The organism is Enterococcus sp. DIV1368b (assembly GCF_050529595.1).
In the GTDB taxonomy this organism is placed as follows: domain Bacteria; phylum Bacillota; class Bacilli; order Lactobacillales; family Enterococcaceae; genus Enterococcus_B; species Enterococcus_B mundtii.
The window spans coordinates 507,501-565,171 of record NZ_CP172883.1; the positions used below are offsets into that span (position 1 = coordinate 507,501).

General features: G+C 39.3%; 52 protein-coding genes and 2 rRNA genes (2 of these 54 cut by a window edge). 45 read left to right on the forward strand and 9 right to left on the reverse strand.

All coding sequences use genetic code 11. The annotated features are described in order from the left end of the window. Both IGJ19_RS02365 and rrf read left to right on the forward strand, forming a co-directional pair. Positions 1-304: ribosomal RNA gene (locus tag IGJ19_RS02365) — 23S ribosomal RNA — on the forward strand; it begins 2,611 nt to the left of the window's first position. A gap of 89 nt (positions 305-393) precedes the next feature. Then, positions 394-509: ribosomal RNA gene (gene rrf, locus IGJ19_RS02370) — 5S ribosomal RNA — on the forward strand. A 223-nt stretch (positions 510-732) separates the two neighbouring features. On the opposite strand, the gene IGJ19_RS02375 is transcribed toward rrf, so the two are convergent. The 4 genes from IGJ19_RS02375 to IGJ19_RS02390 all read right to left on the reverse strand — a co-directional run bounded on the left by IGJ19_RS02375 (position 733) and on the right by IGJ19_RS02390 (position 4,226). Beyond that, entirely contained in the window at positions 733-1,203 is a 471-nt protein-coding gene (locus IGJ19_RS02375; protein ID WP_065096268.1) for a glutathione peroxidase, read from the reverse strand. Positions 1,204-1,500: 297 nt separating this feature from the next. Next, positions 1,501-1,959, reverse strand: a complete 459-nt coding sequence (locus IGJ19_RS02380) for an S-ribosylhomocysteine lyase (protein WP_010736339.1) — start codon at positions 1,957-1,959, stop codon at positions 1,501-1,503. Positions 1,960-2,111: 152 nt separating this feature from the next. Continuing rightward, positions 2,112-3,260 (reverse strand): cystathionine gamma-synthase, encoded by a 1,149-nt coding sequence (locus IGJ19_RS02385; protein ID WP_430604367.1) that lies wholly within the window; start codon positions 3,258-3,260, stop codon positions 2,112-2,114. Positions 3,261-3,308: 48 nt separating this feature from the next. Beyond that, complete coding sequence (locus IGJ19_RS02390) at positions 3,309-4,226, reverse strand: PLP-dependent cysteine synthase family protein (RefSeq protein ID WP_161642613.1); 918 nt, start codon at positions 4,224-4,226, stop codon at positions 3,309-3,311. Positions 4,227-4,602: 376 nt separating this feature from the next. On the opposite strand from IGJ19_RS02390, the gene efp reads away from it, so the two are divergent. Further along, complete coding sequence (gene efp / locus IGJ19_RS02395) at positions 4,603-5,163, forward strand: elongation factor P (protein WP_074802096.1); 561 nt, start codon at positions 4,603-4,605, stop codon at positions 5,161-5,163. Between the two features lie 211 nt (positions 5,164-5,374). Further along, positions 5,375-5,830, forward strand: a complete 456-nt coding sequence (gene tnpA, locus IGJ19_RS02400) for an IS200/IS605 family transposase (RefSeq protein ID WP_100917284.1) — start codon at positions 5,375-5,377, stop codon at positions 5,828-5,830. Positions 5,831-5,990: 160 nt separating this feature from the next. Here the strand turns inward: tnpA and IGJ19_RS02405 are convergent, their stop codons facing one another. After that, positions 5,991-7,487: a helix-turn-helix domain-containing protein gene (locus tag IGJ19_RS02405; RefSeq protein WP_074801753.1), complete on the reverse strand. Its 1,497-nt coding sequence runs from the start codon at positions 7,485-7,487 to the stop codon at positions 5,991-5,993. A gap of 353 nt (positions 7,488-7,840) precedes the next feature. On the opposite strand from IGJ19_RS02405, the gene IGJ19_RS02410 reads away from it, so the two are divergent. The 17 genes from IGJ19_RS02410 to IGJ19_RS02490 all read left to right on the forward strand — a co-directional run bounded on the left by IGJ19_RS02410 (position 7,841) and on the right by IGJ19_RS02490 (position 28,078). Continuing rightward, positions 7,841-11,287, forward strand: coding sequence for a SpaA isopeptide-forming pilin-related protein (locus IGJ19_RS02410; protein ID WP_430604368.1), 3,447 nt, complete (start codon positions 7,841-7,843; stop codon positions 11,285-11,287). Beyond that, positions 11,284-12,636, forward strand: coding sequence for an isopeptide-forming domain-containing fimbrial protein (locus IGJ19_RS02415; RefSeq protein ID WP_074801748.1), 1,353 nt, complete (start codon positions 11,284-11,286; stop codon positions 12,634-12,636). The genes IGJ19_RS02410 and IGJ19_RS02415 overlap by 4 nt, the downstream gene beginning before the upstream one ends. Beyond that, entirely contained in the window at positions 12,633-14,501 is a 1,869-nt protein-coding gene (locus IGJ19_RS02420) for a SpaH/EbpB family LPXTG-anchored major pilin (RefSeq protein WP_430604369.1), read from the forward strand. Before IGJ19_RS02415 ends, IGJ19_RS02420 begins: the two co-directional genes overlap by 4 nt. 40 nt (positions 14,502-14,541) lie before the next feature. Continuing rightward, on the forward strand, positions 14,542-15,387 hold the full coding sequence (locus IGJ19_RS02425; protein ID WP_086334282.1) for a class C sortase: 846 nt from the start codon (positions 14,542-14,544) through the stop codon (positions 15,385-15,387). A gap of 91 nt (positions 15,388-15,478) precedes the next feature. Then, positions 15,479-16,120, forward strand: coding sequence for a PAQR family membrane homeostasis protein TrhA (gene trhA, locus IGJ19_RS02430; RefSeq protein WP_010736330.1), 642 nt, complete (start codon positions 15,479-15,481; stop codon positions 16,118-16,120). Between the two features lie 275 nt (positions 16,121-16,395). Continuing rightward, entirely contained in the window at positions 16,396-17,652 is a 1,257-nt protein-coding gene (gene lysA / locus IGJ19_RS02435) for a diaminopimelate decarboxylase (RefSeq protein WP_142433645.1), read from the forward strand. Then, positions 17,639-18,445, forward strand: coding sequence for a diaminopimelate epimerase (dapF, locus tag IGJ19_RS02440; RefSeq protein WP_074801740.1), 807 nt, complete (start codon positions 17,639-17,641; stop codon positions 18,443-18,445). Before lysA ends, dapF begins: the two co-directional genes overlap by 14 nt. Continuing rightward, positions 18,442-19,323: a 4-hydroxy-tetrahydrodipicolinate synthase gene (gene dapA, locus IGJ19_RS02445; protein ID WP_430604370.1), complete on the forward strand. Its 882-nt coding sequence runs from the start codon at positions 18,442-18,444 to the stop codon at positions 19,321-19,323. The genes dapF and dapA overlap by 4 nt, the downstream gene beginning before the upstream one ends. Next, positions 19,320-20,039 (forward strand): 4-hydroxy-tetrahydrodipicolinate reductase, encoded by a 720-nt coding sequence (gene dapB, locus IGJ19_RS02450; RefSeq protein ID WP_430604371.1) that lies wholly within the window; start codon positions 19,320-19,322, stop codon positions 20,037-20,039. The genes dapA and dapB overlap by 4 nt, the downstream gene beginning before the upstream one ends. A gap of 1 nt (position 20,040) precedes the next feature. Beyond that, positions 20,041-20,736 carry a 2,3,4,5-tetrahydropyridine-2,6-dicarboxylate N-acetyltransferase gene (gene dapD / locus IGJ19_RS02455; RefSeq protein WP_430604372.1) on the forward strand — a complete coding sequence of 232 codons (696 nt, stop codon included), beginning with the start codon at positions 20,041-20,043 and terminating at the stop codon, positions 20,734-20,736. Positions 20,737-20,756: 20 nt separating this feature from the next. Next, on the forward strand, positions 20,757-21,752 hold the full coding sequence (locus IGJ19_RS02460; RefSeq protein WP_142433649.1) for an aspartate-semialdehyde dehydrogenase: 996 nt from the start codon (positions 20,757-20,759) through the stop codon (positions 21,750-21,752). Further along, a complete protein-coding gene (locus IGJ19_RS02465) occupies positions 21,749-23,098 on the forward strand; it encodes an aspartate kinase (protein ID WP_375148088.1) in 1,350 nt (449 codons plus the stop codon). Before IGJ19_RS02460 ends, IGJ19_RS02465 begins: the two co-directional genes overlap by 4 nt. Next, the gene (locus IGJ19_RS02470; RefSeq protein ID WP_115357259.1) at positions 23,058-24,152 is read left to right on the forward strand and encodes an amidohydrolase; all 1,095 of its coding nucleotides are present in this window, start codon (positions 23,058-23,060) and stop codon (positions 24,150-24,152) included. Before IGJ19_RS02465 ends, IGJ19_RS02470 begins: the two co-directional genes overlap by 41 nt. A 35-nt stretch (positions 24,153-24,187) precedes the next feature. Then, positions 24,188-25,360, forward strand: a complete 1,173-nt coding sequence (locus tag IGJ19_RS02475; protein WP_142433651.1) for a pyridoxal phosphate-dependent aminotransferase — start codon at positions 24,188-24,190, stop codon at positions 25,358-25,360. Positions 25,361-25,480: 120 nt separating this feature from the next. Next, positions 25,481-26,860: an FAD-dependent oxidoreductase gene (locus IGJ19_RS02480; RefSeq protein WP_115357260.1), complete on the forward strand. Its 1,380-nt coding sequence runs from the start codon at positions 25,481-25,483 to the stop codon at positions 26,858-26,860. A gap of 289 nt (positions 26,861-27,149) precedes the next feature. Continuing rightward, complete coding sequence (locus tag IGJ19_RS02485) at positions 27,150-27,431, forward strand: hypothetical protein (RefSeq protein ID WP_074801715.1); 282 nt, start codon at positions 27,150-27,152, stop codon at positions 27,429-27,431. A 380-nt stretch (positions 27,432-27,811) separates the two neighbouring features. Then, entirely contained in the window at positions 27,812-28,078 is a 267-nt protein-coding gene (locus IGJ19_RS02490; protein WP_430604373.1) for a hypothetical protein, read from the forward strand. A 129-nt stretch (positions 28,079-28,207) separates the two neighbouring features. Here the strand turns inward: IGJ19_RS02490 and IGJ19_RS02495 are convergent, their stop codons facing one another. Further along, positions 28,208-28,960, reverse strand: coding sequence for a MurR/RpiR family transcriptional regulator (locus tag IGJ19_RS02495; protein WP_108145938.1), 753 nt, complete (start codon positions 28,958-28,960; stop codon positions 28,208-28,210). Between the two features lie 167 nt (positions 28,961-29,127). Here IGJ19_RS02495 and pfkB point away from each other — a divergent pair, with 167 nt between their 5' ends. The 17 genes from pfkB (at position 29,128) to IGJ19_RS02580 (ending at position 44,237) form a co-directional block, all read left to right on the forward strand. Further along, positions 29,128-30,060 (forward strand): 1-phosphofructokinase, encoded by a 933-nt coding sequence (gene pfkB, locus IGJ19_RS02500; protein ID WP_115357271.1) that lies wholly within the window; start codon positions 29,128-29,130, stop codon positions 30,058-30,060. Beyond that, positions 30,060-31,451, forward strand: a complete 1,392-nt coding sequence (locus IGJ19_RS02505; protein WP_430604374.1) for a PTS fructose transporter subunit IIC — start codon at positions 30,060-30,062, stop codon at positions 31,449-31,451. Before pfkB ends, IGJ19_RS02505 begins: the two co-directional genes overlap by 1 nt. Before the next feature lie 19 nt (positions 31,452-31,470). Next, positions 31,471-31,926, forward strand: coding sequence for a fructose PTS transporter subunit IIA (locus tag IGJ19_RS02510; RefSeq protein WP_430604375.1), 456 nt, complete (start codon positions 31,471-31,473; stop codon positions 31,924-31,926). Further along, a complete protein-coding gene (gene lacD, locus IGJ19_RS02515) occupies positions 31,923-32,906 on the forward strand; it encodes a tagatose-bisphosphate aldolase (protein ID WP_430604376.1) in 984 nt (327 codons plus the stop codon). The genes IGJ19_RS02510 and lacD (IGJ19_RS02515) overlap by 4 nt, the downstream gene beginning before the upstream one ends. 376 nt (positions 32,907-33,282) lie before the next feature. Next, complete coding sequence (locus IGJ19_RS02520) at positions 33,283-34,026, forward strand: GntR family transcriptional regulator (RefSeq protein ID WP_430604377.1); 744 nt, start codon at positions 33,283-33,285, stop codon at positions 34,024-34,026. 1 nt (position 34,027) lies between these two features. After that, positions 34,028-35,206, forward strand: coding sequence for an SIS domain-containing protein (locus IGJ19_RS02525; RefSeq protein ID WP_086334294.1), 1,179 nt, complete (start codon positions 34,028-34,030; stop codon positions 35,204-35,206). Positions 35,207-35,226: 20 nt separating this feature from the next. Beyond that, positions 35,227-36,204 carry a tagatose-bisphosphate aldolase gene (gene lacD / locus IGJ19_RS02530; protein ID WP_430604378.1) on the forward strand — a complete coding sequence of 326 codons (978 nt, stop codon included), beginning with the start codon at positions 35,227-35,229 and terminating at the stop codon, positions 36,202-36,204. Between the two features lie 57 nt (positions 36,205-36,261). Next, complete coding sequence (locus IGJ19_RS02535; RefSeq protein WP_086334296.1) at positions 36,262-36,741, forward strand: PTS system mannose/fructose/N-acetylgalactosamine-transporter subunit IIB; 480 nt, start codon at positions 36,262-36,264, stop codon at positions 36,739-36,741. A 13-nt stretch (positions 36,742-36,754) separates the two neighbouring features. Continuing rightward, positions 36,755-37,645, forward strand: coding sequence for a PTS mannose/fructose/sorbose/N-acetylgalactosamine transporter subunit IIC (locus IGJ19_RS02540; protein ID WP_430604379.1), 891 nt, complete (start codon positions 36,755-36,757; stop codon positions 37,643-37,645). After that, positions 37,632-38,441, forward strand: coding sequence for a PTS system mannose/fructose/sorbose family transporter subunit IID (locus tag IGJ19_RS02545; RefSeq protein ID WP_074801680.1), 810 nt, complete (start codon positions 37,632-37,634; stop codon positions 38,439-38,441). The genes IGJ19_RS02540 and IGJ19_RS02545 overlap by 14 nt, the downstream gene beginning before the upstream one ends. Before the next feature lie 13 nt (positions 38,442-38,454). Then, the gene (locus IGJ19_RS02550; RefSeq protein ID WP_430604380.1) at positions 38,455-38,856 is read left to right on the forward strand and encodes a PTS sugar transporter subunit IIA; all 402 of its coding nucleotides are present in this window, start codon (positions 38,455-38,457) and stop codon (positions 38,854-38,856) included. A gap of 175 nt (positions 38,857-39,031) precedes the next feature. Further along, positions 39,032-40,462, forward strand: a complete 1,431-nt coding sequence (locus IGJ19_RS02555; RefSeq protein WP_430604381.1) for a glycoside hydrolase family 1 protein — start codon at positions 39,032-39,034, stop codon at positions 40,460-40,462. Positions 40,463-40,743: 281 nt separating this feature from the next. Further along, complete coding sequence (locus IGJ19_RS02560) at positions 40,744-41,028, forward strand: hypothetical protein (RefSeq protein ID WP_019723651.1); 285 nt, start codon at positions 40,744-40,746, stop codon at positions 41,026-41,028. A gap of 32 nt (positions 41,029-41,060) precedes the next feature. After that, positions 41,061-42,029 carry a dimethylarginine dimethylaminohydrolase family protein gene (locus IGJ19_RS02565; RefSeq protein WP_430604382.1) on the forward strand — a complete coding sequence of 323 codons (969 nt, stop codon included), beginning with the start codon at positions 41,061-41,063 and terminating at the stop codon, positions 42,027-42,029. 45 nt (positions 42,030-42,074) lie between these two features. Next, the gene (locus tag IGJ19_RS02570; RefSeq protein WP_430604383.1) at positions 42,075-42,836 is read left to right on the forward strand and encodes a tyrosine-protein phosphatase; all 762 of its coding nucleotides are present in this window, start codon (positions 42,075-42,077) and stop codon (positions 42,834-42,836) included. A 645-nt stretch (positions 42,837-43,481) separates the two neighbouring features. Then, complete coding sequence (locus IGJ19_RS02575) at positions 43,482-44,057, forward strand: hypothetical protein (protein ID WP_430604384.1); 576 nt, start codon at positions 43,482-43,484, stop codon at positions 44,055-44,057. Between the two features lie 45 nt (positions 44,058-44,102). Continuing rightward, entirely contained in the window at positions 44,103-44,237 is a 135-nt protein-coding gene (locus IGJ19_RS02580; RefSeq protein ID WP_081355952.1) for a hypothetical protein, read from the forward strand. 145 nt (positions 44,238-44,382) lie between these two features. On the opposite strand, the gene IGJ19_RS02585 is transcribed toward IGJ19_RS02580, so the two are convergent. The 3 genes from IGJ19_RS02585 to IGJ19_RS02595 all read right to left on the reverse strand — a co-directional run bounded on the left by IGJ19_RS02585 (position 44,383) and on the right by IGJ19_RS02595 (position 47,341). Beyond that, positions 44,383-45,585, reverse strand: a complete 1,203-nt coding sequence (locus IGJ19_RS02585) for an NADH:flavin oxidoreductase/NADH oxidase family protein (RefSeq protein ID WP_066025197.1) — start codon at positions 45,583-45,585, stop codon at positions 44,383-44,385. A gap of 12 nt (positions 45,586-45,597) precedes the next feature. Beyond that, complete coding sequence (locus IGJ19_RS02590; RefSeq protein WP_430604385.1) at positions 45,598-46,968, reverse strand: aldehyde dehydrogenase; 1,371 nt, start codon at positions 46,966-46,968, stop codon at positions 45,598-45,600. A gap of 76 nt (positions 46,969-47,044) precedes the next feature. Then, positions 47,045-47,341: an ArsR/SmtB family transcription factor gene (locus IGJ19_RS02595; RefSeq protein WP_010736298.1), complete on the reverse strand. Its 297-nt coding sequence runs from the start codon at positions 47,339-47,341 to the stop codon at positions 47,045-47,047. A gap of 202 nt (positions 47,342-47,543) precedes the next feature. Here IGJ19_RS02595 and IGJ19_RS02600 point away from each other — a divergent pair, with 202 nt between their 5' ends. The 7 genes from IGJ19_RS02600 to IGJ19_RS02630 all read left to right on the forward strand — a co-directional run. Continuing rightward, positions 47,544-49,022: a helix-turn-helix domain-containing protein gene (locus tag IGJ19_RS02600; protein WP_074801654.1), complete on the forward strand. Its 1,479-nt coding sequence runs from the start codon at positions 47,544-47,546 to the stop codon at positions 49,020-49,022. Between the two features lie 249 nt (positions 49,023-49,271). Further along, positions 49,272-49,625: an LPXTG cell wall anchor domain-containing protein gene (locus IGJ19_RS02605; RefSeq protein ID WP_074801651.1), complete on the forward strand. Its 354-nt coding sequence runs from the start codon at positions 49,272-49,274 to the stop codon at positions 49,623-49,625. Positions 49,626-49,643: 18 nt separating this feature from the next. After that, entirely contained in the window at positions 49,644-50,456 is an 813-nt protein-coding gene (locus IGJ19_RS02610; protein WP_161642570.1) for a WxL domain-containing protein, read from the forward strand. A 129-nt stretch (positions 50,457-50,585) separates the two neighbouring features. After that, positions 50,586-51,653: a DUF916 and DUF3324 domain-containing protein gene (locus tag IGJ19_RS02615; protein ID WP_430604386.1), complete on the forward strand. Its 1,068-nt coding sequence runs from the start codon at positions 50,586-50,588 to the stop codon at positions 51,651-51,653. Between the two features lie 5 nt (positions 51,654-51,658). Then, the gene (locus IGJ19_RS02620) at positions 51,659-55,108 is read left to right on the forward strand and encodes a WxL domain-containing protein (RefSeq protein WP_430604388.1); all 3,450 of its coding nucleotides are present in this window, start codon (positions 51,659-51,661) and stop codon (positions 55,106-55,108) included. A gap of 359 nt (positions 55,109-55,467) precedes the next feature. Then, positions 55,468-56,997, forward strand: a complete 1,530-nt coding sequence (cls, locus tag IGJ19_RS02625) for a cardiolipin synthase (protein ID WP_086334310.1) — start codon at positions 55,468-55,470, stop codon at positions 56,995-56,997. Positions 56,998-57,257: 260 nt separating this feature from the next. Beyond that, positions 57,258-57,671: the 5' end (the start) of a phytoene desaturase family protein gene (locus IGJ19_RS02630; protein ID WP_430604389.1), read on the forward strand. It continues 1,083 nt past the right edge of the window; the window shows 414 of its 1,497 coding nt (coding positions 1-414); it begins with the start codon at positions 57,258-57,260; its stop codon lies beyond the right edge, outside the window.

Sequence of the window (57,671 nt, forward strand, 5' to 3'; positions counted from 1 at the left end):
GAGACAGTTCGGTCCCTATCCGTCGCGGGCGTTGGAAATTTGAGAGGAGCTGTCCTTAGTACGAGAGGACCGGGATGGACTTACCGCTGGTGTACCAGTTGTTCTGCCAAGGGCATTGCTGGGTAGCTATGTAGGGAAGGGATAAACGCTGAAAGCATCTAAGTGTGAAGCCCACCTCAAGATGAGATTTCCCATTTCTTTAAGAAAGTAAGATCCCTGAGAGATGATCAGGTAGATAGGTCAGGAGTGGAAGTACAGTGATGTATGGAGCGGACTGATACTAATCGATCGAGGACTTAACCAAAATAAAATGAAAAACTCGGAGAGTTTCTTACTGATACTTCAAATCCAGTTTTGAGTGAACAAGATTTACTCAATATAGATAACACCAAGTGTGGTGGCGATGGCGAGAAGGATACACCTGTAACCATGCCGAACACAGAAGTTAAGCTTCTTAGCGCCGATTGTAGTGAGGGGTTGCCCCTTGTGAGAGTAGGACGCCGCCACGCAAATGAAAACAGTTGAACGAAAGTTCAGCTGTTTTTTTGTTTGCTTTTTTGAAATAGCAAAAATTCTTGTCAGTATTCTAGACAAAAAAATACATGATCTTGAAAAAAATTTTTTCAAGGTCATGTACTTTGTTAAAGTCGATCTAAGCTTTTTCTCTAAATAGAAGTGAATTTCATTTGACCAATAATCTAAAATGTTGATTGTCCAATTATTGCATCTTAACTAAAGAATGGCTTCGATTGCTTCTTTCATTTTTAACGGCGAAGTTTTTGGCGCAAAACGTTCAATTACTTGACCGTCTTTATCAATAAGGAATTTTGTAAAATTCCATTTGATTGCAGGTGTCAAAGTCCCTGGTGCTTGTTCTTTTAAATAATCAAATAGAGGATCAGCATCCCCGCCATTGATCACCGTTAGTTGGTGCATGGGAAACGTAACACCATACGTTGTTCGGCAGGCTTCCGCAGCATCATTTGCAGAAGCTACTTCTTGCTTGAATTGATTCGATGGGAAACCCAATACTACTAACCCTTTTTCCTGATACGTCTGGTAAAGCTCTTCCAACTGTTCAAATTGTGGCGCCAAACCACATTTTGTTGCAGTATTAACGATGATCATAGGGTGTCCCTTGTATTTGTCCAATGAGTAAGTTGTCCCATTTTCTAATGTGACGTTAAAATCATAGATATCCATTCGTTTTTTCCTCCTATTTGTTGATGTATAATAAGGGGCTTGCAGATGTAGTCCCCTAAACTGAAAACATAATGAGCGAAAGTCAATGCCTTCGATCATTAGCCAAAATGGAAGATTAAGAGATATTATTTGAGTTTTCTCTTAATGTTCACGCCAAATTGTCTTTCTCATAACTTACCAAAACAAGCCGTAAAAGACAAAGATTTGGTATGTTCTTTTGTCTTTTACGGCTTATGACTATGAGATGTAGGTCACTTTCCTCAATCTCTATTATTCTTAAATAAATGTATGGTCTGCTTATACTCCGACGTCTGACCATTCATCTCGTTTTGCTAAAAATTCACGCGCTAAAGCTTGTGCGCCTTCTAACGTATGGTTTGCAGCCCAGCCACATTGGATTTCGTTACTTGCTGGAACTTCTGTCGCTTGTAGCACATCTTCCATCGTTTTTTCTAAAACATCTAAAATATCATCATAATTCTCATGGTTGATGACAGTAAGATAGAAGCCTGTTTGGCATCCCATTGGTGACCAGTCTACAATATAATCTGCATGATTACGGATGTTTTCGGCAGTTAAATGTTCTAAAGAATGCAAACCTGCCATATCCATGTGTTCTTTGTTTGGCTGTTTGAAACGGACATCATATTTGATGATCAAATCGCCATGTTCTCCTTTTTTACGATCAGCTACACGAACATAAGGGGCTTTTACTTTACGGTGGTCTAAATTAAAACTTTCGACATTCATTTTCATATTGAATTACTCCTAACTATCTGATGATTCTTTTTAGGAGGAATGAAAATCCTCTAAAAAGATTGAGTCGATTTATCTAAATTCTAACACTTATTGCAGGTCAGGTGTAGAAAACTGACTGATTTTTTTCAATTCTTTATAGATAAAATGGATCAGTGATTTTCCAATTGAGTAAAGGCTTGATTCAAATCATCTAAAAGATCTTGGGCGTACTCGATTCCTACGGATAAACGAATCAATCCGTCTTTGATTCCAACTTTTTCGCGTTTTTCTTTAGGTACAGAGGCATGAGTCATCACAGAAGGAATTTCCACTAAACTTTCGACACCACCCAAGCTTTCAGCGAGGATAAATAGTTGCAAAGCTTCTACAAAAGGAATTGCATCTGCGTCGTTTTTCAAGGTAAAGGAAACCATTCCGCTATAGCCGGACATCTGTTGTTTCGCAATTTCATGATTATTATGAGTTGTTAGACCAGGGTAATAGACTGATTCAACTTCAGGATGGTTCACTAATAATTCAGCTACAGCATAGGCATTTTTTTGATGTTCTTCCATGCGCACACTAAGAGTCTTGATCCCGCGTTGCATCAACCAACTATCTTGTGGACCTAATACGCTACCGATGGCATTTTGATAGTAACCGATTTGATCCGCCAACTCTTGGTTGTTTGTCGTAACTAATCCAGCAACGACATCACTATGCCCGCCTAGATATTTTGTACCACTGTGTAAAACAATATCAGCGCCTAATTCTAAAGGCTTTTGAAAGTAGGGTGTAGCAAATGTGTTATCCACGATTGTTAACAAGTCATGATTTTTTGCAATGGCTGCCCCTGCTTTCAAATCGGTGATTTTAAGTAGAGGGTTACTTGGTGTTTCTAGATACAAAGCTTTTGTATTGTCTTGAATTGCTTCTTCAATCTGTGCAAGATTACTTGTGTCGACGATCGTATACTCTAAGCCATTTTTTGTAAGAACATTATCAAATAAACGGAAAGTCCCTCCATAGACATCATCGCCTAAGAGAATGTGATCCCCAGATTGGAATAAGGAAAAGACGGCATGGATTCCTGCGAGACCTGAGGCAAAGGCAAAGCCACGAACGCCACCTTCTAAGTCTGCAATCAATTCTTCTAAAGCAAAACGTGTTGGATTACCTGAACGTGAATATTCGTATTCTTTCGGTTGTCCAACTGCATTTTGGCGGTAAGTCGATGTTTGATAGATCGGTACGCTAACTGCACCTGTTGTCGGATCTTCACTAATACCACCATGGATCAATTTTGTTTGAATATGCATAATTATTTCCTCCAATTTCTTCATTGAGTTTATCGTTTCGTCTGTTGCTTACAGATAAATATTTTTTGATAAGTAACGATCGGACGTATCTGGAAATATGGTCAGGATAGACTGTCCGTTCGGTAAACGTTGCGCTTCTTTTAAAGCTGCGGCAAAAGCGGCTCCGCTCGAGCTGCCTACTAATAATCCGTGTTCTTTTGCTAGTTGGCGTGTATAAGCAAATCCTTCAGCGTCAGAAATCGTTTCAAATTGATCAATTGTCAACTCACTAAGAAAAGGGGGGACAAATTCAACGCCGATGCCTTCAATTTCGTGCCCATGTGAAGGACCACCATTCAAAATCGATCCTTCTGGCTCAACACCAATCAAGCGAAGTTCAGGTAAACGTTCTTTTAGAAATTTTGCGGTTCCAGCAAACGTACCACCACTTCCAATACCGGCAACAAAACTATTGATTGACCCTTCCAATTCTTGAAACAATTCAGGCCCCAATGTTTGGTAATAAGTGGCTGGATTGTCTGGGTTTTCAAACTGCAAGGGAACATAACTATTTGGGATCTCAGAAGCTAATTGTTTACTTTTTTCGATCGCACCAACGATTCCATCTTCTGTAGGAGTGTGTACGATTTTTGCGCCTAGGGCCTGCATGATTTTTTGTTTTTCTATACTAAATTTTTCTGGTACGACAAAAATTGTTTTTAAATTGAATTTCAAAGCTGCCAGACCTAAACCAATCCCTGTGTTACCAGCAGTTGGCTCAATGATCGTTGTTTCTTGATCGATTTTTCCGCTCTCAAGACCGGAAGTCAATAAATACAAACCTAAACGGTCTTTGATACTACCTCCTGGATTCAAGTATTCCAGTTTTGCATAGATCACGGAATCTTTTGGCATAGGAAAATCTTTCGCAGTAAATTTATAGACGGGTGTATGCCCGATTGCTTCAGTAATTGATGAAATGATCACGAATCCAAACCTCCAAAAAAGTAAAATAAAAAGGAGCTGACTATTTAATCAGCTCCTCGTAAGATCATAAATTGAAAAGACTAAGAAAGAAAACACTTTCACTACAGAAAGAGATCTTTCATTCAACTATGAAGGGCAATTAATAGACATGGCAAACAGTATGCTGTTTTTATACACCATACAACAACAACACTTCAATTGTTTTAAGTAATTGATTGCCATGTTTATCCCTCCAATAATGATTTAATTAAAAATAGCATGAAAAAATAAGAAAGTCAAAGACTATCATTTGAAAAGCAATAATTTCCTAGTTTTATAGACGTTTGTCTGATACAATAAGGGTGATTATGATTAAGAAAAAAAGGAGCAAAAAATAATGATCTCAGCAAGCGATTTAAAAGCCGGAATGACATTTGTCCAAGACGGAAAATTGATCAAAGTAATTGATGCAAGCCATCACAAACCTGGTAAAGGAAATACTGTGATGCGTATGAAGCTAAAAGATGTTCGCACTGGTGCTACTTATGATACGACACTAAGACCAGACGAAAAATTTGAAAAAGCACACATCGATACAAAACCAGTTCAATACTTATACACAATGGATGATACAGCATTCTTTATGGATCTAGAAACATACGAACAATATGAGATCCCTGTAGAAACTGTAGCTGAAGAAATGAAATTTATCTTAGAAAACATGGAAGTAAAAATCCAATTCTTCGGTAGCGAAGTGATTGGTGTCCAATTACCAACAACAGTTGTCTTACGTGTTGTTGAAACACAACCATCGATCAAAGGTGCGACAGTGACTGGCTCTGGTAAACCTGCAACAATGGAAACAGGTTTAGTAGTCAATGTTCCTGACTTCATTGAAACGGATGAATTATTAGAAATCAATACGGCAGAAGGTTCATACGTAAAACGTGCAAAATAATCGAGTGTAGTCAAAAAAAGCTTTTAAGCATCTTGCTTAAAAGTTTTTTTTATATTTTGTTGTCTTTAGACCAAGTTGAGCTCGCAAAGCGAGTGAAACAGAAAACCACCTGCTATGCGGGTGGGGAATAAAAGGTTCTACCAAAAAGCCCTTCCTATCGTTAAAATATGATTGTTCAGGTCATATTGATAACGAAAGGAAGGGAAAAGAAATGGCTAATAAAGCAAATAGTTTAGCCCATACAAAGTGGCTGTGCAAATACCACATTGTATTCACACCAAAGTATAGAAGAAAAATCATCTATAATCAATATCGAGCAAGTATTCAAGAAATTATCAAACGACTATGTAAGTATAAGGGAGTAGAAATCTTGGAAGGACATATGATGCCAGATCACGTCCATCTATTATTGAGTATCCCACCAAAAATAAGCGTGTCAAGTTTTATGGGTTATCTTAAAGGAAAGAGTGCATTGATGATTTTTGATAAACATGCAAATTTAAAATATAAATTTGGCAATCGACATTTTTGGGCAGAAGGATATTATGTAAGCACAGTGGGATTGAATGAAGCGACCATAAGGAAATACATTCAAGAACAAGAGAAACATGATATAGCGCTAGATAAATTGAGCGTTCGAGAATACGAGGACCCTTTTAAGGGTTAGAGAGTAGAACAAAAACCTTTTTAAAGGTAGGCAAAAGTGACAAAGGCAATATGGCTTGAACATGAAATGAGAAAGCCAGCGTCTTTAGGCGCTGGCCGGTGTTAAGGGCTTATAGCCCTAGAGCAAACCACCCTTTTGAAGGGTGGTTATGATTGTTCAGTCAACTAGCAAACAATGTCTGTAACTTTAAATGGTGGACTTCTAACAGCCGCTGATACAGCTTTGTTTCAAAGTCTCTATAATGACAAAGATCAAGAACTGTATATTTAGAAGAATCAAGACCAGCAGGGATCAATAAGGGGGAACCCAAGATGAAAAAATCATATTCTTCAGTGATGGGAAGTGTGAGTCGCTCGATATCTACAAAGGGGATCTTCTTGCCTAAATTCATGATCTCTGCGGAAATCAGATGCTCAGAGACGTTGACAAACCCAACTTTCAATTTATAGTTTTCATCGATTTCTGAATAATACGGATAAAGTAAACTGGCTTGTAGAAAGGCTAATTCACTTACGCATGATTTCAGCCATGTGTAGTTTTTTCGTTGTGCGGCCTTTTTCCAAAATCCTTCGATTTTGATTGTCAAGATACGTAAAAGTGGATATTTATCTTGAATATAAGAAGAGATAAATAATGTGGTCAAAGGAATTTTTTGTTTGAACATGCTAAAATTTCCAATTGAAAGATAAAGATTCAAAAGCAAAGCGGGCTCTTTTTCAAAATGGAATGTACCAATAAATGTCTGACAATGTGCCTGAAATTCTTCTAAAATAGCTTTGATTTCATTGCTCGGTTGTTGATAGGAATGGTGAACGATCGGCACACGAATATCTTGATTAGAGGTAAGGAACGGCCAATAATAGAACAAATAAAACAACGAGTTTACTTCTAAGATATCTAAACGAAGATCCGCAATTTTGAAGAAGTCATAAAAAAAATCAATGTTTGTTTTACTGGGAATAAAGGAGTCTCTCGATAATCGATAGATATCCGTAAAATGATCATTTTCGATCCTCAGCAAACAAATCAGACAATGGAGACTGGCTTGTTTTTTTCCTAAGTCAAACTTATTTTTGAGCTGTGGACCTTCGTGCTTATAAATCAATGCGCGAACTTCTTGGTTGTAAGGAATACTATCCAGACTTTCTCCTAATGAAACAAACCAAAAGAAATTGAAAAAAATGATACGAATCAGCGTTTCAGAACCAGATAGGGTAAGATTCGATAAATTCAAATTGATATTGTACTCCTTCAAATATTCAGCCAATTTTTTTGTTTGTCGAAAACATGTTGAGCGGCTGATAAAATGGCGGTTGCAAAAAGCTGCAAGATCTTCATCTTGTTCAGTCAGAAGACTGATCAATAGTTTATAAGGAACACTTTCTGTTGATAGGTAATGTTGGTATTGGGTATATTGAACAAGTTGTTCAGGAATGGATAACTTGTTTTTAGTATGTAACAGTTTAATATCAGTAAATTGTTCTAAATCATCTTGTATAGCACATAGGATTTTTTTGAAACGAGTCGCACTGAAATAGAAATCTAAGTTTTCTCGTACATGATCTAAACTATATTCCCCCGGCCATAAGGTCATTACCTTTCCATACACACTTAATTTCATTCTTGCATGGTCATCTAATAAAATTTTTTCAATCAATTCTTCACCTTCTTTTTATATTTTTATTATTAATACCGTATTTATTTTTCCTTGTAAATACTTGTCTCAATTTTCTAAAAAAACTCTACCGGATTTAGAAATATTCTTTTAAAATTTGTCTCAAAATTATCGCTCAATGAGTATATTTTGTGAGATAAAAGAATAATAAATCGGTTTTAAATAACGAAACGTTCAATGTATTCGTTTTACTATATCAATTTAAAGATCCTTAAAATAACTATAATTTAATAGTTAGAGACAAAAGAGAAGAGAACTAGAAAGATTAGTGAATTTTTTCTTTTTTTTATATTATCTAATTGAATTTTAAAGTTTTTCTAAGGAGGTATCCATAAATGAAGAAGCGAAATTATTTCATCGTTTTCTGTCTATTTTCTCTATTTTTCGTCACCTATTTCTACTTCCAAAAAGGAAAGACTGTGGCAGCTAATGAAGAAGCAACCATTGAAGTCTTAAATAATGAATATGGCAAAGTAAGTATTAGGAAAATAGATCGTAAGCTAACGGTCGTGTATCGATTAAATGAGCAAGCACAAGAAAACCGATTTTTATTCCAGTTACATCCAAAAGATGCACCTGAAACGAATCTGCTTTCCTCTTATGTTTCTCAGGAATATCAAGAATACACAGATGAACAACAACGAAAATGGCTAGCAGGTGATTTTTCTCAAGCCATTGAAGAAAAAGAATTGACCATTGAATTGCCGAGTACGAGCAAAGAATTTCAACTCAATATTCAGATAGAAGAAAAAACGGGTCAGTTACTTTTATCTGAACCAGCTTCCTTTTCATTTTCTATAGATAACGAGAATCAGGAAACTGCACAAACGAGTGAACCAATGTCTGAAACCACGACTTCTTCTGAAAACAGTGAGGTGTCGGATGATTCATCGGTAGCTAAAAACGAATATCGTCCGTTTGAACAACCACAATTATTCAATGAACAGTTGAAACCTAAAGGGTTAGCTACGATTGAACCAGAATATATCACAGATGAGCAAGGAACATACCCTAAGGCAATGTGGCAACCGGATAACAGTCAATATGTGCGTAATCATCAAGGCAATCGCCAAGGACAACAGCAATGGGACGGGCAAAAAGGTTGGGATGGCAATCCAAGCAATCGCAACCATTCTTATATTGAATATGGTGGGGAAAAAGAGGACGCTGATTATGCCATCCGAAAATTTGCCAAAGAGACAGCGACTCCTGGATTGTTTGACTTGTATCTGAATGTTCGAGGAAATACCCAAAAAAATATCACTCCTTTAGATGTTGTCCTGGTTGTCGACTGGTCTGGCAGTATGAATGAGGAAAATCGGATTGTTGAGGTGAAAAAGGGGATCGATCGCTTTGTCGATACCTTATCAGAAAGTGGTGTAACGGAAAAAATCAATTTAGGTTATGTTGGTTTTTCTAGTGAAGGCTACGCCAATCGCAGGATTCCGATCGCGGGATTTGATTCTGTAAAGGAAGAAATCCAAGCAGCGACACCTGATTCAACAAGTGGTGGGACGTTCACTCAAAATGGATTACGTCAAGCAGGTGAAATGTTATCGGAACAAAATGATCATAAAAAAGTGATCGTTTTACTAACAGATGGTGTGCCAACAAGTTCCTATCAAGTAGCCAGTGTGGTGACTGAAGAAGATGGTAGTTATTATGGTGCGACTTTTACCAATCGTGTTGATCACCCTGACTATACTTCAAAAATTTCCCCACCTTATCTCGTACCAGTTAAAGATCAAGATTTACAGTGGCGCTGGATCAATTCGACATTTACAGCCACAATCGGTGAAGCAATGGCATTGAAACAACGAGGTATCGAGATCCATGGCTTGGGTATACAGTTGCAAGGAGATGAAACTGAAGGCATCACGAAAGAGGAAGTAGAACGTCGAATGCGTAAGATGGTTTCCACTGGCGAAGACGGTACGGCATATTATGAATCTGCCAATGAGTCTACAGATATTGCTGATTATCTAGCCAAAAAAGCTGTGCAGCTTTCCGGAACAGTCGTTGATGGAAAAATCACTGATCCAATCATTGATCCATTTGTTTATCAACCAGACAGCGCTTCTGTTACAAGTGTCGGGACGACCCCTCTATCGATTGACCCACTTCTCTCTATTGATGGGCAAACGATCAACGTCGATAAAATCTATTTAGAAAAAGGGCAGGAAATCCAACTACATTATCAAGTGAGACTCCAAACAGAAAGCGAAATGTTCGAGACTGATACTTGGTATCAAATGAATGGGCAAACAATCTTCCAACCAACGAGCAACCCAGATGTTCTTGCTAAATTCGGTGTGCCGTCAGCCAAAGCACCAGGTGTATCTCTTGATTTTTTCAAAGAATGGGAAGAATTTGATCAAGATACGACGACTCGACCAGAGAAAGTGATTTACGAAATCAAGCGAACAGGAATCACTGAAACATCTAGTTGGGAAAGTGGCTATGTCCAATTAAGTAAACCAGAAGATGAGAACACCAATGTCTGGGAGCGAACCAATATCACCAAACTTCTAGCGTCCAGTGAAGCGTCTCGTGAAACCCTCAGCTTGCCAAAATACAACAATCAAGGGCAAGAATTTCACTATGAAGCGGTGAATGAGTTGGATGTACCAGGATATCAATCAGAAAAAGTCAACGCAACGACTTGGAAAAATAAAAAACAATTTGTTCCTTTAGATTTAAAAATAACCAAGAAAACTTCGTCAGCTGACCATCTTTTAAAAGGAGCAGTGTTTCAACTAACGATTGAAGGTCAGGAGATTCAGCTGATCGACCATGAGGATGGTACCTATTCATTGCCAGAGGGCACACGCCTTGAAAAAGGAAAATCTTATACATTGACAGAAATCAGTGCACCTGCTGGACATGAAAAATCGGAAAAGCAGGCGTGGGAAATTGCTATTTCTGAAAATGGGGAAGTAACAGTGGACAAACAACAAGCTACAGTTACTGATCAAGTGATCCAATTGACGATTGAGAATCCATTTGCAGACCTTCCGATAGCTATAAGAAAATATACCGAAAAGGACAAACAAAAAATCAATCTGGCAGGAGCAACTTTTGCTTTACAAATAAAAGGAGAAACAGGAACCTATCATACACTGAAAGAGGAAGTTACCGCATCATCAGGATTGGCAGAATTCGTGATACAAAAAGCGGGTGAATATCGCTTAGTAGAAACAGCAGGACCGCTTGGCTACGATACGATTCCAGGAAACTATGAATTTAAAGTTGACCCTTACGGTACGATTCTCTATGACGGAGAAAATGTAGAGGAAGATACCATTTGGACATTGACGCATATGAATCAAATCAAACCTTTTGATTTAACAGTCCTAAAGCAAACGGATACAGGACAGGCGTTAAAAGGGGCAGTCTTCCGACTATCCGGTCCAGATGGACAGGTTGAATTACCAAACGACGATAAAGCAACTGATACATTTGTTTTTGAGAACCTAAAACCGGGTGAGTACACGTTGGAGGAAATCAAAACACCAGAAGGTTATCTGGGATTAGAGCAACCCGTGCAGATTGTTATCCAAACGGATGGAAAAGTAACTGTAGATGGTGAACTAACAGAAGTTCAGTTACAAAATGATCATACGAACAACCAAATCCATTTGGTCATCACCAATCAGGCATTGATCCCACTGCCTGAAACGGGAGGATCTGGCCGACTTGGCTTCCTATTATTAAGTATCCTTGCGATTGTTTCATTTGTCGTTTATTCAAGGGGGATGAAACGAGGAGGCATTTCAAGTTGACCAAGTATTATTGGTTCTTGCTGTTGTTGCCTTTTCTGTTAGTTGGTGGTGCCAAAACGTGTATTGCCCAAACACAAGAGATGGTCCAGTTGATTGTCCATACTACGCAGCCCTCATCAGATAAACAAACGGAATCTCATAAAGCGAGTTTTGCGGTTTACGATGTGACAAAATCATTTTATCAATTACGTAAAAAAGGATTTACTGTCGAAGAAACACAACAAATCATTGCGCGACAAGGTACTTCAGCAGGTTCTTTTCTAATGGAAAAACTGGTGAAGTCGAACAATGATGGAGAAGATGTAGCAATCTTTGATCTACGTGAGTCAACGAATCAAATAGGTAACGTTTATTTAGTGAACGAAACCACTCCCATAGCAGATGCGTTTGTAGGATCACAAAATGTAGTCGTGGTTTTGCCTCTTTATGATTCATATGATCACCCACAAAAGGCAATCCATCTCTATCCTAAAATGAACCAAGAGCCATCTGCGATCGTCTTTGAAAAAAAGCTTGTAGAGGAAAAAAACACTTATTCGATTGGTGAAAAGATCTACTATCAATTGGATATCCAGTTTCCAAATGGGATAGCCAGTGAAGAAACATGCGTAGTCACTGACAGTGCGACGAAAGAATTGGAGTTGCTAACTGAATCGCTCAAAGTCCACAGTGAAGAAAAACGCTTGGAAAATCTGACGTTTCATAGCCATAGTCAAGGATTCAGTATTGCGTTTAACGGTCAAGACTTGCAAGATCTGGCAGGTAAAACAGTGAGGATCAACTATCAGATGCGTTTACGACAAGATGCAATCGCTGATCAATCGATCATCAATCAAGCGTCATTAGATATCGGAACAGCATCATTGTCACGAAGTACACGTATTCGAACAGGAGGGAAGTGGTTTCAAAAAGTTACAACAGATAAGGAACAACAGGTGCTAGAAGATGCAATGTTTATGATCAAAAACCAACAGGAAGAATACCTGCATTTGAAAGATGGAAAATATTGCTGGAAAAAACGAGCAAGAGATGCAATAACGCTGACTTCTGATCGAAATGGCTTATTTTCCATCAATGGCTTAGCAGACGGAGAATATTTACTTGAAGAAATCAAAGCACCAAAAGGGTATAAAAGAAATCCTTATGCTGTCTCGTTTGTCGTAAAAAGTATGTCATATGCCATCAATGGACAACCTAGTGAACCTCTGAAAATCACTAATCAGAAACAAGAAACGAGTTTTCTTTTTCCAAAAACAACTGACGAAAAAATAAGTGTTGGTATGATTGGTGGCCTATCGATCATAGGTAGTTTCATTATTTATCAAAAGAACAGGAGTAAAGAAGAATGAAGAATAGAAAAAATTTCAAAAAAGTATTACTATGTCTTATTTCATCACTACTTACACTGGTGGCATTACTTCCTAATCCACAAGTGTTTGCTGAAGGAACGGATGCACAATTGGTGATCCACAAAAAGAAAATGTTAGATTTCCCACAACAAGAGATCCAAAATACAGGGAAAGAAATGACTGAATTCAACAACTATCAAGGGTTGGCAGATGTGACGTTCCATGTGTATGATGTCACCGAATCATTTGCTGAAGCAAGAAAAAATGGCGCGACGATTGAAGAAGCAAAAGCGATCGTCCAATCACAGACTTCTGGCACAGCTCTTCTTTCTGGTACCACAGACGCTCAGGGGGATCTTTCTTTAGCATTGCCAAAAAAACAAGCTGGAAAAGATGCAGTTTATGTGATTGATGAAGAAGCAAAATCAGGAGTAACAGCTGCTGCAAATATGGTTGTGGCATTTCCAGTATATGAACTGATCAAACAATCCGACGGTTCATATCAATATGGGACAGAAGAACTAGACGTAGTTCATTTATATCCTAAAAATGTCGTGGAAAATGAAGGAACGCTGAAGGTCAAAAAAGTAGGTTCAGCAGAAGGCGAAGCACTAAACGGTGCGGAATTTGTCATTGTGAAAGAAGATGCAGGTGTTGCCAAATATTTGCATAGTGTGGCACAAGGAATGTATACATGGACAACTGATAAATCTAAAGCAAAACACTTTGTGACTGGCAAAAGCTATGAAATCGGTGAAGAGGCCGTTGCTGAAAATGAAGCAGAGAAAGGTCAAATGCTCATTACTGGATTAGAAGTTGGCGAATATGTGTTAGAAGAAGTAAAAGCACCTGAAAATGCAGCGATGATCACTGAGCAAACAAAGACACCATTCACAATTGTTACTGGCAACCAAACGCCAGTTGAACTTACAGTGAAAAATGATACGACGAAAGTAGAAAAAGAAACGCCGCAATTAGATGGGCAAGACGTAGCAATCGGAGAACCGATCAATTATGAGATCAGCGTCAATATTCCTCTTGGGATCGCGGATAAAGAAGGATCAAACAATAAATATACCACCTTCAAATTGATTGATACACATGATCCAGCTTTAACATTCATGAACCAATCAACTGGAGAAACAGGTTATGCACTTTACGATGGTGAAACGATCATTGATTCAATAAATTACCACGTAACTGAACAAACAAACGGCTTCACAGTAACGATTGAACCAACTTATATTCCTTCATTGACTCCAGGTGGTACGTTGCGTTTTGTTTATTATATGCATTTGAATCAGTTAGCAGAACCAACCCAAGGCTATAACAACGAAGCAAATGTTGATACTGGACATACGACAGATCAAACACCACCAACTGTGGAAGTACTGACAGGTGGGAAACGATTCATTAAAGTAGATGGAGCAGTAGCTGATATCAAACCATTAGCAGACGCTTCGTTTGTGGTACGTGATCAAGATGAAGCAACAGCGAAATATTTGATCATCGATCCAGTAACAAAAGCAGTAACGTGGACGACTTCACAGGAAGAAGCAACGATTTTCACGACAACAAGTGATGGATTAGTGGATATCACAGGCTTGTCTTATGGCACGTATTATTTAGAAGAAACAAAAGCACCAAACAATTATGTGAAACTAACTGAACGAATGGCGTTCAAGGTCGATCAGCAATCTTATGCTGTTGCAGGTGAATTGGTTGCACCAGAGAAAGTACCAAACAAACACAAAGGGACATTACCAGCAACTGGTGGCAAAGGAATTTCATTGTACATTTTCTTAGGTGTGGTTTTACTGACAATCGTGGGTGCGTACTGGCTAAAACGCCCAAAAGTTAAATAGTCTCAAAATGAAGAACAAGTGACTCGCTGAGGAGAATAAAATGAAACAAAAAAAATGGCGTCTGTTAGATCTAATCATGTTCTCGGTATTTTTTATCGGTGTCCTCAGCTTGGCGTATCCTTTTGTCAGTGATACGTTGAATGATTATCTCGACCAGCAGATCATCAAAAATTATCAAAAAAAGGCAAAGTCTGAACATGCGACAGAACTTGCTGAATTACAAAAGCGGATGATCAAAAAAAATGAACAACTGGCATCAAACGAAGCGATGCCAGAAGCAGACCCATTTTCCAAGAAAAAAAAGACTGATCAAAAATCTCAGAAATCGTATATCGAATCACATACCGTTGGTGTTTTGACGATCCCCAAAATCAATGTCAGCTTACCGATTTTTGATCAAACAACGACGAAACTATTGGAAAAAGGCGCTTGTCTGCTCGAGGGCACCTCATACCCGATCGGAGGAAAATCGACACATGCGGTACTTTCCAGCCACCGAGGCTTGCCGCAAGCAAAATTGTTTACAGATTTACCTCAATTAAAAATAGAAGATCACTTTTATATTGAAATCAATGGACAGTATCTTGCGTATCAAGTCGATCAGATCAAAACCGTAGCACCGACAGAAACAGAAGCGCTGCAAATCCAAGAAAATCAAGATTTAGTCACACTGGTTACTTGTACTCCGTATATGGTCAATAGTCACCGTTTATTAGTACGCGGGCACAGGGTCGCTGTTGAACCAGAAGAAATAAAAGAAGCGTTAGAAAAAGTGAAACAAGCGAAGCGTACTGCATTTTTACTCGTAAATGGCTTGATCAGTGTGTTTTTGTTGCTATTTCTTATCATGATGATAAAATATTTTACAAAAGTTATTAAAAAATGATATAGTTTTGGAAACTAGATGTTAAAGTTTTTGTAAACAGAACATCCTTCATGTATAATGAAATTGAACAAACGAAATGGAGTGGATCAAGATGGAGATAGAATTTAGCCGAAAGTACCAAATCGTCAATGAAGTATTAAATGCGGTGACCCATGGGATTGCAGCTTTGTTAAGTCTGCTTTGCTTCAATTTGCTGATGGATCGCGCCCATACAACCTTAGATTATGTCGCTTTTGCGATTTATGGTAGTTCTCTTTTTCTGCTATTCTTTTCTTCTACGTTATTTCATAGTTTGATTTTTACGAAAGCAAAAAAAGTATTTCAGGTATTTGATCATTGTTCGATCTACCTTTTGATTGCTGGAACCTACACGCCATTTTGTCTGCTAGTCGTGCAAGGAACGACAGGACTAGTTTTGCTAAGTGTTATTTGGGCGACAGCAGTGATCGGTATCATATATAAATGTCTGACTTTAACAAAGACAAATAAAGTATCAAAAGTTTCAACGATCATTTACAATGTGATGGGGTGGGCAATCATCGTTGTGCTACCTAAGCTCTATCAGAATATCGATTTGACTGGCTTACTACTGCTAGTTGGCGGAGGAATCGCTTATTCTGTGGGATCACTATTTTATAGCATGAAAAGCAGACGATTCACCCATGTGATCTGGCATCTATTTGTCATGTTAGGTGCAGCGTTGATGTTTTTAGCAATCTATGTAAGTAATTGATTTAAGAAAATTTCACTTTAAAAAACTGACCAAGAAATTGGTCAGTTTTTTTGTCTGTTTCTAAGAGGATTATGTGAAAATAAATAGTGGTTTTTTATTTTTTTGTTTTCTGTATGCAATAAAATTGAAAAAATAAACATTTTTGCTGAAAATAGCGATTTAAACTAGACAATTCAAACAATTTTGTTTAATATTATTCAAATAAAATTCAAATTATAATCTAAGGATATTTCAATTTGATGAGAAAATAATTTTTTGAAAAGAGGGAAAAGAGAATGACAGAATTAACGATCGGCGAAATTCCAGTGAGTCAACTAGCAAATGAATATCAAACACCCCTATATGTGTATGATGAAAAAAAGATGGAAGAAACGATAAAGTCGTTTAAGCTGAACTTTGATTCTGATTATTTTCAAACAAAGATCTTGTATGCGTCTAAAGCCTTTCAAACAGTAGAATTACTCCGTTTGATCGCTGAACAAGGGTTAGGTCTAGATGTCGTAAGTGGTGGAGAAATTTATACCGCGTTACAAGCTGGATTTCCTGTAGAAGATATTTATTTCCATGGCAACAATAAAACGGTCGATGAATTAAGATACGCGATCGAAAACGATATACACCATTTCGTTGCAGATAATGGGATGGAAGTCGAAGTCTTGGAAGAATTAAGCCGAGAATATCAGAAAAAGCTACAGATCATGTTGCGATTGAATGTAGGGATCGAAGCGCATACCCATGAATACATCGTCACCGCACATATCGATTCAAAATTCGGTATGCTTTACGATAGCGATGTTTGCCAACAAGCGATTACACGTATCCAACAAAGTGAGTTTCTTAGATTGGAAGGCTTTCATGCCCACATCGGCTCACAAATCTTTGATATGACGGCTTGGTTGGCTGAGATCGACCAGTTGGTCACCTACCTTGAAGATTTTCAACAACCGCTTTCTTTAAATCTAGGAGGGGGCTTTGGTATCCGTTATACCGAAGCGGACACACCTTTACCGATTGCAGAATCAGTCAAACATCTGGTTACACATACAGAGCAGGCACTAGCTGACAGAAACTTAACGATCGATCGCTTATTGATTGAACCTGGGAGAAGTATCGTTGGTGAAGCCGGAACAACACTTTATACAGTCGGCTATATCAAAGAAACACCTCACAAGAAATATTATTTTGTGGATGGTGGGATGACAGATAATATTCGACCGGCACTTTATCAAGCAGAATACACCTGTGATTTAGCAAATAAACTAGACATTGAAAAAACAGAAAAAGTGACGGTTGCGGGGAAAATGTGTGAATCAGGAGACGTGGTGATCCAAGAAACACAGTTGCCTCCTGCAGAGCCAGGTGATCTTCTGGCAGTGTATGCCACAGGAGCCTACGGATATTCGATGAGTAGCAATTACAATCGTGCACTTCGACCAGCAGTTGTTTTTGTCAAAGATGGCGTGTCGAGAGAAGTCGTGCGTCGGCAAACTTATGCGGATCTATTGAGAGGAGAAGTCTATGCAGATTTATAAATATAACGGTTGTGGCAATGATTTTATTCTCTTAGATTACGATGAAACGATCGACTATAGTCGTTTGGCTCAAAGCTTGTGCGCACCAACTGCTTATGATACGGATGGATTGATTGCTGTTAAAACCGATCCATTGGAAATGATCTACTACAATAAAGATGGCAGTCGTGCACCGATGTGTGGCAATGGTATCCGTTGTTTTGCCAATTATGTCAGCGATCAACAATTACATGAAGAGCCACAATTTGCAGTCAAAACGCTTGCTGGGATGATCCATGTGACGATCCATTCACGAGAACCTTTTTATTGCACGGTCGACATGGGTTCGCCAGACTACCGACCAGAGAAAGTAGGCGTAGCGCAAGCAACACCGATCATCAAACAAGCGCTGACGATTGATGAGCAAAAGGTAGAGCTGACTAGTTTATTCATGGGGACGATCCATACAGTTGTTTTTGTTGAAGATGCGTTGGCTGAATTAACCAAGGAGACAGGAGAAAAACTCTGCCATCATCCCTTATTCAAAGAGAAAACAAACGTCAATTTTGTCCAATATGTCAATGAAGAAGAATTGATCGTCCGCACGTATGAACGTGGGGTCGGTTGGACATTAGCTTGTGGCACAGGCTGTTGTGCAGCGTATGTCGTCGCAAAAGATCAAGGATATCTCTCCGGCTTACAAGCTACGATCCATTTAGAGCAAGGTGATTTACTGATTTCTGGTGATGAAACGATTACGATGGCAGGACCAGCCAGTTATGAATGGCACAAAAATTTGGAGGTAGAAGGATGATCAAAGGATCGATTGTTGCATTAGTGACTCCGATGACGGAAACAGGTGCAGTGGATTATTTAGGATTGGAGCAGCTGATTGCTTTTCATCTGAAAGAACAAACAGACGGATTACTTGTCCTAGGAACAACTGGGGAATCACCAACACTATCTGAGGAGGAAGAGGAAGAGATCCTACGATTCACCGTTGAAAAAGCCAATGGGCGTATCCCAGTGATAGCTGGCGCAGGATCGAATGCGACGGCGAAAACGATCAAGAAAGTCCAGCGTTTTGCAGAACTAGGGGCAGACCAATTATTAGTGATCACGCCTTACTATAATAAAACGAGCGATGCAGGCTTACTGGCTCATTTTAAAGCGATCGCAGACGCGTCCTCTCTACCAATCATCTTATATAACGTACCGTCACGAACAGGCATGACGATTTCATTACCTGTATTAACGGAACTAGCGAAGCATCCACGAATCATCGGCATCAAAGAGGCTTCTGGTGATATGTCCTACACAATGGAAGTCGCACAACTGATTGATGAATCATTTGCGCTTTACAGTGGCAATGATGATTTGATTTTACCCATCTTGAGTATTGGTGGCATCGGTGTGATCAGTGTTTGGGCGAATATCCAACCAAAAGTAGTCCATGGATTAGTCCATGATTACTTGGATGGAAATAGCCATTCAGCAAAAGAAAAACAATTGACTCATTTAGCGTTGATCAATGCCTTGTTCAGTGAAACCAATCCAATTCCAGTGAAAGCAGCAATGAATCATTTAGGTTTACCTGCTGGACCATTAAGACTACCACTGATTGAATTAGGCGAGGAGAAAAAGCAACAACTGATTGCACTGTTAGCAGAAAACGGAGGGGCAAGCATATGAATATCGGGATTATCGGAAGTGGAAAAATGGGCAAGCGAATTGCAGAAGTTACCGAAGAATATCAACATCAACCATTGATGTTGACCGAATCCCTGCAATTAACAGATGAATTATCGTTTGCTCAGACACCAGCGGTCATGATCGATTTTTCTCATCCAGCTGGTTTGGATAAAATCTTGCGATACAGCCAAGCTCACCAAGTCCCACTGGTGATTGGCACAACTGGCTATACCGAAGAGCAATTTGCTGAAATCGCCCAAGCAGCTCAAACGATTCCTGTACTCTACAGTGCTAATTTTTCATTAGGAATCATGGTGATGAATCGCTTGATCAAACAAGCAGCTCAAGACTTAGCCAGCTGGCAGATCGAATTGATCGAAAAACACCACAGCCAAAAAAAAGACGCACCTTCTGGCACAGCTAAGCGCTTAGTGGAAACACTACAATCCGTTCGAGAGCTGTCGCCTGTCTATCAATGGGCAGACAAACCACGAGAAGACCAACAAATCGGTGTCCATAGCCTACGTGCAGGCTCTTTTCCAGGAGAACATGAAGTCTTTTTTGCGACCAAAGATGAAGTTCTTTCAGTGAAGCACGAAGCCTTTTCAAATCGAATTTTTGCAGAAGGGGCAGTTCAAGCAAGCATCTGGTTGGCCGAACAGTCAGCCGGTTTTTATCAATTAGAAGATCTATTTGGACCTAGAGGAGGAGCCTAAATTGAACGCACAAGAAATCATTCATTTTATTCAAACAGCAGAAAAAAAGACCCCAGTCAAAGTTTACTTAAATGTTTCTGAACCCATTGAGTTTCCAAACGCAAAAGTATTTGGCGAAGCGCACAGTCCAATTGTTTTTGGGGATTACAAAGACATTGCGCCGGTACTAGAAAAAGAAGCGGAGAAAATCTTAGCGATTGAACTAGAACAGACAGCTAGAAACAGTGCAGTTCCTTTACTGGATATCAAAGACATCAACGCTCGGATCGAACCAGGCGCTGTCATTCGTGACCAAGTAACCATCGGAGATCAAGCAGTGATCATGATGGGTGCTGTGATCAATATCGGTGCTGAAATCGGGGATCATAGCATGATCGATATGGGAGCAATCCTAGGCGGACGTGCGACTGTCGGCAAGAATTGTCATATCGGCGCCGGCGCTGTGCTAGCAGGGGTCATCGAGCCAGCTTCCGCTCAACCAGTAGTGATCGAAGATGGTGTATTAGTTGGTGCGAATGCAGTGATCGTTGAAGGTGTTCGTGTTGGAAAGAATGCAGTCGTCGCAGCAGGTGCAGTCGTTTTAGAAGACGTTGCCCCTGAGACGGTCGTTGGTGGTACACCGGCACGTGTATTAAAAATAAAAGATGATCAAACCAAAGAAAATACCGCATTGATTGCAGCACTAAGAGAATTGTAGACAAAGAAAGGATGAAAAACATGCGCGAAATAGATACCTGTATTGTCGGAGCGACGGGTTTAGTCGGTCAAACTATGTTAAGAGTATTAGAGGAGTACGATTTTCCAGTAGGAAAACTCAAGCTTTTAGCATCCAAACGCTCTGCGGGGAGTCTGTCTGTGTTTAAGGGAAAAGAGTATGTTGTCGAAGAACTGACTGAGACTTCTTTTTCTGGGTATGATTTGGCGCTTTTTTCAGCTGGAGCATCCGTGTCTCAAACATTTGGCCCAATTGCACGTCAAGCCGGCTTAGTAGTCATCGATAATTCTTCAGCGTGGCGAGAAGATCCTACGATCCCGTTGATCGTCCCTGAAGTAAATCTAGAAGATCATACGTTAGATCCATTGATTGCCAACCCAAATTGTTCGACGATCCAATCCGTCTTACCACTGAAAGCACTACAGAATACCTTTGGTGTGAAGCGTGTCAATTACACGACATATCAAGCTGTTTCAGGTTCAGGGCAACAAGGAATCGCTGATCTACAGGCGACTAAAATTGGTGAACCAGCCACTTTTTATCCTCATGACATCAGTCAAACGGTCATTCCAGAAATCGATCGCCCAATGGAAAATGGGTATACCAAAGAAGAACAAAAAATGATCAATGAAACGAAAAAAATCTTGCATCAACCAGATTTGCCTGTATCTGCGACTTGTGTGCGTGTTCCCATCGAAAATGGCCATGGTGTCTCGATTGCTGTTGAGTTAGAAAAGGAATTTTCATTGGAACAAATCCGTGCTTGTTTCAGTCAGTTTCCAGGGATTTTGGTTGTCGATAACTTAGCAGAACACCAATATCCCACAAGTACATTAGCAAGAGGCACAGACCAAGTATACGTGGGGCGTATTCGTCGCGACCTCTCTGTTGAAAATGGCTTACTCTTTTATACTGTAGCTGACAATATTCGCAAAGGCGCTGCGGCTAACGCTGTTCAAATTGCTTTGGCACTTCTTCAAGAGGAGGTCCTTTCATGAAAGTCGCAAAATTTGGTGGAAGCTCGATGTCTCATGAAGAACAGTTCCGTAAAGTCCGTGAGATCGTGCTAGCTGATCCTAGTCGAGAAGTCGTTGTCGTTTCCGCTTTAGGAAAAAGAACCGATGAAGACGATAAAGTGACCGATTTACTCTATTTGATCCATGCGTATCTTCAACATAAGGTTGATTGGACGCCACTATGGGAACGGATCACACAACGTTTTATTCAAGTAAGGGATCTTCTATCACTCGACTTTCCGATTGAAAAAGAATTAACCACGATCGAAACACAACTAAAACAGGAAAAAGTGACGATCGATTATTTAGTCAGTCGTGGGGAGTATCTGACTGCGCAATTGATGGCGGAATATTTAGGGTATACCTTTGCAGACGCAAGTGAGCTGATCTACTTTGATTATGAAGGAGGCATCGACTTTCCGCGTACAGAGCAAGCAGTACGCGAGCTGTACCAGAAACACCAAAAGTTGATCGTCCCAGGATTTTATGGTGCCAATCCAGCAGGAAAAGAAAAATTACTTGGTCGTGGGGGCAGTGATATTACCGGCTCCGTTTTAGCAAGTGCCTTACAGGCAGATCTTTATGAAAATTGGACGGATGTTTCAGGTATCATGATGGCAGACCCAAGAATCATTGACTCACCGAAAGTCATTGAAGAGATCTCTTTCCGTGAATTACGAGAAATGGCTTATATGGGTGCTAATGTGTTACACGAATCTGCGGTTTTTCCTGTACAAGAAGCTGATATCCCGATCCAAATCAAAAATACGAATCGACCGAATGATCATGGAACAAAAATCTCAAATCATGAAGTCGAAAAAGAAAATGGGTTGACGGGGATTGCAGGAAGAAAAGACTTTCTTTCAATCACCTTGTTCAAACGACATATGTCAGACGAGATCGGTTTTATTTGGAAAGCCATGAGTATTTTTGCCAAACATGGCATCTCGATCGAGCATATCCCCTCTGGCATCGATAATATCGGTGTCGTCGTTTCGGCGGAATTGATCATGGATAAATTGTTTTTGATCACGAAAGAATTACGTGAGGAATTAGGCGTAGAGGAAATCGAAATCATCGAAGACTTGGCTTTGATTTCTGTTGTAGGCGGTCCACATAAGGAACCAATTGGACTTTCTGGAAAAGTATTATCGATTTTGAATGAGTTAGAAATCAGGACCTCGATTTTATCGCAAGGTGCGCAAGAGTTGAATTTGATCATCGGCGTACCCAATACACAATATGAAACCGTGGTAAAAGGAATCTATGAAGGGATGGTGAGGCGACATGTTGGCAACACACCGAATGGCGTTACATCAAATTCCTGAACTTGGCTTTCATGAATTTAAAACGAAAGAATACCTTTACGAACAAATCAAAAACTGTGGTGGCGTGATCCATGAAATCGATGAGACAGGCTTGTTGGTTTATTTTGATCAGCAACAAGACACAACGATTGCTTTTCGGACAGATATCGACGCGTTGCCCATCACTGAAGCCACAGGGTTACCTTTTGCGTCTACACACCCAGGATTCATGCACGCCTGCGGACATGATGGTCATATGGCGATGCTCTTAGGATTGACCGATTATATTGCCACGCACCGTCAAGAGATGCAGCACAATATCGTCTTGATTTTTCAACCCTCAGAAGAAATCGCTGGTGGGGCAGAAAGTGTGATCCGTTCTGGGTGGTTGGAACATTACAAGGTACAGGCAATCTTTGGTTTTCATTTATGGCCAGGCTTACCAGAAGGGAAAGTATTTTCACGACCAGGTGCGTTGATGGCCCAAAGTAGTGAAACAGATATCATCGTCCAAGGCAGATCTGCGCATATCGCCTCAAGTAGTCAAGGCATCGATAGTTTAGAAGCAGCTGTGCGTTTTATGAAACAAGTCTATGACTTTGATAAATCTCTGCCAGAAAACCTTGAACATCTCTTGAAATTTGGTCAGATCACAGGTGGGACGATCCGCAATGTCTTAGCCAATGAAGTCGTGATCTCAGGCAGCATTCGTTCATACAGTCGTAAGACCCAAACGGACTTAAAGATGCAACTAGCACGACTAGCAGAAGAATTCCAACAAACTTCCCCAGCGAAAATCTCATTTCGTTATAACGATGGCTATCCTGCTGTACGTAACGATGAACGGTTGTATGCAGCACTTGCCCACTCAGAGTTATTACATGAGTTGGCTGAGCCTGTCTTACAAGCAGAAGATTTTGGTGTTTATACGGAACACTATCCTTGTGTCTTTTTCTTCTTAGGTGTAGGGGATACACCAGCCCTGCATGATGCAACCTTTGATTTCGATATGGCCGTTTTAGAAAAAGGATTGGAATGGTACCAAACAATCCTTTACACCAAGGAACTTTTCTGAAAAAATAAGGATAGTAACCAAAAGGGGAGAAGTCTATGAATCTACACCATCGTTTTAATCCAAGGCTGGCTAAAATCGAAGTCTCGCAGATCCGTATGTTCGATCAGCAAATCTCAAGCATTCCGGGTATCATCAAATTGACATTAGGTGAGCCAGATTTTTCAACACCTGAAGCAGTCAAAGAGGCAGGGATCACAGCCATCAAAGAAAACTATTCTCATTATACCGGGATGAGAGGTTTACCAGAATTATGTGAAGCAGCTTGTTTCTTCCAAAAAGAACGTTACGGTCTTTCTTATGATCCGCAAACGGAAGTACTGACAACGATTGGTGCCACAGAAGCGATCGCGACAGCTTTATTAGCGGTCTTAGAAGAAGGAGATAAGGTATTGATCCCAGCACCTGCGTATCCCGGCTATCAACCAATCGTTGATCTAGCAGGCGCCGAATTGATCACGATCGATACATCAGACACTGGCTTTATTTGTCAGCCAGAACAACTAGAAGAGGCGTTTGCCAAATACGGAGACGAAATCAAAGCAGTGATTTTGAATTACCCAAGTAATCCAACTGGAACATTGTTATCTGCAGAGCAAATGAGTAAACTTGCAGAAGTTTTAAGCCAACATCCAGTCTTTGTCATCAGTGACGAAGTTTACGCGGAGTTGAATTACGTGGGGGATCATGTATCGATGGCTACGTACTTACCTGAACAAACGATCGTCGTGAATGGACTCTCTAAATCCCATGCCATGACTGGCTGGCGCATTGGCTTTCTTTTTGCCCAAAAACCAGTGATCGATGAATTGATCAAGGTCCACCAATATTTAGTTACTTCTGCCACAACGATTTCTCAAAAAGCTGCGGTCGAAGCATTGACAACGAGTATGGACGAAGGGAAAAAAATGAAGGCCCGCTACGTCGAACGCCGAGATTATCTATTACCACAACTTACGGAATTAGGCTTTCAAATCTCTCAACCTGATGGTGCGTTTTATTTGTTCTGTCGCTTACCAGAAACGATCCAGATGAATTCGTGGGATTTTTGTTTAGCACTCGCAGAACAAGGTAAGGTTGCCTGTATCCCTGGCTCAGCTTTTGGACCGGAAGGCGAAGGATTTATCCGAATCTCTTATGCAAGTGGGATGGATGACCTACAAGAAGCGTGTAAACGTATCGGCACATTTTTAGCACAATTAAAACAATAATATTAAAATAACGAATAAAATTTTTAGGCAAGCCTTTTCATTTGCATTATTATTCTTAGAATGATATCGTAAAATTGTTTAGAATGATTCTAAACAATTGTTATGAGGAGGGTTTTGTCAATGGAAAAAACGAAAGTAATTATTGTCGGTGCATCACATGGAGGGCATCAATCCATTTTAGAATTACTATCTAGATACGGAGAAAATGTGGATATCACCTTGTTTGAAGCAGGCGACTATGTTTCATTTATGTCATGCGGCATGGAATTATATTTAGAGGATCAAGTCACTAGTGTGAATGATGTCCGTAATTTCAGACCGGAAAACTTTCCACAACCAAATGTGGGGATTTTAAATAACCACGAAGTTAAGACAATCAATGCAGATAAAAAAACAGTAACAGTTACACGTAAAGAAGATGGACATACAGAAGAGTATGCTTACGATAAATTGATTTTGAGTTCAGGTGTGAAACCAAACTCATTACCTATTCCAGGAACAGACTTAGAAAATGTGTATTTGATGCGTGGCTATAATTGGGCAACGAAAATCAAAGAACGCATGACAGACCCAGCAGTGAAAAAAGTAGCCGTTATCGGTTCAGGTTACATCGGAATCGAAGCAGCAGAAGTTTTCTTGAATGCAGGGAAAGAAGTAACGTTATTAGATATGATCGATCGTCCTTTAGGTACTTACTTAGATAAGGAAATGACAGATATCTTAGAAGCGCACTTAAAAGAAAAAGGCATGAACATCAAAACTGGCGTGAACATCAAAGCCTTCACAGGTGACGGTAAAGTCGCAGCCATCGAAACAGACAGTGGCACGATCGAAACAGATTTGATCATCCAAGCTGCCGGTGTCAAACCGAATACCGAATGGTTGAAAGGCATCGTTGATTTAGATGAACGTGGCTGGATCATCACAGATGAATACCTACAAACAAACTTACCTGATGTTTATGCAGTAGGAGATGCAACACTTGCTTATTCGATCCCAGCAGGCAAAAAAGTGCCGATCGCATTAGCAACAGTTGCACGTCGAGAAGCACGCTATGTCGTTCAACACTTATTTGAACAAACACCAAGCAAACCATTTGGTGGCTTAGTCGGCTCATCTGCGTTACGTGTGTTTGACTATCATTTTGCTGCAAGTGGCTTGAACAGCTTCACAGCTGATCGTGCAGGCGTAGCCATCAAAACAGCCTTCTATGAAGATACGATCCGTCCAAAATTCGTACCAGAAGAATTTGGGAACGGAAAAGCAGCTGTACAATTAGCCTATGATCCATTTACGCATCAATTGCTAGGTGGCGCTGTTTTATCAACGAAGGACATCACTGCACAAGGCAATGTCTTAGCATTAGCAATCCAACAAAAATTGACGATCGAAGACTTGGCAGAAGCAGATTTCTTCTTCCAACCAGGACACGACCGTCAATGGAGCTTACTAAACTTAGCGGCACAACAAGCACTAGGTGAAGAGCCATTTGTGGAGTAAAAACTAAATTTAAGTAATAGTAAATACGGAATAACAGGTGGATGGAAACATTCAGCCTGTTGTTCCGTTTTTTTATTTATTCGTAAGAGTTGTTTGGGCTGAAGGGAAATATTGACGATTATGCTTTTAAAACAGCTTTTTAGGAATGCAATAAATTTTTTTGATATTTTTTGATATGATTAAGGTGGAAGTTATTTTAATTTGTTAAAGTAATATTTTAGTGCGTTACGTATATATATTTGTAGAGAGGAATCGGTTACTATTTATACATAGAATGGAGAGATGAAAGATGACCTACGTTCGAATAATCAAAATAATCCAATTGGTTTTATTGGCACTAAGCATCTATTTTGCTGCAATGAAAAATACGATCTATACCATACTGATTATGCTATCACTATTTATTGAATATACCCAATCCGAGCAACCTAAAACTCCTTACAAATCGGGAAAAAATTCAATCTATCTACCGAATCAAACATCTAGAACGGAAGTGATGTTTGCGCTGATTCCCACGATTTTAGTTCTTATGATTTGCTCCATTTTAGAATTAGAATTGTATCATTTTTAGTAACAGGAATAATTTGAACCACGTCTATTTATTAGTAATAAAAAATGAATACATAAAAGTATCGATCGTATGAGAATTTTAGAGAAGGTGAACCGAGTGAGCCAAATAATTGTTTTCACCTCCTATCTAGTGATGGGGGACAAAAATAAAATTCATTTTTGTTTCTAACCTTAAACTTAATAAACGGTGTTCCAGAAGTAACTCCTTCAGAAATAAGCCGAGAAACCCAAAAATTTGAAGAACAATTTTCGTCTTTCTCGGCTTATTTCTCGGAGCTAGACACTTCTGTCACAACCTCATGGAGGTATAAAAATAATAGAAAATAGTTAGAAAACAGGACAGAAAATCTACAAATAGAAGAATAGAACGGAGAGATTAAAATGACCTACGCTAGAATACTCAAAGGAACTAGTTTGATTTTATTAGCTTCAAGTATCTATTTTGCAGCACAGAAAAATACTATTTACTTCACACTGATTTTATTATCGATACTTATTGAGTCTGCCCAACCCAACCGCCCTAAGATCCCTTATCAATCAAAACGAGAAGCCATCTATCTACCGAATCAGACGTATGGTACGGAAGTGAAGGTTGAATTTGTTTTGACGGTTGTAGTTTCTATTATTTGTTTTGTTTTGGCATTATGACAAGACATGAATGTAGATGAACGTCATGAATCAAACGTAAATAAAATTGAATGAACTCTTTCGTAAAGAAGCACCAATCACCGAAAAAACTTCACATTTTCGGTGATTGATGCTTCTTATACTTGTTCCTCAATCCCCCTTCTTCACCCGTATCGCATACGAATCCAGCAAGATCCGAGCAATCACAGAAAGTGGCAGGCGAGAGCGAACTTCATATTCAGGGAAAAAAGAGATTTCGGATTTGAAGCCGATCAAAGATAATTCTGCTAAGTGATTCAAGCGACTTTCCCGTGAGGCGGTGATCAGGATCGAACTGATTTCCTCGCGGTAGCAATTCTCCGCTGCTGCTACGAGTTCTTCTGTTTCACCGTTTAAGGAAATAAAAAGAACGACATCTTTTTTGTGCAATTTGCGACTAACGGTTTTGATGATATTTGGATCGGTATGAAGGACACAATACTTATCGAGTAGTTGGAATTTGGTTTGTATTTCTTCCCCAATCATTTCTGAAAATCCTCTGGCAAAGATAATGATTCTTTGTGAACTCCAGATTTTTTGAATCGCATCTTCGATTACTCCTGTATCCAATAGATTGATGGTACGCACGACTTCCTGTTCGTTTTTTAGAATGGAGGTTTTTATTTCTTCATCTACTTTATCGACCGTAGCAAAATTGATGGTGGTATTCTTCTTTTCCTTTAAATGATGCTTAAAAGAAGTATAGCCTTCGTACCCTTTTTTCTTCATGGTACGAACGATGGTCGTGGTGGATACGTTGGCTCGTTCGCTTAGTTTGATAATTGATAGATTTGGGATTTCTTGGATGTGATTCATCATGTACTCCCATAAAAAATGTTCTGCCTCGCTCAATTTAGGTTCCATTTTACTCCTCCCCCTTTTCTGTTTGGCTTCTTTTTATTCTACCACGGATGTAAACCCTTACTCAGGTGAGTTTTATTTTGTAAACATTTACCTAAAATTTCGCTTATTTAGAAAACATGTACATCCAAAAACAGGTCATACTGTAGATAAAGTGAGGAGGGATACAGGTGGCTAACGTATATACATGTACGATGAATCTGGCGATTGATCTGTTTATTGAAGTGGAACGACTCAAACCGAATGTCGTGAACCGCTCAATCGATGATGACATCCAAGCAAATGGGAAAGGTGTCAATGTTTCATTGATTTTAAAAAAACTCGGGATACCAAATACTGCGTTGGGCTTTAGCGGAGGATTTACTGGGGCTTATATTGAGGAATGTTTGACGAAGGAAGGAATCAACGCTCATTTTGTTTCTATACCTGGAATGACTCGCATCAACGTATTTACACAAGTGAATGAGGAATCAAGTGAATACAAGTTGGTCAATCGTGGACCAGAAATCGACCAGTTAGCGATGGAAGAATTGCTTGAGACAATCAGTCATTTGTCAGCTGGAGATTATCTTTGTGTTTCTGGGAGCCTGCCAAGAGGGGTACCAGAAGAAATCTTAGTAATGATCAGTAAAATCTGTCATGAGAATCAAGTGCGCTTGATCTTAGATACGAGTGCTAAAATCGTTAAACGATGTCTAAAGTATCAACCATTTTTACTGAAACCGAATGAGCAGGAATTGGCAGAATGGTTTGATGAAGAAATAGCAGAAACGGAATATGTGAACTATTGCAAGAAACTATTAGCCGCAGGCGCTCAAAATGTATTGCTGTCATTAGGTGGAGCGGGCGGGATCTATGTGAACGAAAATTATTGTTTGACAGGAAATGCCCCGCAAGGAAAAGTCGTCAATACCGCTTGTGCCGGGGATACACTCTTAGCCACTTTTCTGGCAGGCTTGATCAAAGAAGAAAATAGTGCGGATTGTTTCAAGGACAGTTTAGCTGCGGGTAGCTCGACTGCGTTTCAAAAAGGATTGACTGATTTTACAGATGTCGCAGAGTTGAAAAAAGAAATCACTATTCATAAGGAGGAATTCAGATAATGGCTAAGTATCGATTAATTGCAGCAACTGGTTGTCCCACAGGTATTGCCCACACGTATATGGCACAAGAAGCACTGGAACAGGCAGCGAAGAAAAAAGGCATTTCGATCAAGGTGGAGACCCATGGTCAAGTAGGGGTAGAAAATCGTTTGACAGATCAGGAAATCATTGAAGCGGAAGCAGTGATTATTGCGGCGGATAAAGATGTCCAGCCTGAAAGATTTGCCGGGAAAAGGATCATTGATGTTTCTGTTTCGAAAGGGATCAAAGAAGCCGATCAATTGATTGCTGCGGCTTTAAACGGTGAAGGAGTGATTTCTGAAAAAGTCGAAATGGCGGAAGGAGATAAGGAAAAACAACATGCACAACAGAGTATTGGTCACAGCATCTATAAGAACTTGATGAATGGTGTTTCTCACATGTTGCCTTTTGTTGTCAGTGGAGGAGTCTTGATCGCCATTTCTTTTTTATGGGGGATTTATTCTGCTGATCCTGCCAATGCGCAATACAATGAATTTGCTGCGAATTTGAATCGAATCGGCGGTTTTGCGATGAGTATGATGGTGCCGGTCCTTTCCGCTTTTATTGCTGAAGGAATTGCAAAGCGTCCTGGACTGGTTGTTGGTTTTGTCGGTGGATTGATTGCCTCAGATGGTGGTACAGGTTTTTTAGGTGGGATTATCTCAGGTTTCTTGGCAGGGTATGTGGTATTGGGATTAATAAAAGCGTTACAACCTTTGCCTAAAACACTAGATGGTTTAAAAGCAATTTTCTTATATCCCGTACTAGGGGTGTTGATTACTGGATTGATCATGACAGTCATTTCAGGACCGATGGCTAGTATCAATGAAGGAATGATGGATTTTCTTGCAGGGTTTGAAAACTCAAGTCCTTTAGTCTTAGGGGTGATCGTCGGTTGTATGTGTGCATTCGATATGGGTGGTCCGATCAATAAAGCAGCCTACGTTACTGGAACTGCCCTGTTAGCACAAGGAAATACTAGCTTTATGGCGGGAGTTTCTGCAGCCTGTATTGCTCCGCCGTTGATTACTGGCTTTGCGGTCTTACTTTTTGGGAAATACTTCGAGCCAAACGAAAAGAATGCTGGTCTAGTGAATTTCATTCTAGGCTCAACACATATTACGGAAGGTGCGATTCCTTTTGCGGCAAAAGATCCACTTCGTGTCTTGCCAATCATGATGCTTGGTTCGTCGATCGCCGCTGTATTGACCTATTTCTTTCACGTGCAAGTACCAGCACCCCATGGCGGATTTCTCGTTTTACCAGTAGTGACCCATGGCTTACTGTGGGTTCTTGCGATTCTTGCTGGTTCTATTGCAGGCGGAGTATTACTAGGCTTGGTTCAAAAAAGAAAGTCACTGAGTGTGTGAAAGGGAGAGGATTCATTTGATGGAAAATTTATTTGTTTATACCAATGTGGCGGCGAATACTCGTGACGCGGTGTTTGCGTTTCTTTCAACAAAAATCGTTGAGGTAGGAAAAGCGACCAGTGAACAGGCGGTCGAAATTGGTTTGAAACAACGCGAAGCAGAAGGTACGACTGGTATGATGGATGGCTTTGCGATCCCTCATGCGAAAAGTGAAAGTATAGAAGAACCAACGATCATTATTTTGAAATTAACGAATGCAGTCGCCTGGGATAGTTTAGACGGTCAACCGATCAAGTATGTGATTGCGTTGTTTATTCCAGCTGCAGAAGCAGGAACCAGTCATTTGGCGCTTCTTTCGCAAATGGCACGAATGTTGATGGATGAAGGCTTTAAACAAGCATTTATCACTGCTTCCACTCAAGAAGAAATTGTTGGGTTGATTGATTTTAAGTTAGAAGGGATGTTGAAAAAATGAGGAAAGTATCAGAGGGGAAATACCAAGCATTGGTAAACATGAGTAATCCAGACGGAATCATCGGGGCTTTAGCGATAGATCAAAGAGGCGCATTGAAAAAAATGATGGCGAAACACAAAGAGGAGGTCAAAGTGGATGATTTGATCCATTTCAAAGAACTCGTGTCCGAAGAATTGACACCTTTTGCTTCTTCGATTCTTTTAGATCCAGAATATGGGTTGCCAGCTGCCGAAAAACGCGCCAAGACAGCTGGACTATTGTTGGCTTATGAGAAAACAGGATATGATACAACGATACCTGGACGTTTGCCAGATACCTTAGCTTTTTGGTCAGTCAAAAGATTAAAAGAAGCTGGAGCAGATGGCTGCAAATTCTTGCTTTACTATGATGTAGACGAAAGCAAGGAAGTCAATGAACGGAAACAGGCATATGTAGAAAGAATCGGTTCAGAATGTCTGGCGGAAGATCTTCCTTTCTTTTTAGAATTGCTATCTTATGATGCAACGATCCCAGATACGACCTCCAAGGAATATGCCAAGATCAAACCGAAAAAAGTCATTGAAATGATGAAGATTTTCTCAGAGCCGAGGTTCAACGTAGATGTCTTGAAGGTAGAAGTACCTGTCAATATGACTTATGTTGAAGGTTTTGGAAAAGAAATCATTTATTCCAAGCAAGAAGCATCCGCTTTGTTCATCGAGCAAAGCCAAGCGACTGACTTACCGTTCATTTTTCTTAGTGCAGGTGTCAGTGCCGAAGGATTCCAAGAAACGTTGTACTTTGCCAAAAACGCTGGGTCTTCGTTCAATGGTGTTTTATGTGGGCGAGCTACATGGGCAGATGGTGTGGCACCTTTTGCGGATCAAGGGAGACAGGCGGCAAAAAAATGGCTTGCTGAACAAGGGAGAAACAACATTGAGGAATTAAATGGAGTCTTGATGAAGACAGCTTCGCCTTGGAAAAATAAGATTAGTCGCTAGTTGGTTAGTCATCTTGAAATAGCAAAAGAGAAACACTTTGAGCACCTAGACGTGGGAAATGAAGTGTTTCTTTTTTTTTGTTATTTTTCATTGGAATTTAGCGAAATGCAAGAAAAAGAACCGTTGGATTTCTTCATTATTTTATAAATTTTCTAGAATAAACAAGCTTTTTAAGGACAAGCCTTATGCTGCTTTTTATGAGGTTTATGCTGTTTTTTTATTTTAAGTGGTATTTTCGAGGTATTTAAAATGTTTTTATATATAGTTGATTGAAACGTTGTTATATAGCGGTTTTTAAGCAATTTTTATGTTGACAGGTAGTTATTATTACTTTACGATTGTCTTGTGGTTATAACCAGTTGGAAGGGGTAAAGAAATGGAAAATTCTCGTAAAGGGAAACCGTTATATTATCAACTAGTTGATGTACTAAAGAAACGAATTGAGGCAGAAATGATCCCGCATGATAAATTGCTGTCTGAGAGGGAGTTATGTCTGTACTATGGTGTGAGTCGGACGACGGTTCGATTGGCATTGCAGGAATTAGAAACACTTGGCTATATTTATAAAAAACATGGAAAAGGAACGTTTGTCAGTGACTTATCGCATCAAGCAGCAAGTCTAGCTGGTGCTTACAGCTTCACAGAAGAAATGTTGGCATTGGGGCGTACACCGAAAACGATTATTTTAGCTTTTGAAAAACAAGCAGCGACAAAGCAGTTGGCTGAACGATTGAATCTCAATCTAGGAGAAGCAATCTTCAAAATCAAGCGGCTACGTTTAGCGGATGATGTCCCTTTGATGGTTGAACGGTCTTATTTACCAGCAAAACTGTTTCTTGGCCTTGATTTGTCAATTTTGGAAAGCAAGCCTTTGTATGATGTTTTTCTGGAAGATTTTGATCAACATGTCCAAGTGGCAGAAGAGGAATTCTACGCCAGTATTGTTTACGCAAATGATGCTGAATTACTGCATATATGCGATGGAGCACCGATTTTACATTTGAAACGGACGACCTTCAATAGCAAAAACGAGATCATCGAATATACAGATAGTGTCGCAAGAGCAGACCAATTCCATTATAAGATCCGTCATGTTCGGAGTAATCTAGGAGGAAAATAACATGTTTGAACTGTCGAAGGATGAATTAGAAAAAATAGGTGCAAGGATCACTACAGAAGAAATCAAACAACAACCAGATCTGTGGGAAGAGGTTGTGGAAATCTTAGAAGAGAAGAAAAATGAATTAGCCCTTTTCTTTGATGCACTTGAAAAACAGGCAAACGAGCAACAAATCCAAGTCATCTTTACCGGTGCAGGCTCTTCTCAATATGTAGGCGATACGCTTGTTCCTTACTTGAATGAGCATGGAGACACCAAACGATTTGCTTTTCATAGTTTTGGTACGACCGATATTGTTGCTTCTCCAAGAGAGTATTTGTTTCCTGATCAACCCACGTTATTGATTTCGTTTGCTAGAAGTGGCAATAGTCCGGAAAGTCTGGCGGCAGTCAAAATCGCCGATCAAGTTGTGGATACGTTGTTCCATTTAGCAATTACGTGTGCAGAAGAAGGAAAATTAGCACAAGTCGCACGTGAACAATCGCAACATTTCTTGTTGTTGATGCCAAAAAAAGCAAATGACGCTGGCTTTGCCATGACAGGTAGCTTTACATGTATGTTATTGAGTGCCCTTTGGCTGTTTGATCAAACGAACCAAGAAACAAAACAAAAGTATGTCACTTCCTTGAGTCATATCGGCAAAGATGTTCTGAAAAGAGAGCAAGAACTGATCCAAGTGTTAGCAGTACCATTCAATCGGGTCGCATACCTTGGCTCAGGTAGCTTGGCTGGTGCCACAAGGGAAGCACAGCTGAAAATCTTAGAGTTGACTGCTGGAAAAATTGCGACAATCTTTGATTCTTCGATGGGCTTTCGTCATGGACCAAAATCCTTTGTCAATGAGCAAACTTTAGTGATCGGGTTTGTGACGAACCAAGCGTACACACGCAACTATGATTTAGATATTTTGGAAGAAATCAATGGCAATGCTATTGCTGCAAAGGTGTTAGCCATTGCTCAATCGACGCAAAGAGACTTTTCTGGAGCAAACTTTTTTCTAGAACCAACCGCGCTAGAATTACCCGATGCCTATCTATCCGTAGTGATGATTTTGACCGCACAAATCATTGCTCTTCAAATGTCAATCAAAGTTGGTAATACGCCTGACACACCTTCACCGACAGGAACGGTGAATCGAGTAGTCAAAGGTGTGACGATCCATGAGTACCAAAATGAATAACAAGGAGGTCAATAAAAACGATGACACCAAATAAGAAAAAAGCGATGGAACAATTAGCAACAAAAGACGGCATCATCAGTGCATTAGCAATTGATCAGCGGGGGGCATTGAAGAAAATGCTGTCGGCTTTAGGAGAAACACCCACAGATGAACAATTGATTGAGTTCAAAGCGTTGGTTTCTAGTGAGTTGACGCCTTATGCTTCAGCTATTTTATTAGATCCTGAATATGGTTTGCCCGCTGCCAAAGTACGTGATCCATCCGCTGGTTTGCTCTTGGCGTATGAAAAAACGGGTTATGACGTATCAACTCCTGGACGGTTACCAGATCTATTAGGAGACTGGTCTGCATTGAGATTAAAAGAAGAACAAGCAGATGCAGTGAAATTTTTACTTTATTATGATGTAGATGAAGATCCAAAAATCAATCATTTGAAACACGTCTTTATTGAACGTCTAGGAAGTGAATGTGCAGGAGAGGATCGACCGTTTTATTTAGAACTGCTCTCTTATGATGCCAAATTAAATGATAGCGCTTCACAGGAGTATGCAAAGGTTAAACCGCATAAAGTGATTGAAATGATGAGAGAATTTTCAAAGCCTCGTTACCAAGTAGATGTTTTGAAAGTCGAAGTACCAGTCAATATGAACTTTGTCGAAGGTTTTGGTGACAAGGAAATCGTCTATAGTCAAAAAGAAGCAGCTGACTTTTTCAAGGCGCAAAGCGAGGCGACTCACTTGCCATTCATTTTCTTGAGTGCGGGTGTATCTTCTGAATTATTCCAACAAACGCTAGTCTTTGCCTATGAGTCAGGTTCCACCTTCAATGGTGTCTTGTGCGGAAGAGCGACTTGGAAAGATGGCGTCAAAGCTTATGTAGATGCTGGGAAAGAAGGAGCCGTCAAATGGTTACGGACACAAGGTAGACAGAATATTGAGAACTTGAATCAAGTAATCAATCAGACAGCGACACCTTGGTATCAAAAAACAGGTGAATAATGTAAGCGTTACCTTTATTTTTAGAATGAACAATTTATTTGTAAAGGAGAATGAACAATGGCAATTATTGGTGTAAGAATCGATGGACGTTTGATCCATGGACAAGTCGCGAATCTTTGGGTAACGAAGTTGTCGATTACTCGGATATTAGTTGTAGATGATGAGGTCGCAATGAATACAGTAGAAAAAAGTGGCTTGAAATTAGCCACACCAGCAGGAGTAAAGTTAAGTGTCTTACCGATTGAAAAAGCCGCAGAGAATATTCTTGCTGGCAAGTACGATTCCCAACGTTTACTGATCGTCGCAAAAAAACCTGATCGATTGTTGAGACTTGTTGAACGAGGCGTGCCGATCAAGGAAGTCAATGTAGGGAATATGTCTCAGACAAATGAAACCAGATCAATCACCAAATCGATCAATGTGGTGGAAAAGGATATTGAGGATTTCAAACAGTTAAATGCGCGTGGGGTCCATTTGACCGCACAAATGGTACCAAGTGATAAGTCAGAAGATTTTATGAGTCTTTTGAATAAATAAGGGGGTTAAGTAGATGTCCATTCAATGGTGGCAAATCTTATTATTATCTTTATATGCAGGTTATCAGATTTTAGATGAACTACAAATTTATTCCTCAATGAGTGCCCCCGTTTTTGCCGGTTTGTTCACCGGATTAGTCATGGGGGATTTACAAGCTGGTTTAATTATCGGTGGTAGTATGCAATTGACCGTTCTAGGTGTTGGGACATTTGGCGGTGCTTCAAGGATCGATGCAAACTCCGGAACGATACTAGCAACTGCTTTTTCCATCTCATTAGGGATGAATCCAGAACAGGCAATTGCGGCTATTGCAGTTCCTGTCGCTAGTTTAATGATCCAATTGGATATTTTAGCTCGATTTGCGAATACGTACTTCGCTCATCGTATCGATCAACATGTTGAAACAATGAATTATAAAGCAATTGAACGCAATTATTTATTAGGTGCTCTTCCTTGGTCCTTGTCACGTTTGATCCCCGTCTTTTTAGCCTTAGCATTTGGTGGCGGATTAGTCGAAAACGTCGTCGCTGTACTAAATGGCGATTTAAAATGGTTAGGAGATGGCTTATCTGTCGCAGGAGCGGTATTACCAGCAGTCGGTTTTGCTATTTTACTACGCTATTTACCAGTCAAGAAACATTTTCCTTATCTGATTTTAGGTTTTACGATCACTGCCTTATTAGCAACGTTGTTCTCAAATGTCCAGTTGCTTGGCACGAGTGTCGCAAGTGTCGTCAAAGATTTGCCGGCAACCTTCAATTCATTACCGATGCTGGCAGTAGCAATGATCGGTTTCTCTTTAGCAGCGATCAGCTATAAAAACAATCAACGAACAGAAAACCAGCAAGTAGCAAGTTCTCATACAACCTCTGAGGAAGGAGAAATCGAAGATGACGAAATCTAATTACAAGTTAACGAAAGAAGACTTTACACAAATCAACCGCCGAAGCTTGTTGACCTTCCAATTAGGCTGGAATTATGAGCGGATGCAAGGTTCAGGCTATCTCTATACGATCCTGCCACAATTGCGAAAAATCTACGGAGATGATACGCCGGAATTAAAAGAAATAATGAAGACTCATACACAATTTTTCAATACCTCAAACTTTTTCAATACGATCATTACTGGAATCGATTTAGCGATTGAAGAAAAAGAAGGTATTGCCTCAAAAGAAACTGTCTCTGGGATGAAAGCTGGATTGATGGGACCTTTCGCCGCGATTGGCGATTCCATTTTCGCCGCATTGATTCCGACCATTTTTGGGGCATTAGCCGCCAATATGGCGATCAATGGGAACCCCGCAGGTATTTTTATCTGGATCGTTGCCCAAATCGTAGTCATGGTCTTTCGTTGGAAACAATTGCAATTTGCTTACAAAGAAGGGATTTCTTTAGTGACCACGATGCAATCGCGATTAACAGCGCTCACAGATGCCGCAACCTTGTTAGGGGTGTTTATGGTCGGTGCATTAGTTGCTACAATGGTGAATGTGCAAGTTTCCTGGGCGCCGAGCATTGGTGATGTGACGATGAACATGCAAAATAATATTGATATGATCCTGCCTAAATTATTACCAGCTGCGATCGTTGGCGGTGTCTATTGGTTATTAGGCAAAAAGAATATGACCTCCACCAGAGCAATTTTTATCGTCTTGATCATCTGTGTCGTTTTATCCGCTTTAGGCGTGATCTCAAAATAGGAGAGTGTTGAAAATGAGCAAACAGTTAGTTCTTGTCAGCCACGGACAACTTTGTGAAGGACTAAAGGCAAGTACCGAAATGATCATGGGACCGCAAGCTCATATTCATACAGTGCCTTTATTGCCGGAAGAAGGAACAGAGGATTTCAAAGAAAAATTTCTTGCGGTGGTTTCTTCGTTGGAAGACTATGTTGTTTTTTGTGACTTGATGGGCGGGACGCCAGCAAATACTATTGTCCAATTGATCATGGAAGGCGAGTCGATCGAATTATATGCAGGCATGAATATGCCAATGGTCATCGAGTTTATCAATAGTCAAATGGTCGGAACAGCGCCGGAATATGTTCGTTCTGGTGCAGAGAATATTCTGAATGTGAACCAAATAATTGCTGCATTGGCTGAAGAGGACGAATAAATCAATGTTTGACAACGTTTACAAAAAATAGTATCTTTTTAGATAGGATAGTGATTATTCAGTTAAGCTAGACCTGATCAACGGCCTTTTTAGGTGGTTGATTGGGTCTTTTTTTATACTCAATAATAAAATAACAGTAAGGCTATCATATCAAACTGAAAAGGGGCAATGACTAATGAGTTTTCCAAAGAATTTTTTATGGGGTGGCGCAACAGCGGCAAATCAATGTGAAGGAGCATGGGCTGTCAATGGCAAAGGAGATTCGATCAGCGATCACAATCGTGCAGGCAATCGTGAGATGGGGAAACGACGTACCTTTGATTTGGTGATCGATGAAACCAATCATTACTATCCGAGCCATACAGCGATTGATTTTTATCATCGCTACAAAGAAGATATCGCATTATTTGCGGAAATGGGCTTTAAGGCCTATCGTTTATCGATTGCGTGGACACGGATTTTTCCTAATGGTGACGAAGAGCAGCCAAATGAAGAAGGCTTGAAATTTTATGATGCAGTGTTTGATGAGCTACATAAATATGGGATCGAACCGATCGTGACGATCTCACATTTTGAGTTACCGTTTCATTTGGGAAAAACGTATGACGGATTTTTAGACAAGCGAACGATCGAGTATTACGAACGCTATGCAACGACACTTTTTGAACGCTACAAAAACAAAGTGAAATACTGGTTGACCTTCAATGAAATCAATTTTGGCGTCTTAGAACATGGCAAACAAATCAATGGATTATTCAATCGAACCTATACGGAAACAGAAAAATATCAAGCCTTGCATAATGTCTTTCTTGCCTCTGCTCGAGCAGTGATTGCTGGACATAAAATCAATCCTGATTTCCAGATCGGCTGTATGTTGGCGTATATCACGATGTATCCTAAAACCTGTCATCCATTAGATGTATTGAAGACGCAACAAATGAATGACCGGTTAAATTATTTCTGTGGCGATGTCCAAGTCAAAGGAGCCTATCCTTATTACATGAAACGCTACTTTGAAAAAGAAAAAATCGAAGTGGACATCACAGAAGAGGATTTGGCACTCTTGAAGGAAGGCGTTGTCGATTATTATACGTTCAGTTATTACATGAGTACGTGTATTGCAGATGATTTAAATACTCGGTCAGATAAAAGTGGCGGCAATTTATTTGGCGGGGTGGCTAATGAGTATCTTGAAACAAGCGAATGGGGCTGGCAAGTTGATGCAGTTGGTCTAAGGTACACGTTGAATCAGATTTATTCGCGCTACGAAATCCCATTGATGGTCGTAGAAAATGGACTTGGGGCTGTCGATAAAATTGAACCAGATGGCTCGATCCATGATGACTACCGGATCGATTATCTCGCCCAACATATCCAAGAAATGGGGAAAGCAATCGATGATGGCGTGGACTTGATTGGTTATACTTCTTGGGGCTGTATTGATTTGATCAGTGCAGGAACTGGTGAAATGAGTAAACGATACGGCTTTATCTATGTCGATCGAGATGACGAGGGCAACGGAACGCTGGCTCGCTCGCCTAAAAAATCATTTTACTGGTATCAAAAAGTGATTGCGACAAATGGTGAAAGCGTAGAAATGAAATAATTCGGTAGAAAATAGCCCACCTCCAATCGACTGGATGTGGGCTATTTAGTGAGAGATTTTGTAGGTTATGAGTCCAAAACCAACGATTATGATCGGTTTGATCTAGACGAAGTCAACTCATGTTATAGTAAAAAAAGTTGCTTCTGGCAGATAGTGGAGGTTGGGGAGCAGAGGTAACAGAATAGGACGCTCTTTTAACCAAATAATTAAAAAATATCCTAAGAAAAAGAGAAAGGGTGTTATTGTTAGACGATAACCGCTAGGATAGAAGGAGAGAAATAGTGAGAAAAATCAAAAATATCCAAATCATTCGATTGATCAAAATCATCCAGTTCGGTCTTTATTTTATGTCATTGTTTTTGTTTGCAAAATCCAGATATAAAGTGGCACTCTTTCCTTTATCAGGTGGGATGATATTAGAAGTACAACTCCCTAGAGAGTTTGGTTGGGGATTTGTAAAAAATAAGAAAAATGTCTTTCTGTCTTCGAAAAAAACATGGGTCGAACCAATGATTGCTTTGATTGTTTTAATATTTTTGGTTGGTTTCGCATGTTATTTCCTATAAAAATTCGAACAAATCGAGGAGGAGCAGAAACGATGGATCATATTTTTGTGAAAAGCGAGTTTGCACCACTAAAGCGGGTTGTTTTAGCACAGTCTGAATTTGGCTTTCCTACGAAAGAATTAACCGGTGTCGATTTCTTGACAGAAGAAAACCATGAGTTATTTAGTGGGCCTGAAGTGATAGGCAAAGACTTTAGTGAAGTTTTCCCAGAACAACAAAAAGCTTGGGAAGTCGAACGGAAGAATTTACAAAAAGTACTAGAAAAATATGGGGTAGAAGTCCTTTTACCAAGAAAGTTGACCTCTTTTGAAAAAGAACTAGGGCTAGAGTATGGCTACAGTAACTTTTTCACCAGAGACCCCTTTTTTACGATTGGGGATCTATTGATTGAAGGTTCATTAAAGCTCCCACACCGCAGAAATGAGATTCTACCGATTCGTGAGATACTCATGAATGAATCGAATGAGAATGACTGCTTGTATTTTTCTATTCCTAAGCCAGATATTTCGCAAGGTATCGATTCAGAACAAGGGCCTTTCTTAGAAGGTGGAGATGTTTTAGTATTAGGAAAAACGATTTTTGCAGGTAACTCAGGGTTAGCATCCAATACTCATGGTATTGAATGGTTAAGAAATCTAGTCAAACGATTTGGCTACAAAGTGATCGAAGTGCCACTTCATCCGACGATCTTGCATTTAGACTGCGCATTAAGCCTTGTCAAAGATGGATTGATGATCGTGTGTGAAGAAGCGTTCCTAAATGGTATCCCAGAACAGTTAAGCCATTGGGATCGGGTAGAGGTGTCTTTAGCACAAGCCTCTCGATTGGCGACGAACGGACTGCCGATCAACGAGACAACGTATATCATAGATCCAGAATTTACTTTTATTGGTGAAGAATTAGAGAAACGAGGAATCACAGTCGAGTATATTGACTATAAACTGACAAGGATTTTTGGTGGTTCTTTCAGATGCAGTACGCAACCGCTTCTGAGGAACTAAGTGGAAACGATCCTACAATATGGGAAAAGGAAGGTCATTGCAGAAATGGTAAAAATCACAAATTTTCGCGATATCGGTGGCATCAAAAATAGAAATGGCAAAGAAGTTTTAACAAATGTTTTCTTGCGTTCAGGTGAACTATCTAGTTTGACAGAAGAAGATGCTAGACATTTAGAAACCACCTATCGTTTAAGTAAAATCGTTGATTTACGCGGTGAAGATGAAATTCAGGCTCGACCAGATAAAACGGTTCCACAGACGAAATATATCCATATCGACATCATGAAAGATGTGGCAGACGAAGGCGCTGGGCTGGAAGATTTTGTGAAGATCGGCTCCCCTGAAAAAGCCACGAACTATATGACAAAAATATATGAAGATATCGCCTTGAATCCGACTTCGCAGAAAGGGTATGCTCGTTTCTTCCAAGAAGTACTTACTATGGATCAAGAGGAAAGCCTTTTATTTCATTGTTTTGCTGGGAAAGATCGAACGGGAATCGCAGCCTTGCTAATATTAGAGTCATTAGACGTTCCTCGCAAGGCAATCTATGTCGATTATCTACGTACGAATGAACTACGTAAAAAAGAAAATGCGATGATTTTGGCGCAAGCAAAAAAAGTCCACTTGAATGAGGGGAATCTAGCTGCTTTAGATGTTGCGTTGAATGTGGACAGCAGTTACTTGGACCGTTTTTATCAAGTGGTAGAACAGGAATATGGGTCGATCCAAACCTATTTGAAACAAGCCCTGGCTATCGACCAATTAAGTTTACAGGCAATGAATAATCAATTTCTTAAAGGTTGAGTTGCTATTTTTCATTACTCCGAAAGTTAAAACATTGATTTTTCAAAAAATGTAAGAAAACAATCATATTATAATCAACTGTATCGATAGACTTGCTGATCTAAGAAATTAGGTCAGTTTTTTTGTCTTCCAATACTCAAGAGAACAGTTGAAAAGGGATTCGGTTTATTTTGAGGAATAAATATCTTTTTTTTAGGGGAATTGAAGTGGATCTCAGGTTGTGCATCACATTGTCTTAAGGGTTATAAAGATGTGATTTTTAGTATAATGTAATTTTTGCTTTTAGTTTATTCTAAGTAAGGATTTGAGCTGTTTTTATATTTTCTTTCGAATGTTATTTTATTTTTACTTAATCATTCTTTTATATTAGGGGAATAAGCGTTAGTACAGTAATTTTTCTACATTAGAAAAAAACAATAAATGAATTAAGATTAAATGAGGTGATATATTGTTGAAAAAAAGAGAGCTTTTTTATTAATAGCTGAGAGATTAGATACATGATTAAGATATATTGTTTTTTTGAGTAGGCTATAAGCTATTAATGACAAATTCTTTCACTTATATAGAGTTAGGGTGGGTGGCTACATGAGAAAGAAAGGTTTGTGAAAAAAACAACTTTTGATTTTCAATGTTGTGAGGATGCTTTTGCCAGTTGGGCAAGTAATTGCGATTCACGTAGAATCGAAGGAATCACCAGAAGCACATAGCAATGACGAATTGGTTTTAAAAGACGATGTGTTCCATTTTAATAATATTCCGCAAGAAAACGGGACAGAAGAGTTTTCTCAATTTGAAGAAATTGAAAATGATAGGCTCTATGAGGGAGCGGAGATAAGTACTGAACTTATAGAAGCGCCTGAGTGGACTATTGAACAAAGCGATGTAGAAGCGTTTGTTAATGAGACTGAAGGGTTTGATCCTGCAGCCGTTGAATCTGGTCAACTAGGAACGATTCCATGGACAGTCGATGCTTCTGGGACACTGACTCTAGGTTCTGGCATCTTCGATGAGGAAAATAATGTTGGTGGTCGATATGGAGCGATGGATTATTTTAATCATACGTCCGCGAATCAAGAAATGATCAACAGCATCGTTATCACGGGCAGGATCGAATTACGGGGAAGTTTGATTGGAACAAGAAATAGTGTCTTATCGAATGCTGAGCAGGGGGAACATAACCAAGGATTTTTTGGAAAATTTACGAAAAGTCCAAACAATTGAAGGAATGGAGTATTTAGATACGAGTCAAGTAACAAATATGAACGTATGTTTACCCAGATGCGCAATTTAAGAGAAATAGATGTGAGTCATTTTGATACAAGAAATGTAACGAATATGAACAGTCTGTTTTATCGAATCTCATCGGTTTGCTCTTTCATGTTATCTGGTCAAAAAGAATAGCTGAAAAATATCATCTTCTTATTGATCAGATAGTCTGTTTATGGGGTAACTAACAAGCTCTTCTGTGTTGCATCAAAAAAAGATCCGTTCGACTAAGAAACAGAAAGTCGAACGGATTTTCTTTTTGTTGATTGACTAGCAACCATCATCTGCGTCTTGGTTTTAGACTGTTTAGACCATGTCTAAACATTGCATCAAGAAGCGGTGACCAAGCGTTGGTTGTAAATTTAGCTTCTTTACCAGTCGCTAAGCGATTCATTTGTTGTTCATAATAAGAAAGACTAATAATGCTCCCAGCTTTTTTGTCGAGGTTTTTCAGATGTGTCGTTAGACGTGGTAACTGAATGGCTTGAGCATGTCCTTCTGCTAGTTGATTTGGCAACTCTGGATTCATTGCTAGTGCTCGTGCTAGTCCAACCATTGCAATTTTTTCTTTAGTGATTACTTCTTCCATTGTTTCTGGTTGTGTCAGTCCACCAGTTAGAATGATTGGGGTTGTCACTTGCTGTTGGATATCTTTAGCAAAATCAAGGAAAAATGCCCCTTTCCCAACCTCCATGAATTTTGTTTTTTCGTAATTGCCACCAGAAATCTCAACAAAATCGATCCCTAGTTCCGCCATTCTTAAAATAACTTGACGCGAGTCTTCTTCACTAAACCCTTGAGCAGTAAAATCTGTGGAATTAAGTTTTAAACCAACAATAAATTCCGGTGTAGTGGCTTCTCTTAGCCCTTGGTAGATCTCAAGAAGGAAACGCATCCGATTTTCCAAAGAACCACCGTATTGGTCGGTTCGCTGATTATCTGCTGGAGAAAGAAATTGGTTGATGAGATAGCCGTGTGCCCCATGGATCTGTACCCCAGAAAAACCAGATTCTTCCGCTATTTTACCAACTGTGACAAATTGTTCCACCAGTGTTTTGATCTCTTTAGTAGTTAGTTCTCTTGGAGGATTAAAAAATCCTTGAAGTTCTTCACCTATTGGTTGAGCAGTAGGTGCAACCGGTTGTGAGTTCATTGTTTTGGGTGACTGTTTGCCGGGATGATTGATTTGTAAAATAAATTTTGTATGGTTTTCTGTTCCAGCTTTGGCCCAGGCTTTTAAAATTGATTTATCTGTATTTTCATCTATAACAACATTTCCAGGTTCACCTAAATGATCACGATCGACCATGACATTTCCTGAAATTAAAAGTCCACTACCGCCTTGAGCCCAACGGTGATAAAGATGAATATGTTTTTCAGTTGGGTTATTTTCTTTGTCGGCAAGTGTTTCACTCATTGCAGATTTGACGATTCGATTTTTTAAGATTGTTTGATTTGGTAAAGTGATTTCTGATAATAGCATTGAATTCTCCTTTTATTTCAGTATTTTTTTTAAAAGTTTCAACGACCGATTTGAATAAGGTGGGAATAATCCAGGAACGTTGAAGGTTGAACGATTTTCATAGACTCCTTTTTGATGAGAAAAGGTAAGAAAACTATATTTTCCGTGATAGCCACCGATACCAGATTCTCCTACACCACCGAAAGGTAAATGAGGATTGGCTACATGTTTCAGAACATCATTGACCGTCACATTTCCTGATGAAATAGCGGTCATGAGCTGTTCTTTTTTCCGATTCGATGTTGTAAATAGATATAGTGCTAAAGGTTTTTCATACTGTTTAACTTGAGAAATCGCATCATCGATGGTATCAAAAGTCAAGATTGGTAAGATCGGCCCAAAGATTTCTTCTTGCATCGTTGCGGCATCATGACTAGGTAAATCCAAAATGGTGGGTTCAATATATAAATCTTCCCGATCTGTTTCACCACCAAATACGATAAAGGAGTGGTCAGCTTCTAACATCTGTTGCAATCGGATAAAATGGCGATCATTGATGATCCTGCCATAGTCTGTGTTATTTCGGATATCAGAACCATAAAATTCTTTCGTGGCAATAATCATTTCTTTGATCAATGTGTCTTTTCGTTTACGGGACACTAAAACATAATCTGGCGCAATACAAGTTTGTCCGTTGTTCTGCAATTTTCCCCAAACGATGCGCTTTGCTGCTACTTTTAAATTAGCAGTATCATCAACGATCGCGGGACTTTTTCCACCTAATTCTAAAGTGACAGGAGTCAAGTGTTTGGCAGCAGCTTTCATCACGATCTTTCCGACAGGAACGCTACCAGTGAAGAAAATATAGTCGAATCTTTGTGCGAGTAATTCAGTCGTTACGTCCACACCACCTTCGACCGAGGCAATGTATGTTTTGTCAAAAGTTGAATGAATCAACTTTGTCAGAACTTTAGCCACATTTGGTGCTAATTCGCTTGGCTTCAAAATCACCGTATTCCCTGCAGCAATTGCCCCAATCAGTGGCTCAATAGCTAAATGAAAAGGGTAATTGAAAGGAGCAATGATCAACACTTGTCCATAAGGTTCATACTCAAGATAACTTTTCCCCCACATATAAATCGGTGTATGAACGGTTTTTCGCTTGGCGTATTTCTTTAATTTTTTGATCATCTCAGAAATACTTTGATAGACAACACCAATTTCAGTGACATATGCTTCGTGTGCTGGTTTTCGCAAATCTTTGAATAATGCTTGTGTCAATTCAATCTCTATTTCTTGCATCGCCTGTTTCAGTTTGATTAATTGGGCTAATCGAAAGTCGATTGATTTTGTTTTTCCTGTTTCAAAAAAATGTTGTTGATCCTGTAAAAGTTGGTTGATCATCCGTTTTCTCCTTTTAATATATTTATATGTTCGAACTTATGAACCTATTTATTTAAAAAGAAAGGCCGAAGCCTTTTTATATTTTTTCTAATAGTTGCATAAATCCTTTCAAGTTACGTTTGATACAAGCAACATCTAAATAATAGATCCGCTCTTTGCCACGTTTTTCGACATACACAATCCCTGCTTGTAAAAGCAACTTTAAATGATGAGAAATAGCGGGGCGAGAAATAGACATTTCTTCTGTGATTTCTGTCACACTTAAACCACCTTTTTCTACTAGCAAACTGACGATTTCTTGACGATTTTCTTCTTGTAATGTCGTAAATAGGGGCGTGGAATCGCGTAATAACGCTAAAAATGTTTCTCGCATAGTGACCTCCTTCAATTTGTTAATTCAAGTGTAACATAATATGTTTAAACTTGTCAACTTGTTATAGGAAGTCATCATAAGCATGTTATTTTTTAGTTTATTCACTTATTTATTATTAGTATTTTCACATAATTTTTGATATACATGTTTACAATCTATTTTTTTTTAAGAATAGATATAAAAAGCAAAAGAGGTGTGAAAAATGCGAGAGTTACAGTTAAAATTTATTACAAATACGATTACAGAAAGGTGGATGCGGATTTTAAATGTGATCGAACAACAGAATATGTTTACGATTGTCGGATTGTCACAGCAACTTGGTGTTTCTAAACGGACAATCCTAAAAGATGTCAGTGAACTGAAAAATTACTTTGAAGAGAGTGCGATTTTTGAGTCAAATACCACTGGCTATTTTTTTAAAGAAAAAAATCGACGACTGTATCATGAAGACAAAGAAGCATTGTTACAATCGGAGATTTGGTTTGAAATTATCAGTGACATTTTTTATGGAGAACTAGTATCTGTCGGAGAATTAGCTGATCGCTATAATTATTCAGAAAGTACGATGCTACGATCAGTCGCTCAAATCAAAGAGGTTTTAAAAGAATATCAGCTTTCACTTAGCTTAAAACCAGTGGACCTTGTGGGAAAAGAAGGAAATATCCGCAAGTTTTTTTTTGATTTTTTTTATGAAGGAGAACCAACACCGTATACGGTCTATCCCCCGGAAAGTATCCACCAAATGTTTTTGGATAAGTTAGGTGAGCGTCTTGGTAAGTATGAGATAGGAACAGGGATCATGGTCACAGGATTTTATTACTGTTTGTATATCACGATGATCAGAAATAAGAATGGGCATATCATCTCTTTACCTCGTAGGATAAAAGAGATCGATTTTAGCAATGAGACAGATTTTTTATTGATGTCCGAATTGATTCCACTGATCAAAAAAGAGTATGGTATTTCGATCCACCAAGATGAAATCATTTGGCTTTTTTTGATCATAATCAGCAAACGAACAATTGATCATATCGAGCAAGAGACTGTCTTTTTGGAGAAGTATAATCAGTGGCCTGAAATAGAACCAGTGATTGAATCTTACTTCCAATTATTCAACATCGACCGAAAGACTGATCCCATATTATCCACCTTTCTTTCTGCCTTTTTTCTGGGGAGGAAAATCAATAATGAAATGGCACCAATACTGAATAAATTGTTAAGTGAAGAAATTATTATCATCAAAGATCTCTATGGTTTAGCCTATGAGAAAAATCGACAATTTATTCATGAAAACCAATCATTGCTGTCTTTCTCAGAGAAATATTTAGAAGATATCATAGCAAGTTTAACGATGTATACAGAAATCTTGTTCTCTTATTATTCACCCAAGAAAACAGTGTTGTTTCTTTTGGAAGGTAATCATTTACTCGTTCAGTTGATCAAAGTCCAAGCCAATCAACTGTTGTCGAAGCAGCATCATGTGCTGTTTGTTCCGTTACATGAATTAACAGAAGAACGTTTGAACGTTGAGCATGTTGATTTGATCGTAACGAATTATCGTCCTTATTTATTGGATTACCAGTTGAACAAGGACTATTTGTTGATCAATCGAGTCCCTAATAGAAATGATTGGGTCAACATTTTTACTCAGTTGAATCCTTTACTCAATAGTATGCTGTAAGAAGTAAAAAACGACATTAATCGATGAAGTAACTAAAGAGATTAACTGATCTCCGCGGTTCTTCATCGATTTTTTGTTGTGCAACTAAAAGAGCGAATCTATCAAAGTCACATAGTGAAAGTAGGAACAAGCCACTTCACTAGTTAGTGAAAAATATGAATTTCTTTTCTTTTTGCGCTACGTTAATCTTATTTATGCAGAAAGTAATGATAATTACTATTATGTGAGAAAGGTTATAGGAGGAGGGAAATGAATCGTAAAAAAAAATACATACTAAGCCTGAGTATGTTACTTATTCAATGTTATGCACCGTTGGTTGTATACGGGACAGAGGTTCGATCGGTTGAAACAGAGGGGACAGTCGGTTTTACAGGCGTGTATGAAATGCCTGGAGATCCAGTACCAGCGCCAGAAGTCGAAATCAAACCAGATTTCCCAAAAGAAATCGCTCAACAACCGTCAGAGGAGAGAGATGCCAGTCACAGAAGATTGCCAAAAACGAATGCACAACAAATGAGTAGTTGGATAATTTTAGGGGTTTTTCTTGTGATAGTGACACTTAGTTTTTGGTTTTGGAAATACAAAAAGAAAAAACAATCATAGAAAGTAGGACGTGTATAAATGAAATTAGTGAGATTAGCAACAATTGCAGCCTTATCATCAACAGTTTTTGCCGGAGGTATGACTGTATTTGCAGAAGATGGTTCCACAGACACATCAAAAGAAGTGCGTAATGTAACAACTAATGGAACGATTGAATTTACACCAAATGAAGATGAAGAGCTAGTCGTTGTTCCGCCAGTAAAAGAACCAGATGTCGAGATTGAGCCTGAAGTGCCAGGAACAACTGGACCTTTATCGATCATGAAAGCTGTCACAATGGATTTCGGTTCACAAGTCATTTCAAATCAAGATCGAACATACAATATGGTTGCAGAAAAACAACAAAAAAAGGGAACAACTGGTGAAGAAAACAAAGTCCCTTATGTCAGTTTTGCACAAGTACAAGATGTCCGTGGAACGAATGCTGGTTGGAATCTGCAAGTACGCATGACCGACTTTAAAGCAACGAATACAACAAATGATACATTGCTCGGTGCAGAAATTTCATTGTTGGATCCAAGAATCCAGTATGAAGGAAGTACGCCTGAGAATGCCCCAGCGGCTCATGCGAGCGAATTGAAATTGTTGCCAAATGCTTCTGCTGTGTCAGTGATGAAAGCAGAAAAAGATAAAGGTGCAGGTGTATCTTCAGTCGTTTGGGGAAATCAAGCAGACTTGGATGCACAAGAGGCGAACGATGAGGTTGATGTGGTAACCAACAATGCGATCCAATTATTTGTTCCGGGTTCTACAGCAAAAGATGCGACTCAATACAAATCAACACTAACTTGGGAATTATCCAATACACCTGATGTTAGTGGTGTAAATTAACAAGATAAAAAATATGAGTAACATAACGAATCATAATCATTAAGAAGCAACCGATTTTAGTTTATAGAAGTGAATGTGGTAGCGTTACAATTTTGTAGCGCTACCTCCTTTAAAGAAAGGGGTAAGTTTATGAAAAAGACAAGTACATATCGAAAAAATAAAATCCAACAAGTGGGAATCGTATTACTCGTCATGGTTGTCAACCTGATGGCTCCCATGTTGGTTGGAGCGGAAGAAGGAACGTTGAATTTTTATGTAACGCCTGAGTTCTCAGAAAATCAAAAATCAGGAAATGATCGTTATTTTCAATTAAATCTTGCACCAGACACGACAGAAAAGCTAACGTTGAAACTACAAAACGCAAACGCAGAGGCAAAGAAAATCAAAATCACGCCACATACTGCTTATACCAACGTGATGGGGGTCGTAGAATATGGACAAGATGCGGAAGAAGCAGATCCAACGCTCAAACATTCGTTGGCTGAGTTGATTGAACAACCAGAAATCATTGAGCTTGCTGGAAATGAAACAAAGACCGTTACGCTTGACTTGAACATGCCTACAGAAGAATTTGAAGGATTATTAGCGGGTGGATTACGAGTGTCAGAAGTCAAAGAAGAAGCAACAGAAGAAACGAGTAATGAAGAAGGTGTCGCCATCCAAAATGAGTTTGCGTATATCATCGGTGTGGTTGTGAGCAACAAACAAGATGCTGTACAACCGGATTTAGAGTTGTTAGATGTTTTTGCTGACCAACTCAACTATCGCAATGTGATCAGTGCGAATCTACAAAACTTCACCCCGACCTTCGTGAATCGCTTAGAAGTCGAAGCTACGGTTCAAAAAGTGGGCGAAGAAGAGATTTTATACCAAGCCAGTCAAGAACAGATGCAAATGGCACCAAATTCGAATTTTAATTTCCCGATTTCTTTGGAAGGTGATCGTTTTCGCAGTGGTGACTACGTATTGAAAATGACGGCGCGTTCTGGGGAAGACGAATGGCAATGGGAAAGAACCTTTACGATCGAAGCAGATGAAGCACGAGCATTGAATCGAGCGGATGTTATGGTCGATACGAGTATTAATTGGTGGATGATTGGTTCAATCATGTTACTTGTTTTATTGCTTGGAATAATTCTTTACCTAATCCATAAAAGAAAAAAAGAGCAACCGAATAAGAGTAATGAGAAGGAGTGAATACAATGCCCTCAAGATTAAGAAGAACGATGCTTTTTTTAGGGACGACAATTTTAGTGATACAAACAGTAACTATACCGATAGGCATGGTCTACGCAGAAACCACGATGGACAATGTGGAACATGAGCCAATGGAACGTCCTGCTATCCAAAACTCCTTAAAAGAACTATCCAGTAATCCTAACTTTTTCTTTTCTCAATCTCAATTGCAAGGAACGATAAAAGTTCCGCTACAAGTGACGTTCTTTTCTGATCAAGAAGTGTCAGAGGCACGAGTGATCTTACCAGAAGAAGCAACGCTTATCCAAGACCAATTGTCGGCAGGGATTTCAATCGAACAAGGAGAGCAGCCTCATGAATGGATCGTTCAGTCAAAACATGCGCAAAATACGTTTGTTCTTCCTTTGGTATTTGACAAGACAGGAAACTATGAACTGTCTGTGGAAGAAACGACAACTCAGCTAAAAATCAGTGAGCCAGAAGCAATCAGTGATGAACTTCCAGCTGAAGAAAGTGACTCCCCTGATGAGGAGCTAGGCGGACAAAAGGAATCAAAAGAGGGAGAACATATAATAGAAGAAAATCAAGAGGATGATCAGACATCCGAAGAAGTAGATGAGCCTAAGGAAGAAGCTCCGCAGAATCAACAAACAAAGGAGAAAGAGCCTTTCGTAAGTGTTTCAACATGGGAAGAATTTCAAAAAGCCATAAGTAACGATGATGTACAAAAAATTATTTTGGAAAACGACATAGTCAGAAACGCTGGAGCGGCAGGTACGATCAACAGAAATATAGAAATTGACGGACAAGGATGGTCGATAAATTTTGCCAATAATACTGCTGGATTCACACTTGGAGCAGTGAGCGTAGAGACGACAATTACTTTAAGAAATATAACAATAACAAAACCGGGAACTACAGCAATTTTTACAGGTACAGCAGCCAACAGTCAAAGATGGACATTAAATTTTGAAAATGTTCATACAGGAAATGGGAATGTATCTGGTTTAGTTAATGCACCGAATGCAAAGGCAGGATATATAGGTGGCGAAAATACTTATAGGTCGACTATGAATGCGCGTGATGATGCTGTCTTCCGAGTCAATAATTTTTTTGCTCGAAATGGAAGTAAAGTAAGTATGGACCTGCAAGCAAAGTTAGCACAAATTTCAGGCGTATTACCGGTAGTTCAAATTACGGATGAAGACACTACAGTTTCTATTAATACAACTTCAACAAGCTCTGGTAGATACGGAGGGGTTATCAGACTAGATTCAAATGAATCGCTTATTGAGGTTAACAATGGAGCATCTTTGAAAATAGAAGCCCCTCAAACTAGTGCGCTTCTTTATGATACTGCTACGAATTCAAGAATTTTGGTAGACAATGGCTCTAAAATGGAACTTTACTCTTCTCTTCTTAATGGAAATGATGCAACAGTTAGATTTTATGGGGCTGCAAGCCGAGGTTCTCGATTTGATATAGATAATAATAGTACTGTTATTATTGAGGCTGAAGAAGGAGCTGCTCCGGCAGTAAGATTTCGTGCGGATGGTCAATTCTTTGTAAAAGGAAATAGTAAATTACAAATGTACAATGGTGGAAACGGATCACCTAATAATTCGGCGAATCAAGGGATAGAATTTGCTAATGATGGTGGAGTTTTTGATTTGAGTGGCGTGGGAACAGAAGTAAATATTGTCTCTGATTTTGGACCTGCTATTGGTGGTAACAGTTCGATGGAAATCAATGTTAGGGAAGGAACTAGTTTTACAGCAATTGGAAGATCGAGCACTGCATCAGGTGCAATATTTAATGGTTCAATTAGTAATATAACTATTGATAATCCACTTTTTTTTGATTTTAAAAATACACGTCCAAACGGAGGCAATATATACAGTGTATCGGCATCCTCTATATTTGATTTGAAAAATTCTAATTTTGCAGCATGGGCTAATGGTTCTAATTTTGATCTTGAAGCAGAAAAGTATTGGAATATGGTTGATTTTGAATTAACGGGAAGCAATTTTAATACTATTAGAAAGACTAGCGATCCGGAATCATTTAATACAAGTACTTTTGGACCGGCTGGAATGACTGCATATAGTAGAATTAGTGCAAATAACGCACGTGCTGTTGTAGATGAATTAAGAGTTCCTACCAATGCAGATAAGTCTATTTTTGGTCATGTAAGTATTCCGGAAGGGAGTGACTATAGATCAGCGTTTGAAGGCGAGGTAGAACTAGAGATAGAAATTGAACGACTTACTGGAGAAAAAGAAACACATAGAGCAGTTACTAAAGTAGATAGTATCTATGGTGAAGCAGATAGAGAGGGGATATTTGAAATAAAATTACCTGATCTTTTAAACGAGGGAGATCGGATTAGCGTTCTATCTGCTTTTCGCGGTGTTGGTGAAGTTGGAGTTCCAAGTTTACCGGACGATATCAAAATAGATAGTGTTGTCGTCTTTCCAATTATCCCACCAAAACCAGTGGAGTTTCCTTTGAATACCATCGGAAAAACAGCAACACATGTTCAGGGATATGTTGAAAACAAAGAGGTTGAAATAACCGCAACTCATAATGGACAAATCTTTGACACTTCTGATGTAACGGTAGACAACGAGGGTAACTTTATCCTGAATTTATCTAACTTAACTTTAAAAGAAGACGATGAGATTCAGGTCTTTCTAAGAGATGCGGAAGGCTCGGCAAAAGCCGCAGGTGTGATCAATCCGCCAGAAACCAATAACGCATGTGGAAATATCAACCCAGCTGCTGACTTAACATTTCACGATGTAACTTTTGAACCGGCTACGACATTAATCGTTGAGGATGTAGGACCTTTCTCACCGGTAGATCCTTTGGATCCAGAATTAGAAGTGGAACCTGAAAATAAACCAGAATTGCCAGAAGATCAAGGGCAACTAAGTATTGACTTTATTTCGTCCTTCAATTTTGGCTCACAAGCTATTTCTGTTCATGAACAAACCTATTATGCCCAACCTCAACGATTGTTGAATGAAGATGGGACAGTGAAAGAGAACGAAGAGCGACCAAATTATGTTCAAATCAGTGATCGTCGACCGGACAATGAGCGAAGTGGTTGGCAATTATCGGTTACCCAGAATGGACAATTCAGTAATCAAAATGGTCATGAATTGCTTGGTTCGGAAATCCAATTGAGTAATCAACAATTGGCGACAGCACAAGGCGGAACTGCGCCTGAGCTACAGGAAGAATCCATGCAGAGGATTTTACCAAATACGAAACAAATCTTATTACAAGCAGATAAAGAATCTGGAACTGGAACGTGGATCTATCGCTTTGGTGATCAAGAATCGGCACATAAGAGTGTCGGATTGTATGTCCCTCAAGGAACGAATCCAGAAGCTGAGAAATATACAACGACGTTAACATGGGAATTAAGCAGTGTTCCAGAAAATCAATAAAGAAAAAGAGTTGTGACAGCCATATACAGTTTCGAAAAATAAGCCAGAAACCCCAAAAATCTTGGGGTTTTCTGGCTTATTTTTGCTAACATTCTTTTTTGAATACATTTACTAAGTTTTAGAGAGTGTGAGAGGACGAATATTATCACATTTTTTTCATCCTCTTAAAACTGAGGGGGAAAAGCACTATTATAATAGTAGAAAACTTTCTGTAAAAAGTGCGAAGAAAACGAGAGATCCCTTTACACTAGAGTAACTATAACGTATATAATCTATATAAGGTGTGCTGTCACCATTAACGTTGATCGGCACAGAAAAAGAAGTAAAAAAAAACGAAGCAAGCGAATATGGAGATAAATATGATAAAGAATAAATTGCAACAATACAAAATATTATTGATATTATTGATTCTTGTAGCTGTTTCGCTGATTATTTTTTTGAATCAAATCATTTATGCGTGGTTGATCGTGGAAATGTTTGCCTTTCTTCTTTGTGGCTATTTAGTGATTTTTGATCAAAGAGAAGCAACCTCTAAAATCGCTTGGATCTTAGCGTTATTATTTTTACCGATCGTTGGGATCATGCTGTACTATCTGATTGGTCGTGAGCCACGATTACGCAAGTTATCGAAACAGCAACTAGAGAACGAACGAAACATACAAGAAACGGTGTCCAAGATTCTTCAGGAACATTCAGAAATCATTCATGCCAAGCACGATCTTTCCAAAGAAATTTTCCATCTTTCCGCAAAGTATCCCACAAAAGACAATCAATTGACATTGTTAAAAGAAGGGACGGATGCTTTTGCTTCATTGTTGCAAGATATCAAACAGGCAACACATCATGTCCATGTTTTCTTCTATATTATAAAAGGGGATGAAACTGGCGAAGAACTAGTTGCTGCTTTGATCGAAAAAGCTCGACAGGGAATCAAAGTACGTTTTATGTATGACAGTGTCGGATCAATTGCTTTCCCGAATCGATTATTAGATACGATGCGAGAAAATGGTGTAGAGGTAAGAACCTATGATCTATTGAATTCACCGTGGCTGAGTAACAAAGCCAATTGGCGCAATCATCGGAAAATCGTTGTGATCGATGGGGAAATTGCACACACTGGTGGTATGAATATCGGGAATGAGTATAGTGGACGCGGGAAAAAGTTTTCTTATTGGCGAGATACGAATGTTCGAATCGAAGGGCCTTCTGTACTCGAGTTGCAGGAATGTTTCGTTTATGATTGGTTATTTCTCGATGAAGGAACGGAAACGATCACTTATTTCATCAACCAGCAAGAGCTGTATTTTCCCTTACAAACGGAACAACCAAAAGGTTCGGAAATCGTACAGGTCGTTTACGGAGGGCCGTATGATCAGGAGAGGATCATCAAAGACTCTTTCAATGACTTGATTGGTAAAGCAGTTGATTCGATCAAGATTGCTATGCCTTACTTTATTCCAGATGAAGAAACACTTGGGGCGCTTAGACGAGCAGCTCGCTGTGGGATCAACGTGCAATTGATCATACCAGGAAAAGGCGATCGCGGGATTTCATTTCATGGGACGAACTCGTTTATTGATGATTTGTTATCGGCAGGAGTTGAAGTGTCGATCTACGATACGACTGCATTTATCCATTGTAAATACATGATCGTTGATGATGTGGTCGCAACGATTGGATCAACTAATTTTGATATTCGTAGTTTTTATCTCAATCATGAACTGTCAATGTTCATTTATGGTCCATCAAAAACGATCGATGAATTGAACGTCCATTTTACAGAAGATTTAGCCCACGCTGAAAAGGTCAAAAAAGACGAATGGCAACGGCGAAGTGCATGGACGAAAATCAAAGAGAAGATCAGTGGCTTGTTTGTGCCGATACTTTGATAGAAGCAACGGAATCAGCGCATAAGAAGTTGCCATTAGCCTAAGACAGAATAGACAAAGCGTTTCTTACGTGTTTGTTTCTTCTGTTTTTTCTTTTATCCTTTCTTATTGTTTTATAACAATACAATGCGCAATAAAATAAGTTTTTTTAGAGATATGCTACTATAGAGATAGATATAGAGTGTTTTTTTACAGTTGGATCATACGAGTTTGCATCTGTGAAAATGTGCTTTGAGACTTAGAAAGTAAGAGGTGATTTTGTGAAAAACAAACAGAAATCAGTCATTGTTCTGGGAGGTGGACTTGGTGGTTTGTCTGCAGCAGTTTCCTTAGCCCAAGAAGGATTCGACGTATCACTATATGAAAAGAACGATCATTTAGGGGGGAAATTGAACCGTTTAGAAGCAAATGGGTTTGGCTTTGATCTAGGTCCATCGATTTTGACGATGCCCCAAATTTTTGAAAAACTGTTTCTCACGAGTGGCAAACAGATGGCAGATTACATTCCGATCGAACGGTTAGATTTGCAGTGGCGTTCTTTTTTTCCTGATCACACAACGATTGATCTATACAGTGATTTAACGAAAATGGCCCAAGAAAATCCTTTGCTGACTGCAAAAGACATGATGGAGTATCAAGATTTTTTAGACTATGCGAAGGAAATCTATGCGGCC

Coding starts and splice junctions, on each gene's coding strand:
- IGJ19_RS02375 (WP_065096268.1), bottom strand. CDS start 1,203: ATGGATATCTATGATTTTAACGTCACATTAGAAAATGGGACAACTTAC.
- IGJ19_RS02380 (WP_010736339.1), bottom strand. CDS start 1,959: ATGAAAATGAATGTCGAAAGTTTTAATTTAGACCACCGTAAAGTAAAA.
- IGJ19_RS02385 (WP_430604367.1), bottom strand. CDS start 3,260: ATGCATATTCAAACAAAATTGATCCATGGTGGTATTAGTGAAGATCCG.
- efp (WP_074802096.1), top strand. CDS start 4,603: ATGATCTCAGCAAGCGATTTAAAAGCCGGAATGACATTTGTCCAAGAC.
- tnpA (WP_100917284.1), top strand. CDS start 5,375: ATGGCTAATAAAGCAAATAGTTTAGCCCATACAAAGTGGCTGTGCAAA.
- IGJ19_RS02410 (WP_430604368.1), top strand. CDS start 7,841: ATGAAGAAGCGAAATTATTTCATCGTTTTCTGTCTATTTTCTCTATTT.
- IGJ19_RS02420 (WP_430604369.1), top strand. CDS start 12,633: ATGAAGAATAGAAAAAATTTCAAAAAAGTATTACTATGTCTTATTTCA.
- IGJ19_RS02425 (WP_086334282.1), top strand. CDS start 14,542: ATGAAACAAAAAAAATGGCGTCTGTTAGATCTAATCATGTTCTCGGTA.
- trhA (WP_010736330.1), top strand. CDS start 15,479: ATGGAGATAGAATTTAGCCGAAAGTACCAAATCGTCAATGAAGTATTA.
- lysA (WP_142433645.1), top strand. CDS start 16,396: ATGACAGAATTAACGATCGGCGAAATTCCAGTGAGTCAACTAGCAAAT.
- dapF (WP_074801740.1), top strand. CDS start 17,639: ATGCAGATTTATAAATATAACGGTTGTGGCAATGATTTTATTCTCTTA.
- dapA (WP_430604370.1), top strand. CDS start 18,442: ATGATCAAAGGATCGATTGTTGCATTAGTGACTCCGATGACGGAAACA.
- dapB (WP_430604371.1), top strand. CDS start 19,320: ATGAATATCGGGATTATCGGAAGTGGAAAAATGGGCAAGCGAATTGCA.
- IGJ19_RS02460 (WP_142433649.1), top strand. CDS start 20,757: ATGCGCGAAATAGATACCTGTATTGTCGGAGCGACGGGTTTAGTCGGT.
- IGJ19_RS02465 (WP_375148088.1), top strand. CDS start 21,749: ATGAAAGTCGCAAAATTTGGTGGAAGCTCGATGTCTCATGAAGAACAG.
- IGJ19_RS02470 (WP_115357259.1), top strand. CDS start 23,058: ATGTTGGCAACACACCGAATGGCGTTACATCAAATTCCTGAACTTGGC.
- IGJ19_RS02475 (WP_142433651.1), top strand. CDS start 24,188: ATGAATCTACACCATCGTTTTAATCCAAGGCTGGCTAAAATCGAAGTC.
- IGJ19_RS02480 (WP_115357260.1), top strand. CDS start 25,481: ATGGAAAAAACGAAAGTAATTATTGTCGGTGCATCACATGGAGGGCAT.
- IGJ19_RS02485 (WP_074801715.1), top strand. CDS start 27,150: ATGACCTACGTTCGAATAATCAAAATAATCCAATTGGTTTTATTGGCA.
- IGJ19_RS02490 (WP_430604373.1), top strand. CDS start 27,812: ATGACCTACGCTAGAATACTCAAAGGAACTAGTTTGATTTTATTAGCT.
- IGJ19_RS02495 (WP_108145938.1), bottom strand. CDS start 28,960: ATGGAACCTAAATTGAGCGAGGCAGAACATTTTTTATGGGAGTACATG.
- IGJ19_RS02505 (WP_430604374.1), top strand. CDS start 30,060: ATGGCTAAGTATCGATTAATTGCAGCAACTGGTTGTCCCACAGGTATT.
- IGJ19_RS02510 (WP_430604375.1), top strand. CDS start 31,471: ATGGAAAATTTATTTGTTTATACCAATGTGGCGGCGAATACTCGTGAC.
- lacD (WP_430604376.1), top strand. CDS start 31,923: ATGAGGAAAGTATCAGAGGGGAAATACCAAGCATTGGTAAACATGAGT.
- IGJ19_RS02520 (WP_430604377.1), top strand. CDS start 33,283: ATGGAAAATTCTCGTAAAGGGAAACCGTTATATTATCAACTAGTTGAT.
- IGJ19_RS02525 (WP_086334294.1), top strand. CDS start 34,028: ATGTTTGAACTGTCGAAGGATGAATTAGAAAAAATAGGTGCAAGGATC.
- lacD (WP_430604378.1), top strand. CDS start 35,227: ATGACACCAAATAAGAAAAAAGCGATGGAACAATTAGCAACAAAAGAC.
- IGJ19_RS02535 (WP_086334296.1), top strand. CDS start 36,262: ATGGCAATTATTGGTGTAAGAATCGATGGACGTTTGATCCATGGACAA.
- IGJ19_RS02540 (WP_430604379.1), top strand. CDS start 36,755: ATGTCCATTCAATGGTGGCAAATCTTATTATTATCTTTATATGCAGGT.
- IGJ19_RS02545 (WP_074801680.1), top strand. CDS start 37,632: ATGACGAAATCTAATTACAAGTTAACGAAAGAAGACTTTACACAAATC.
- IGJ19_RS02550 (WP_430604380.1), top strand. CDS start 38,455: ATGAGCAAACAGTTAGTTCTTGTCAGCCACGGACAACTTTGTGAAGGA.
- IGJ19_RS02555 (WP_430604381.1), top strand. CDS start 39,032: ATGAGTTTTCCAAAGAATTTTTTATGGGGTGGCGCAACAGCGGCAAAT.
- IGJ19_RS02565 (WP_430604382.1), top strand. CDS start 41,061: ATGGATCATATTTTTGTGAAAAGCGAGTTTGCACCACTAAAGCGGGTT.
- IGJ19_RS02570 (WP_430604383.1), top strand. CDS start 42,075: ATGGTAAAAATCACAAATTTTCGCGATATCGGTGGCATCAAAAATAGA.
- IGJ19_RS02580 (WP_081355952.1), top strand. CDS start 44,103: ATGTTTACCCAGATGCGCAATTTAAGAGAAATAGATGTGAGTCATTTT.
- IGJ19_RS02585 (WP_066025197.1), bottom strand. CDS start 45,585: ATGCTATTATCAGAAATCACTTTACCAAATCAAACAATCTTAAAAAAT.
- IGJ19_RS02590 (WP_430604385.1), bottom strand. CDS start 46,968: ATGATCAACCAACTTTTACAGGATCAACAACATTTTTTTGAAACAGGA.
- IGJ19_RS02595 (WP_010736298.1), bottom strand. CDS start 47,341: ATGCGAGAAACATTTTTAGCGTTATTACGCGATTCCACGCCCCTATTT.
- IGJ19_RS02600 (WP_074801654.1), top strand. CDS start 47,544: ATGCGAGAGTTACAGTTAAAATTTATTACAAATACGATTACAGAAAGG.
- IGJ19_RS02605 (WP_074801651.1), top strand. CDS start 49,272: ATGAATCGTAAAAAAAAATACATACTAAGCCTGAGTATGTTACTTATT.
- IGJ19_RS02610 (WP_161642570.1), top strand. CDS start 49,644: ATGAAATTAGTGAGATTAGCAACAATTGCAGCCTTATCATCAACAGTT.
- IGJ19_RS02615 (WP_430604386.1), top strand. CDS start 50,586: ATGAAAAAGACAAGTACATATCGAAAAAATAAAATCCAACAAGTGGGA.
- IGJ19_RS02620 (WP_430604388.1), top strand. CDS start 51,659: ATGCCCTCAAGATTAAGAAGAACGATGCTTTTTTTAGGGACGACAATT.
- cls (WP_086334310.1), top strand. CDS start 55,468: ATGATAAAGAATAAATTGCAACAATACAAAATATTATTGATATTATTG.